The organism is Actinomyces sp. HMSC065F12 (assembly GCF_001814535.1).
Taxonomy (GTDB): domain Bacteria; phylum Actinomycetota; class Actinomycetes; order Actinomycetales; family Actinomycetaceae; genus Pauljensenia; species Pauljensenia radingae_A.
Map to the genome: position 1 here is coordinate 57,672 of NZ_KV817041.1, position 57,091 is coordinate 114,762.

The 57,091-nt window shown below is 58.5% G+C and carries 53 protein-coding genes (1 of these 53 running past the window's edge); 20 read left to right on the plus strand and 33 right to left on the minus strand.

Annotated features, from left to right (window positions below):
- Positions 1–305, plus strand: the final stretch of a protein-coding gene (locus HMPREF2975_RS10460) for a glycoside hydrolase family 127 protein (RefSeq protein ID WP_227469377.1). The gene continues 1,660 nt to the left of window position 1, outside the view; the window shows 305 of its 1,965 coding nt (coding positions 1,661–1,965); its start codon lies beyond the left edge, outside the window; its stop codon occupies positions 303–305.
- Positions 306–362: 57 nt separating this feature from the next.
- Here the strand turns inward: HMPREF2975_RS10460 and HMPREF2975_RS10465 are convergent, their stop codons facing one another.
- From HMPREF2975_RS10465 to HMPREF2975_RS12835, 4 genes are all read right to left on the minus strand, one after another.
- Complete coding sequence (locus HMPREF2975_RS10465) at positions 363–1,670, minus strand: hypothetical protein (RefSeq protein WP_070727943.1); 1,308 nt, start codon at positions 1,668–1,670, stop codon at positions 363–365.
- Positions 1,671–1,884: 214 nt separating this feature from the next.
- Positions 1,885–2,910 carry a class II fructose-bisphosphate aldolase gene (gene fbaA, locus HMPREF2975_RS10470; RefSeq protein WP_058237279.1) on the minus strand — a complete coding sequence of 342 codons (1,026 nt, stop codon included), beginning with the start codon at positions 2,908–2,910 and terminating at the stop codon, positions 1,885–1,887.
- A gap of 138 nt (positions 2,911–3,048) precedes the next feature.
- On the minus strand, positions 3,049–3,693 hold the full coding sequence (locus tag HMPREF2975_RS10475; protein WP_070727675.1) for a TrmH family RNA methyltransferase: 645 nt from the start codon (positions 3,691–3,693) through the stop codon (positions 3,049–3,051).
- A 36-nt stretch (positions 3,694–3,729) separates the two neighbouring features.
- On the minus strand, positions 3,730–3,900 hold the full coding sequence (locus tag HMPREF2975_RS12835; RefSeq protein WP_227469378.1) for a hypothetical protein: 171 nt from the start codon (positions 3,898–3,900) through the stop codon (positions 3,730–3,732).
- Between HMPREF2975_RS12835 and HMPREF2975_RS10480 the strand changes: the two genes are divergently transcribed.
- A complete protein-coding gene (locus HMPREF2975_RS10480; protein WP_058237281.1) occupies positions 3,899–4,723 on the plus strand; it encodes an HAD-IIA family hydrolase in 825 nt (274 codons plus the stop codon). The genes HMPREF2975_RS12835 and HMPREF2975_RS10480 overlap by 2 nt on opposite strands.
- Before the next feature lie 93 nt (positions 4,724–4,816).
- On the opposite strand, the gene pyrE is transcribed toward HMPREF2975_RS10480, so the two are convergent.
- The 5 genes from pyrE to HMPREF2975_RS10505 all read right to left on the minus strand — a co-directional run bounded on the left by pyrE (position 4,817) and on the right by HMPREF2975_RS10505 (position 9,852).
- The gene (gene pyrE / locus HMPREF2975_RS10485; protein ID WP_058237282.1) at positions 4,817–5,383 is read right to left on the minus strand and encodes an orotate phosphoribosyltransferase; all 567 of its coding nucleotides are present in this window, start codon (positions 5,381–5,383) and stop codon (positions 4,817–4,819) included.
- Between the two features lie 152 nt (positions 5,384–5,535).
- The gene (locus HMPREF2975_RS10490) at positions 5,536–6,381 is read right to left on the minus strand and encodes a carbohydrate ABC transporter permease (protein ID WP_058237283.1); all 846 of its coding nucleotides are present in this window, start codon (positions 6,379–6,381) and stop codon (positions 5,536–5,538) included.
- Positions 6,378–7,457 carry a carbohydrate ABC transporter permease gene (locus HMPREF2975_RS10495; protein WP_070727678.1) on the minus strand — a complete coding sequence of 360 codons (1,080 nt, stop codon included), beginning with the start codon at positions 7,455–7,457 and terminating at the stop codon, positions 6,378–6,380. The genes HMPREF2975_RS10490 and HMPREF2975_RS10495 overlap by 4 nt, the downstream gene beginning before the upstream one ends.
- Before the next feature lie 77 nt (positions 7,458–7,534).
- The gene (locus HMPREF2975_RS10500) at positions 7,535–8,857 is read right to left on the minus strand and encodes an ABC transporter substrate-binding protein (RefSeq protein ID WP_070727680.1); all 1,323 of its coding nucleotides are present in this window, start codon (positions 8,855–8,857) and stop codon (positions 7,535–7,537) included.
- Between the two features lie 215 nt (positions 8,858–9,072).
- On the minus strand, positions 9,073–9,852 hold the full coding sequence (locus tag HMPREF2975_RS10505; protein WP_070727946.1) for an SDR family NAD(P)-dependent oxidoreductase: 780 nt from the start codon (positions 9,850–9,852) through the stop codon (positions 9,073–9,075).
- A gap of 106 nt (positions 9,853–9,958) precedes the next feature.
- Here HMPREF2975_RS10505 and HMPREF2975_RS10510 point away from each other — a divergent pair, with 106 nt between their 5' ends.
- Positions 9,959–10,846: an exodeoxyribonuclease III gene (locus HMPREF2975_RS10510; protein WP_070727682.1), complete on the plus strand. Its 888-nt coding sequence runs from the start codon at positions 9,959–9,961 to the stop codon at positions 10,844–10,846.
- A 133-nt stretch (positions 10,847–10,979) separates the two neighbouring features.
- Here the strand turns inward: HMPREF2975_RS10510 and HMPREF2975_RS10515 are convergent, their stop codons facing one another.
- The 9 genes from HMPREF2975_RS10515 to dnaK all read right to left on the minus strand — a co-directional run bounded on the left by HMPREF2975_RS10515 (position 10,980) and on the right by dnaK (position 22,272).
- The gene (locus tag HMPREF2975_RS10515; protein WP_070727948.1) at positions 10,980–11,774 is read right to left on the minus strand and encodes a serine hydrolase domain-containing protein; all 795 of its coding nucleotides are present in this window, start codon (positions 11,772–11,774) and stop codon (positions 10,980–10,982) included.
- 21 nt (positions 11,775–11,795) lie between these two features.
- Positions 11,796–12,536, minus strand: a complete 741-nt coding sequence (locus tag HMPREF2975_RS10520) for a TetR/AcrR family transcriptional regulator (protein WP_070727951.1) — start codon at positions 12,534–12,536, stop codon at positions 11,796–11,798.
- 197 nt (positions 12,537–12,733) lie between these two features.
- Positions 12,734–15,433 carry an ATP-dependent chaperone ClpB gene (gene clpB, locus HMPREF2975_RS10525; RefSeq protein ID WP_082628590.1) on the minus strand — a complete coding sequence of 900 codons (2,700 nt, stop codon included), beginning with the start codon at positions 15,431–15,433 and terminating at the stop codon, positions 12,734–12,736.
- Between the two features lie 149 nt (positions 15,434–15,582).
- Positions 15,583–16,329, minus strand: coding sequence for a type 1 glutamine amidotransferase (locus HMPREF2975_RS10530; RefSeq protein ID WP_070727684.1), 747 nt, complete (start codon positions 16,327–16,329; stop codon positions 15,583–15,585).
- Positions 16,322–17,686 (minus strand): Mur ligase family protein, encoded by a 1,365-nt coding sequence (locus HMPREF2975_RS10535; protein ID WP_070727686.1) that lies wholly within the window; start codon positions 17,684–17,686, stop codon positions 16,322–16,324. Before HMPREF2975_RS10535 ends, HMPREF2975_RS10530 begins: the two co-directional genes overlap by 8 nt.
- Before the next feature lie 173 nt (positions 17,687–17,859).
- Positions 17,860–18,393: a heat shock protein transcriptional repressor HspR gene (locus tag HMPREF2975_RS10540; RefSeq protein ID WP_058237290.1), complete on the minus strand. Its 534-nt coding sequence runs from the start codon at positions 18,391–18,393 to the stop codon at positions 17,860–17,862.
- Between the two features lie 3 nt (positions 18,394–18,396).
- Positions 18,397–19,446: a DnaJ C-terminal domain-containing protein gene (locus tag HMPREF2975_RS10545; RefSeq protein WP_058237291.1), complete on the minus strand. Its 1,050-nt coding sequence runs from the start codon at positions 19,444–19,446 to the stop codon at positions 18,397–18,399.
- A gap of 79 nt (positions 19,447–19,525) precedes the next feature.
- Complete coding sequence (locus tag HMPREF2975_RS13145) at positions 19,526–20,392, minus strand: nucleotide exchange factor GrpE (protein WP_413772601.1); 867 nt, start codon at positions 20,390–20,392, stop codon at positions 19,526–19,528.
- A complete protein-coding gene (gene dnaK, locus HMPREF2975_RS10555; RefSeq protein WP_058237292.1) occupies positions 20,389–22,272 on the minus strand; it encodes a molecular chaperone DnaK in 1,884 nt (627 codons plus the stop codon). Before dnaK ends, HMPREF2975_RS13145 begins: the two co-directional genes overlap by 4 nt.
- A gap of 213 nt (positions 22,273–22,485) precedes the next feature.
- On the opposite strand from dnaK, the gene HMPREF2975_RS10560 reads away from it, so the two are divergent.
- The 3 genes from HMPREF2975_RS10560 (at position 22,486) to HMPREF2975_RS10570 (ending at position 25,402) form a co-directional block, all read left to right on the plus strand.
- Complete coding sequence (locus HMPREF2975_RS10560) at positions 22,486–23,637, plus strand: RsmD family RNA methyltransferase (protein ID WP_058237293.1); 1,152 nt, start codon at positions 22,486–22,488, stop codon at positions 23,635–23,637.
- Positions 23,638–23,952: 315 nt separating this feature from the next.
- Positions 23,953–24,735, plus strand: a complete 783-nt coding sequence (locus HMPREF2975_RS10565) for a CPBP family intramembrane glutamic endopeptidase (RefSeq protein WP_070727954.1) — start codon at positions 23,953–23,955, stop codon at positions 24,733–24,735.
- Positions 24,736–24,946: 211 nt separating this feature from the next.
- Entirely contained in the window at positions 24,947–25,402 is a 456-nt protein-coding gene (locus tag HMPREF2975_RS10570; protein ID WP_070727957.1) for a GNAT family N-acetyltransferase, read from the plus strand.
- Between the two features lie 48 nt (positions 25,403–25,450).
- On the opposite strand, the gene HMPREF2975_RS13010 is transcribed toward HMPREF2975_RS10570, so the two are convergent.
- Entirely contained in the window at positions 25,451–25,963 is a 513-nt protein-coding gene (locus HMPREF2975_RS13010; RefSeq protein WP_070727689.1) for a MarR family winged helix-turn-helix transcriptional regulator, read from the minus strand.
- 6 nt (positions 25,964–25,969) lie between these two features.
- On the opposite strand from HMPREF2975_RS13010, the gene HMPREF2975_RS10580 reads away from it, so the two are divergent.
- The gene (locus tag HMPREF2975_RS10580; protein ID WP_070727692.1) at positions 25,970–27,280 is read left to right on the plus strand and encodes a M18 family aminopeptidase; all 1,311 of its coding nucleotides are present in this window, start codon (positions 25,970–25,972) and stop codon (positions 27,278–27,280) included.
- 317 nt (positions 27,281–27,597) lie between these two features.
- On the opposite strand, the gene HMPREF2975_RS10585 is transcribed toward HMPREF2975_RS10580, so the two are convergent.
- From HMPREF2975_RS10585 to HMPREF2975_RS10595, 3 genes are all read right to left on the minus strand, one after another.
- Positions 27,598–28,035 carry an Ohr family peroxiredoxin gene (locus HMPREF2975_RS10585; RefSeq protein ID WP_070727960.1) on the minus strand — a complete coding sequence of 146 codons (438 nt, stop codon included), beginning with the start codon at positions 28,033–28,035 and terminating at the stop codon, positions 27,598–27,600.
- A gap of 238 nt (positions 28,036–28,273) precedes the next feature.
- The gene (locus HMPREF2975_RS10590; RefSeq protein WP_070727696.1) at positions 28,274–28,798 is read right to left on the minus strand and encodes an NUDIX hydrolase; all 525 of its coding nucleotides are present in this window, start codon (positions 28,796–28,798) and stop codon (positions 28,274–28,276) included.
- A 29-nt stretch (positions 28,799–28,827) separates the two neighbouring features.
- On the minus strand, positions 28,828–29,304 hold the full coding sequence (locus HMPREF2975_RS10595; RefSeq protein ID WP_058237894.1) for a ribose-5-phosphate isomerase: 477 nt from the start codon (positions 29,302–29,304) through the stop codon (positions 28,828–28,830).
- 238 nt (positions 29,305–29,542) lie between these two features.
- Here HMPREF2975_RS10595 and HMPREF2975_RS10600 point away from each other — a divergent pair, with 238 nt between their 5' ends.
- A complete protein-coding gene (locus HMPREF2975_RS10600) occupies positions 29,543–30,013 on the plus strand; it encodes an RNA-binding S4 domain-containing protein (RefSeq protein ID WP_070727699.1) in 471 nt (156 codons plus the stop codon).
- Between the two features lie 30 nt (positions 30,014–30,043).
- Here HMPREF2975_RS10600 and HMPREF2975_RS10605 read toward each other — a convergent pair whose 3' ends face one another.
- Positions 30,044–30,709, minus strand: a complete 666-nt coding sequence (locus HMPREF2975_RS10605; RefSeq protein WP_141757414.1) for a hypothetical protein — start codon at positions 30,707–30,709, stop codon at positions 30,044–30,046.
- A gap of 238 nt (positions 30,710–30,947) precedes the next feature.
- Between HMPREF2975_RS10605 and HMPREF2975_RS10610 the strand changes: the two genes are divergently transcribed.
- From HMPREF2975_RS10610 to HMPREF2975_RS10625, 4 genes are all read left to right on the plus strand, one after another.
- Positions 30,948–32,777 carry an ABC transporter ATP-binding protein gene (locus tag HMPREF2975_RS10610; RefSeq protein WP_070727708.1) on the plus strand — a complete coding sequence of 610 codons (1,830 nt, stop codon included), beginning with the start codon at positions 30,948–30,950 and terminating at the stop codon, positions 32,775–32,777.
- Entirely contained in the window at positions 32,774–34,837 is a 2,064-nt protein-coding gene (locus HMPREF2975_RS10615; RefSeq protein WP_070727712.1) for an ABC transporter ATP-binding protein, read from the plus strand. The genes HMPREF2975_RS10610 and HMPREF2975_RS10615 overlap by 4 nt, the downstream gene beginning before the upstream one ends.
- A gap of 85 nt (positions 34,838–34,922) precedes the next feature.
- Entirely contained in the window at positions 34,923–35,801 is an 879-nt protein-coding gene (locus HMPREF2975_RS10620) for an aldo/keto reductase (RefSeq protein ID WP_070727714.1), read from the plus strand.
- Positions 35,798–36,601: an LmeA family phospholipid-binding protein gene (locus HMPREF2975_RS10625; RefSeq protein ID WP_070727718.1), complete on the plus strand. Its 804-nt coding sequence runs from the start codon at positions 35,798–35,800 to the stop codon at positions 36,599–36,601. Before HMPREF2975_RS10620 ends, HMPREF2975_RS10625 begins: the two co-directional genes overlap by 4 nt.
- Before the next feature lie 171 nt (positions 36,602–36,772).
- Here HMPREF2975_RS10625 and HMPREF2975_RS10630 read toward each other — a convergent pair whose 3' ends face one another.
- Positions 36,773–37,231 carry an Hsp20/alpha crystallin family protein gene (locus HMPREF2975_RS10630; protein ID WP_070727721.1) on the minus strand — a complete coding sequence of 153 codons (459 nt, stop codon included), beginning with the start codon at positions 37,229–37,231 and terminating at the stop codon, positions 36,773–36,775.
- A 233-nt stretch (positions 37,232–37,464) separates the two neighbouring features.
- Between HMPREF2975_RS10630 and HMPREF2975_RS10635 the strand changes: the two genes are divergently transcribed.
- Complete coding sequence (locus tag HMPREF2975_RS10635; protein WP_227469379.1) at positions 37,465–37,971, plus strand: ACT domain-containing protein; 507 nt, start codon at positions 37,465–37,467, stop codon at positions 37,969–37,971.
- On the opposite strand, the gene HMPREF2975_RS10640 is transcribed toward HMPREF2975_RS10635, so the two are convergent.
- On the minus strand, positions 37,968–39,176 hold the full coding sequence (locus tag HMPREF2975_RS10640) for an oxidoreductase (RefSeq protein WP_070727724.1): 1,209 nt from the start codon (positions 39,174–39,176) through the stop codon (positions 37,968–37,970). The two genes, HMPREF2975_RS10635 and HMPREF2975_RS10640, sit on opposite strands and share 4 nt — an antisense overlap.
- Before the next feature lie 225 nt (positions 39,177–39,401).
- Between HMPREF2975_RS10640 and HMPREF2975_RS10645 the strand changes: the two genes are divergently transcribed.
- Both HMPREF2975_RS10645 and HMPREF2975_RS12640 read left to right on the plus strand, forming a co-directional pair.
- A complete protein-coding gene (locus HMPREF2975_RS10645; protein WP_070727727.1) occupies positions 39,402–40,727 on the plus strand; it encodes a DUF4921 family protein in 1,326 nt (441 codons plus the stop codon).
- A 245-nt stretch (positions 40,728–40,972) separates the two neighbouring features.
- A complete protein-coding gene (locus HMPREF2975_RS12640) occupies positions 40,973–41,128 on the plus strand; it encodes a hypothetical protein (protein WP_157843524.1) in 156 nt (51 codons plus the stop codon).
- Positions 41,129–41,996: 868 nt separating this feature from the next.
- On the opposite strand, the gene HMPREF2975_RS10650 is transcribed toward HMPREF2975_RS12640, so the two are convergent.
- Positions 41,997–43,466, minus strand: coding sequence for a type 2 periplasmic-binding domain-containing protein (locus tag HMPREF2975_RS10650; protein WP_092648842.1), 1,470 nt, complete (start codon positions 43,464–43,466; stop codon positions 41,997–41,999).
- A gap of 214 nt (positions 43,467–43,680) precedes the next feature.
- Between HMPREF2975_RS10650 and HMPREF2975_RS10655 the strand changes: the two genes are divergently transcribed.
- Positions 43,681–43,929: a DUF4235 domain-containing protein gene (locus HMPREF2975_RS10655; RefSeq protein ID WP_070727732.1), complete on the plus strand. Its 249-nt coding sequence runs from the start codon at positions 43,681–43,683 to the stop codon at positions 43,927–43,929.
- 71 nt (positions 43,930–44,000) lie between these two features.
- Positions 44,001–45,704 (plus strand): phosphoenolpyruvate--protein phosphotransferase, encoded by a 1,704-nt coding sequence (locus HMPREF2975_RS10660; RefSeq protein ID WP_070727734.1) that lies wholly within the window; start codon positions 44,001–44,003, stop codon positions 45,702–45,704.
- Here the strand turns inward: HMPREF2975_RS10660 and HMPREF2975_RS13015 are convergent.
- From HMPREF2975_RS13015 to HMPREF2975_RS13150, 3 genes are read right to left on the minus strand one after another with little or no spacing between them, the layout of a single operon-like run.
- Positions 45,693–48,077 (minus strand): AAA family ATPase, encoded by a 2,385-nt coding sequence (locus HMPREF2975_RS13015; protein WP_070727740.1) that lies wholly within the window; start codon positions 48,075–48,077, stop codon positions 45,693–45,695. The two genes, HMPREF2975_RS10660 and HMPREF2975_RS13015, sit on opposite strands and share 12 nt — an antisense overlap.
- Positions 48,078–48,089: 12 nt before the next feature.
- Positions 48,090–48,503, minus strand: coding sequence for a sterol carrier family protein (locus HMPREF2975_RS10670; RefSeq protein WP_070727965.1), 414 nt, complete (start codon positions 48,501–48,503; stop codon positions 48,090–48,092).
- Between the two features lie 42 nt (positions 48,504–48,545).
- The gene (locus HMPREF2975_RS13150; protein WP_074026211.1) at positions 48,546–48,737 is read right to left on the minus strand and encodes an NAD(P)H-dependent oxidoreductase; all 192 of its coding nucleotides are present in this window, start codon (positions 48,735–48,737) and stop codon (positions 48,546–48,548) included.
- Positions 48,738–48,908: 171 nt separating this feature from the next.
- Here HMPREF2975_RS13150 and HMPREF2975_RS10675 point away from each other — a divergent pair, with 171 nt between their 5' ends.
- Both HMPREF2975_RS10675 and HMPREF2975_RS12335 read left to right on the plus strand, forming a co-directional pair.
- On the plus strand, positions 48,909–49,958 hold the full coding sequence (locus HMPREF2975_RS10675) for a zinc-binding dehydrogenase (RefSeq protein WP_070727743.1): 1,050 nt from the start codon (positions 48,909–48,911) through the stop codon (positions 49,956–49,958).
- Positions 49,959–50,181: 223 nt separating this feature from the next.
- Positions 50,182–50,643, plus strand: a complete 462-nt coding sequence (locus HMPREF2975_RS12335) for a hypothetical protein (protein WP_141757415.1) — start codon at positions 50,182–50,184, stop codon at positions 50,641–50,643.
- A gap of 512 nt (positions 50,644–51,155) precedes the next feature.
- Here the strand turns inward: HMPREF2975_RS12335 and HMPREF2975_RS12145 are convergent.
- From HMPREF2975_RS12145 to HMPREF2975_RS10695, 4 genes are all read right to left on the minus strand, one after another.
- A complete protein-coding gene (locus HMPREF2975_RS12145) occupies positions 51,156–52,076 on the minus strand; it encodes a glycoside hydrolase family 172 protein (protein ID WP_157886392.1) in 921 nt (306 codons plus the stop codon).
- Between the two features lie 194 nt (positions 52,077–52,270).
- Positions 52,271–53,146 carry a carbohydrate ABC transporter permease gene (locus HMPREF2975_RS10685; protein WP_070727749.1) on the minus strand — a complete coding sequence of 292 codons (876 nt, stop codon included), beginning with the start codon at positions 53,144–53,146 and terminating at the stop codon, positions 52,271–52,273.
- Positions 53,147–53,153: 7 nt separating this feature from the next.
- Positions 53,154–54,053: a carbohydrate ABC transporter permease gene (locus HMPREF2975_RS10690; protein WP_193600048.1), complete on the minus strand. Its 900-nt coding sequence runs from the start codon at positions 54,051–54,053 to the stop codon at positions 53,154–53,156.
- Positions 54,054–54,091: 38 nt separating this feature from the next.
- Positions 54,092–55,372 carry an ABC transporter substrate-binding protein gene (locus HMPREF2975_RS10695; RefSeq protein WP_157886393.1) on the minus strand — a complete coding sequence of 427 codons (1,281 nt, stop codon included), beginning with the start codon at positions 55,370–55,372 and terminating at the stop codon, positions 54,092–54,094.
- Between the two features lie 264 nt (positions 55,373–55,636).
- On the opposite strand from HMPREF2975_RS10695, the gene HMPREF2975_RS10700 reads away from it, so the two are divergent.
- Positions 55,637–56,647, plus strand: coding sequence for a LacI family DNA-binding transcriptional regulator (locus tag HMPREF2975_RS10700; RefSeq protein WP_070727756.1), 1,011 nt, complete (start codon positions 55,637–55,639; stop codon positions 56,645–56,647).
- Positions 56,648–57,091: the final 444 nt, after the last annotated feature.

A 57,091-nucleotide genomic window follows, 5' to 3' on the forward strand; every position in this document is an offset into this window, starting at 1 on the left:
AGGTGGCAATTGAACGTGGACCTCTGGTGTATTGCGCTGAAGAGATTGACAACGATGCACCCATACCATGCATTGCCATAGCCGATTGCTCTGACGCCGATACTTCTTTCAACAATGAGCTCGGTCTCTACGAGCTTCATCTTTCTGCCGCCGCGGCCACCTCCTCGGACAACGCGGCACTGTACTCGCATCACTCGCCGTCATTGACAAGCACTCGCGCAACATTGGTGCCGTACTACGCATGGAATAACCGCGGCCAGGGCGCAATGGCCGTATGGCTCCTGGATGCAGAAAGACTGCGGTAACAGCCTCAACATCCCATGCCGTCTCCGCCCACAACGCTCAGTTCCCCACGAAAGAAACTACTGTGCGGCAGCGTCCGTGCGTCGGTCGGCTCGCAGTGCCAGCATTTTCGCCAGTGACACTTCAGCAACGGAGTCAATGATGAGCAGTGAACCGAGGACACCGGCGACCTTGCTCCATCCGGATCGGGGTTTCGAGGTGCGGATCGCCGTTGCCACCAGCATCGCACCGGTTGCAGCTTCCACCGCTGCGCCGACGCGCACAATCCAGGGCTTTTCAAGCGCGGTCGAGTGGTAAGCCTCCCAGATGTTGTGGCCGGTTGCTTCCGGTTCCCGCAGCAGAATGTCAACGCTTCGACCAATTGCATTGGAAATTCCGCGCGCCATGTGAGGCTGCGTTCCCTCAACTGCTTCAGCCTCGCACCTGCCGAGCAGGAAGTCGGCGGCACTATCCGGCAGGCCAACTGCCGCCACGACGGCTTTCACTGCCTCGTCACCGCTCTTTGTGGTGGCGTCAATGAGTGCGTCGGCGTCGGCACCGGGAATCATCGCGGCGATTTCTTTCATATTCGTGTTTTCGCCGACGAGCGCGTCGATTTCGTCGGTGCTTTTCCCGCTGACACCGCGTTTGCCGGGGACCATCAGGTATCGCATTGCCCAGTTGAAGGAAATGACATGTTCAAGATGGTCGTCGGTCACCAGGAATATCTGGAATTCGTCATCTGCCATGGACAGCGTGACCAGCGGCAAATCGCCGAAGTTCCAGCCCAAACGTTCCGGGGGCAGTTCGGCAAAGAGTGCGCGTGCATCGCCGGGCAGCTCGAGATCTGCAATATCGACACCTTCGAGTGCCGCCAGCAGTGGGACGGACGATGCGGGAGTCCGTCCGATTTCGATAATGCGCGATTTCACTGCATCGAGCGGTTCGTTCATGTCGCCATTGAATTGGGCGCGCAGTTCGTCCTGGCTTAATGAGGCTGTTTCGTCGGCCGTATCTGGTGCGTCCTTGCCGGAATCGTCGTCGCCTGCCTCGTCCGCCCGCGCATCGTCGTGCGGTCCGTCAACAACTTCATCCAGGTGGTCTGACTGGCCGGCGCCAAGTCGCACCTCGGCCTTGTAGGTGGTGGCAAGTTCGTCAGCGAGTTCCTGTTCGGTTGGTCCCGGTTTGAGGATCTCGGAGCGAGGTCCGATGGTGGCGAGCTTGCCATCATCGTTGGATGCCATGACAAAGCCCAGCAGCCGCGTGCTGCGGTCAAACCACTCCAGTCGCGCGACGATTCCTCTCTTGGACAAGTCTTCAGCGACTTCTTCAGGATTGAGTGTCTGGGCAATCATCATGCCGTCAATCCGATTCCACTGTTGCGTCATTGGATCCTCCCACGTTGATTTCACTACCAGTATCTCATCACGAGCAGACGTCTTGCGCCCCATTTTGAGCAGTCAGGCGCCGTTTTCTGCCTTTACACAGCGAAAAGGCTCGGATGGTCACGCTCGACAGCGCGCCCATCCGAGCCTTCTTCACGTCAGTCACCGGCAAGGTGACCGTTCGCGGATGCTGTCAGTGACAGCGGCTCGCGAATGCTTACTTCATCTTGGTGCCGGTGGAGCCCAGACGCTCACATGCCTCGACAACGCGAGCAGCCATGCCAGCTTCAGCAGCCTTGCCCCATGAACGAGGATCGTACTGCTTCTTCACGCCGACCTCGCCGTCGATCTTCAGAACGCCTTCGACGTTCTGCATCATCCAGGCGGCAACGGGACGGGTGAATGCGTACTGCGTGTCGGTGTCGACGTTCATCTTGATGACGCCGTTTTCGACAGCGGTGGCGATTTCCTCAGCGGTCGAACCGGATCCGCCGTGCATCACCAGGTCGAAGGGTCGGTCGCCAGCATCGAACTTCTTGCCCACAGCTTCCTGGATCTCTCCGAGGATCTCCGGGCGCAGCTTGACGAAACCAGGCTTGTACGCACCGTGGACGTTACCGAAGGTCAGCGCTGTGATGTAACGGCCCTTTTCGCCCAGACCCAGTGCCTCGACGGTCTTGATGCCGTCTTCAGGAGTGGTGTAGAGCTTTTCGTTGATCTCGCCCTTGATGCCGTCTTCTTCGCCGCCGACAACACCGATCTCAACTTCAAGAATGGTGTTGGACTTCTGCGACAGCTCCAGCAGTTCCTGAGCGATCTTCAGGTTCTCGTCCAACGGAACGGATGAGCCGTCCCACATGTGGGACTGGTAGAAGGGCAGACGTCCTGCCTTGACTTCTTCGGCTTCCAGTTCCATGAGCGGACGAATCCAGGAATCAATGTTCTGCTTGGCGCAGTGGTCAGTGTGCAGCGCGACGGTGACTGGGTAGTTCTTGGCAACCTCGCGTGCGTATGCAGCCATAGCGAGTGAGCCGGCAACGCGATCCTTGATCGTCGAGCCGGACCAGTATTCTGCGCCGCCCACAGAAACCTGGATGATGCCATCGGATTCTGCTTCCGCGAAGCCTCGCAGAGCTGCAGTCAGAGTTTGGGATGAGGTCACGTTGATCGCAGGGTAAGCAAACTTGCCCTTCTTGGCGCGATCGAACATTTCGTTGTAGACCTCAGGTGTTGCGATAGGCACAGGAGCCTCCTCTTTGAACGACAGTCGGTCAATCAGTATTATCTCATGTTTTGCTCGGCCGTGGAGGGGAGAAAGTCCCGTCCGACCATTGCACACTTATTGGCAGCAGGCCCAGCGCATGAGTGTTGACAATGGCCTCTAGCTCGTCGCCTTTGTTTGCACAACCCATGCCCACATAGCAATGGCAGCGGCATGACCCACATTCATCGACCGGGTCGACCCATACTGCGTGATGTGCAGGATCTGGGAACAAGCCCGCCGCATAGCTTCGCTCAGCCCGCCGCGTTCGGCACCAAAAACCAGGCATGCCCGCTCGGGAATCACGGCCCCTTCGAGCGGGCGCGAGCCCTCCACATTGTCGATACCGATAAGCGTGATTCCCTGCTCGACGCACTGGCGAGCGAGTGCCTGACAGTCGTCAACATGCGCTACATCCAGGTAGCGATCAGTGACCATCGCGCCTCGACGATTCCACCGCTTACGCCCCACAATCCACACACGTCTGGCGCCAAGAGCGTTTGCGGTGCGCACAATCGAGCCGATATTGAAATCATGCTCGACGTTTTCAATCGCCACATGCAGCCCGGTGGAGCGCTGTGCCATGTCGGCACGGATGGCATCCATGGTCCAGTAACGGTACTGGTCTTCAACGTTTCGCGTATCGCCGTTCGCCAACAAGTCGGGGTCGAGTCGCTCGTCATCGGGCCATGAATTTGATCCCCCTGGCCACGGCCCTACCCCTGTAGGAGCGTTGGATGCTGTTGAACGATTCGTATCCTCCACGGCGACTAGGGTACACGGATAATGAGCACCTCGGTTTCACAGGTCGCCTTGACACTGCATTCCAGCTTGCCCCCTCGCCTCGTCTTGCCACTTCTCGACCTGAATGCCGCGCACCGCCATACACGTAGACACATGTCGCGACAGCATCTGCACCTTCTTGCCCCGCATCTGCCCACTAACGGTAGATCCTCGATACATTAGAGCCATGAACGAAAACCTCTACGACACGGTGCCGCTCTCGCAGATGCCACCGGCCACTGCCTGGCTGTCCGACATGGATGGCGTCCTGGTCAAGGAAAACCGCGCGCTTCCCGGTGCGCAGGAGTTCCTCGACGCATTGAAATCGCACAACATGCCGTTCCTGGTACTGACGAATAATTCAACGTTCACGAACCGCGACCTGTCCGCCCGACTGGCTCGTTCCGGCCTGGACGTGCCGGAAGACCGTATTTGGACGTCTGCCAACGCGACCGCTGCGTTCCTGTCGCAGCAGTCCCCGCAATCATCGGCTTACATTATTGGCGAGGCCGGCCTGACCACTGCTCTGCACAATGCGGGCTATATCATGACCGACACGGATCCTGAATTCGTGATTCTGGGCGAAACACGCTCCTACGACTTCAACGCCCTGACTCGCGCGATCCGTTTGATCGAAAAAGGCGCGAAGTTCATCGCTACCAACCCCGATGCGACCGGGCCTTCCGACGAGGGCACCCTTCCGGCAACTGGCTCCATTGCCGCGATGATCGAGCGTGCAACAAACCGCTCGCCCTACTACGTAGGTAAACCGAACCCCATTATGATCCGGGCCGCGCTCAATAAAATCGGCGCACACTCCGAGACCGCGGCGATGGTCGGTGACCGTATGGATACCGATATTCAGGCCGGTGTGGAGGCCGGACTGCGCACACACCTCGTGCTCACTGGCTCAACCGATGAACACGAAATTCAGAATTTCCCGTACCGCCCGTTTGGTGTTCACCAAGGCATTGGCGATCTGGTCGAATTGGTCGAAGCCGGGCGCGGCTAAGCTCCGGCCAATCCGCGCCAGGCTGGGATCAGCGTGCAGGCTACCCTCGTGAATCGACCTTCCGGTCAGCACTCACTGAGATCGAGGTAAAAACTAGTCGAGGTCGAGGTCAGCCAGTCCCAGGGCACTGAAATACGGCAGTCCTTCTGCTTCGATACGCTCTTTGGCACCCGTGGCGCGATCCACAACAACGGCAACTGCCAGGACTTCTGCCCCGGCTTCACGCAGAGCATGGACAGCTTCGATCGGTGAGCCACCCGTGGTGGATGTATCTTCCAGGACGATCACTCGCCTGCCCTGAACGTCTGGGCCTTCGATGCGGCGCTTCATGCCGTGGTCCTTGGCTGCTTTGCGCACCACGAATGCGTCCAGGTTCAGGCCGCGAGAGGCGGCTGCGTGCATCATGGCGGTGGCCACCGGGTCGGCGCCCATCGTCAGACCGCCCACCGCGTCGTAGTCTTCGGGCCCGAAACCAGCTTCTTCCAGCATGTCCAGCATGACGTGGCCGATCAGGGGGCCTGCCTCGTGATGGAGGGTGGCTCGGCGCATATCGACGTAGAAATCAGATTCTTTGCCCGATGCCAGCGTGACGTGCTCGTGGATCACGGCGAGTTCACGTACCAGTTCGGCCAGGCGCGATTTATGGGAGTCATTAGTCATGGGGCAAGCCTACCGCGTGCAGTGCCGGCGCGGAGAGCTTGCCCCATGACATCACATTGGACATTTCACCTGGGGAGTATTCGCGTGTAGTGGAGTACCCTGGCGCCTCGGTTGCCCGTTCCGTCTGGCGTTCCGCGGCGCCTGTGCCTTCTTTACTGTTTGACGCCACCTGCTGCCAGGCCGGCAACGATGCGGCGCTGGAAGATCAGCACCATGATGACCAGCGGTACGGTGACCACCACGCCGGCCGCCATCTGGGAGCCGAACGGCGTCTCAAACCCGGATACGCCACCGAACTGGGACACAATGACCGGAGCAGTCTTCATGTCCTGCTTGTTGACCATCGTCACGGCAATGAGGAACTCATTCCACGCATTGATAAAGACGATGATGGCAGTGGTGAAAATGCCAGGAGCGGCGATCGGAATGATGACTTTGCGGAAGGCCTGACCTGGCGTGCAGCCATCGACCATTGCGGCCTGTTCCAGTTCGCGCGGCATCTGCCTGAAGAAGCTGGTCAGGTTCCACACGGCCAGCGGCAGTGCGAATGACAGGTCGGGCACAATCATCGACTGATAGGTGTTGATCCATTCCCACTGTGTAAACAGCTTGAGCAACGGCACCACGATGGCAACCAACGGGAACATCGACGAGGCGATGACAATGGTCAGTACCAACGTCTTGCCCGGGAATTCCAGTCGCGCCAGAGCGTACGCGGTGAACGTCGCGACCAGCAGTGCCAGAATCGTCGTCACGCCGGCAACGATCAGCGAGTTCAACAGTGACTGCGTGAACAGGCGGTCTGGCTTGAAGACCTCAACGTAGTTTTCCATGCTCACTTCGCGCGGCCACAGCGTCGTGTCGAAAATGTCGCGCGTGGGACGCAGTGAGGACACGATCATCCAGTAGAACGGAGCTAAACAGAACACCACGATCGCGATGATGCCGATCCATGAGGACGTGTCGAGCAGAGCCGCCTTGACACCTTTGCTTTTCATCGTGACACCTCCGCAGTCAATCCGGCCTGGGCAGGCGCGTCAGCTCCCCCGGTGGTGGACGAGGGTGGCCTTTGGACTTCTTTCGCTTCCTTCGAACGCTTGAAGAACGCGCTCAAACGCAGCTTCGAGCTCTTCTGCGACTGGCCGTCATCTTCAAACAGTTCTGCGCCGAGCAGCTTGATGAAGGCGAAGGATATGAGGAAGACGTAGAGGAACAGGATCACTGCGTACGCAGCACCTGACCCGTATCTCAGGTTTGTTGCCTCATCCTGAACCAGCATGGACAGCGTTTCGACAGATCCTTTACGCGGTCCGATCAGAATGTAGGGCAGGTCGAACATGCGCAGAGCATCGAGAGCGCGGAACAGGACTGCGACAACGAGTGCTGGTTTGACCAGTGGAAGCGTGATGGACAGGAAACGACGCCATGCGTTTGCACCGTCAATCTTGGCTGCCTCGTAGACTTCCTCGGGAATGATCTGCAGACCGGCCAGGGTTAGCAGTCCGATGAACGGCGCCGTCTTCCACGTGTCAGCGATGATGATGGCGAATTTGGCGGGCCATTCAGATGTCGCCCACAGGATCTGCGTATTGAGCAGAGCGTTCGCAGCTCCGTGCGCATCGAAGATCCACTTCCACAGCACGGCCGAGATGGCAGTGGGGATTGCCCATGGCACGAGGATTGCCGCACGGACGAACCCGCGCGCCTTGATGGCCTGGTGCATGATGAGCGCCATGATCACGCCGAGGACAGCTTCGATACTGACTGTGACAAACGCGAAGAATGTCGTGTTCCAGAACGCAGTCCAGAATCGTGCGCCGGTGTCTCCGGCGAAGATGTTGATGTAATTGTCCAGTCCAACGAATGGCTCGGTATCGTTGACGAATCCTGTTTCAGGATCGATTCCCTTGGCGCCGAACAGCGACTGATACAGAGCCGAAATCGTGGGGAACAAAATGACGATTGAAATAACGATGATGGTGGGCGAAACAAGCAACGCCGCCAAGCGACTTTGCTGTTTCTGCGACTCAGATTTTCCGCGACGTTGCGTCTTCTGAGTGGGTGCTTTCGCCATGAGTTCTTCCTCCTGGAAAGCGCGCTAAGGCTCCTGGTTGGGTGGCACAAGCCACCCAACCAGGAGCGGTGACAAACTTACTGCTGGCCAGCCGTGAGCTCGGTGAGCTTGGCGCTCAAATCCTTAAGGGCCTGTTCAGGCGTTGCCTGTCTCTGCAGAACAGGGAAGACGGCATCCTGAATCGCTGCCGACACGTCGCCATAGTTGACAACCTGCGGGCGCGGTGCAGCGCTCTCGATGGAGCCCTTCAGCGCCGGCAGATACGGGTACTGATCGATCAGTTCCGGATCCTCGTACAACGCGGTGTAGATCGGAGCCAGCGTCTGCTCGGTGAGCATGCGCTTTCCGATTTCCTCTGAAGTGAACCACTTGATGAAGTCGTACGCGGTCGCCTTGTTCTTGCAGAAGCTGGAGATGGCGACGTTGTGGCCGCCCAGTGAGGACACGCCTCCTTCAGGCTGATCTGCGGTCAAACCAGGCAGCGGAGCAACTCCGAACTTGTCGCCCAGCTTTTCCTTGGTCAGGGAGTACTGGTATGGCCAGTTGCGGTAGTAGACCAGGCGGTCGGCTTCGAATGCGGCGCGGCCTTCTTCTTCCTTGTAAGTCAAGGCTTCTTCAGGAATGAAGTTATCCTTGAAGGCATTTTCAAGCGTCTGCAGACCCTTGAGGGCTTCAGGCGAGTCGACGACTACTTCGCCCTCGGGGCTGACAATCTGTCCGCCGGCGGAGTGAATGGCTTCGTCAACGTTGACCGTCAGGCCTTCGTACTTGGCCATCTGTCCGCCATAGCACCCGATGTCTGAATGACCGTCGAGGCCGCGCACAGCTTCGCAGCCCTTCTTCATGTCATCCCACGTCTTGGGCGGATCGGTCACACCGGCCTGCTCAAGCAGATCCTTGCGGTAGTACAAAATGCCACCATCAGAGCCATGGGGCATGGCGTAGAGCTGGTCACGGTACAGGCCTGTCTGCCACACAGCCGGCAGAATCTTGTCCTTGGGAAAGTCTGCCTCGTTGAGCGGCTCAACCCAGCGGTGAGCAGCAAATTCGGCGACGTGGATGTTGTCCAGAGAAATAACGCAGTATGCATCTGATTGGGTCTGAGCGTTCTGAACCATCGAGTTGCGCTGCTGATCGGCTTCGGCCGACAACTCGATCATCTCAACCTTTTCGTTCGGGTGGTCCTTGTTCCAATCCTCCAACATGGGAGCCATCAGACCGGAGTTGTCTTTACCCTGCACATAGGTGATGGGGCCGCGCCCCTCGAATTCACCGGTTGCGCCACCACCAGAGGCACCTGAGTCCCCTGATGCCTGTCCGCCACCGCCACTGCTACATGCCGTCATCAGCACCATCGCAGCAGCGCCAGCTGCCAAGGCAATTCCTTTTCTGGTTGCCATTTTCGTTCACTCCTTCGTGTCAAAAACCTGAATTCGGTGGCCTCTCAGATCGAGCCGCCTCTCAGGTGCCGATCAACGATCGACGTTGCTTTTACTCTACAACGTTGTCTCCACAAAATGTATGCAATTGCAGCGCGTTACATTTGTTTACATTTGGTAACAATTTTGGCAAACTTGCCCGCACAACGCCCCGCGATGCTAGCAGCCCCGTCACGCTACATGTGCGGAACGGCGCGCATCACCTTACGCATCAACCACCGCGGAGTCAGCCGAGAGACCACATTCGCGCTCTTATACAGCGCAGTCGCCGTCACCAGCACCCGCCCGCGACGAACGGCCTCAAGAGCTTGCGAGACCACCGTTTCCGCATCCGACCAGATCCATCCCGGTGTGTCGGACACATCAACATCAGCTGCCTTGTGGAAGTTTGTGCGCGTCATGCCCGGTGATACAGCGGTGACAGTCACCCCGGTTCCTTCCAGTTCGAACGCCAATCCTTCGCTGAAGGCTTTCACCCACGCTTTGTGCGCGCTATAGGTACCCATCCCGGTCTCTGCAGCGATGGAGGAGATGTTGCAGATGGCGCCTACTCCTCGTCGGCGCATGGCACGACCAGCGTGGTACGACAGCACCATGACGGCTCGCACCATCACATCCAGGGCCTGCTCTTCCGTCTCCAGTTCGTTGTCGAGGAACTCCTCCCCCAGACCCATCCCTGCGTTATTGACCAGCAGGCCCACCGGTGCACATCCAGATTCATCATCAGGCTGAACGTCGAGACGCTCGGCAACCCGCTGTACGTCCCCGGCTTGCGACAGGTCAGCTGCGATCACCTCGGTCGTGATGTTCGCGATCTGCTCCAGACGATTGGACAGGTCATCGAGTTTTTCCTGCGTGCGGGCAACCAGAACCAGATCATGTCCCGCCTCGGCAAGTTGCCAGCAGAATTCTTCTCCCAGACCTGATGTTGCTCCCGTGACTAAAGCTGTACCCATAACCTCATCGTAAGGTCGCCGGCGCGTGCATGCTCGCTCAGTGACCAGCATGCGCCGACGGATCCGTGCTCGCTCAACGCGTAGCCTGCGCCGGTAGGGTGGAGGCATGAGGATTGGAACCTGGAACATTAACTCAGCCCGTACCCGCGTCGACCGCGTCATCGAGTGCTGCGCGCGGTGGAATCTGGACGTCCTGGCAATGCAGGAGATCAAATGCAAGCCGGATCAGTTCCCGATTGACGCGTTCACCGATGCCGGCTACCGCGTGGAGATTCACGGACTCAACCAGTGGAATGGCGTGGCGATCGCTTCCAGGCTTCCCATTCTCAGCGTATCCCGCGACTTTCCGGGAGCACCCACATGGGGAGATCCTGCGCGCGTCGAAGCGCGTGCCCTGCGAGTGCGGATCGACGATGGAACGCCTGAAGGACTGGATGTGTGGAGTCTGTATGTTCCGAACGGCCGCGAGATTGACCACCCGCACTACCAGTACAAACTCCAGTGGCTCGCCGCACTGCGCGCTGCCGTTTCACCTTACGTTGCAGGCGATTCCAGCGGGGTGTCCAAGGGCGATGCCCCGGGTGAGGACACACTGGCCGAGGGCGGCGCTGTCCCACCTGCAACGGCATCGGATGAGGGCGGCTCACCGAGCGCACTGCTGGTGGGCGACTGGAATGTGGCACCGCGCGATGAGGACGTGTGGGATATCGACTTCTTCGACGGCCGCACCCACGTCACACAGCCAGAGCGTTCCGCCTTTGAGGCTTTTGCAGCCGATGGATGGGTGGAAGCGACTCGTCCTCGCGTCACGAACTACACGTACTGGGACTACCAGCAGCTGCGTTTCCCTCGTAACGAAGGAATGCGCATTGACTTCATGTATGCGACGCCTGCACTTGACGCCCGCATCACGCAGGCGTGGATTGATCGCGATGAACGCAAAGGCAAGGGAGCCTCTGACCACGTGCCGGTCATCGTTGAGATCGCACATTAGGGTCCCTCTGCCCGAGGTGGCCGCACGACGCATACTCTCGATGCGTGGAGCGCAGACAAATGGGCCGGCAGCAGAGCGTTATCGGAGGCTGTCGCCAGCAGGGCACCGTTGCAAGGCGTCGCCAGCAGTGCCCTTATGCGAAGCGCTCAAGAATCTGATCATTGAGCAGGCACCAATTCTTCTTGTGCCAACTGCCAAACTTCTCTGTGCCGACGAATACAGCCGCCAGGTCTCGACCACGGTCAACCCAGATGAACGAGCCGGACACTCCGAAGTGCCCAAACGTGGCGGGGTCAGCATGCTGAGATGTCCAATGCGGCGATTTGTGGCCGCGGATCTCCACGCCCAGCCCCCAGGGGCACGGGCGGTGCTTACGGTATCCAGGCACGAAGCCATCCAGATCAGGGAACTGCACTGACACGGATTGTTGATCAAGGTCCTCGCTGATCAGCGTGGGAGCGAGGAGCTCCTGAGCCAGAGCAATCAGATCCGCCGCACTTCCAACCGCGGAATAAGCAGGAGATCCGGGCGCATCTGCTGTTGTCATTCCCAGCGGCTCCAGGACACTCAGCTCGATCCAGCGACTGAGTTCCTCACCTGTGGCCTCGCTTGTTGCCTCCCCTAAGATGTCGAAGCCTGCGTTGGAATAGATCCGCTCCGTTTCTGGGGGCACCTGCGCCTCGCGCGAGTCGGCTGCAATTCCGGAGGCGTGAGCCAGCAGGTGACGCACGGTAGATCCTGTCGGCCCCAGCGGATCATCAAGGTTCATCAGGTGCTGGTCAATTGCCACAAGGATGGCGCGTGAGGCGATGACTTTCGTGACCGATGCCAGAGGGTAGACCACTGACTCATCGCCTTGCACATACAGCGTGCGGTCGCTGCGCACCACTGCGAGCGCGTGTTCGAACGGGACGGGGTACAGATCCATGTCAGCCACTATGCCTCCAGGTTACGAACTGAGAGTCCCTGCCACTCGCAGGAAACGTGCATAAACGTCACCGACTTCTTCAGGGATCGCCTGGCCCACTTTCAGTGTTGTGTCCGAATCCAGTCCGAGGAGTCGGTGGGTCTGTGCCAGGAAGATAGCCACTGTTTGGCGCCCCGCCTGCTCATCGTCGGAGTAGCGGGCCTGCAGAGACAGGCCGAACCATATCTGCATAAGGGTTTTCGCCAGGAACGCCGGACTGAGATCGGTCTTGACAATGCCCTCAGATGCCAAGCGGGTCACCTCGTCGCGCAGGAAATCGTGGATCGCATAGATCCTCGCGACGAAGTGATCGTGAACAGGGTGCGTCGTTGATGCTGCTTCGACTGCAAGAATGCACTCCAGGTCAATAATCATCGAGACATCCGGGTTGTTCGCCAATCTCATCATGGCGATCGCAAAGTCGAACAGCGTTTCGGGAATGACGCGCGCCTGAACGGTCCGGCCATTTTCGGCGTCTTCCACGAAATCAACCAGCCCCGCTCGTTCCTCCATGCGGTTGATCACAGAACCCAGCAGCGCTTCTTTTGATGGGAAGTGGTAGATGACCGCAGGATGGAATATTCCCACTTCACGACCGATGTCACGCAATGATATGCCGGCGAAGCCACGGCGCGAGATGAGCGACATCGCCGCGTTCAGGATAGATTCGCGGGTGGCCAGGCCAGTCGAGTATGAACCGCGATTCTTGCGCCCTGTCGTCACGATTGCCACCTCAACATGTCTTTGAACCGGTGCTTTGAATGCGCCACGGATAGATCCGTCCCCAGTCTATCTGCAACTCAGCATCAAACTGAGCCGCCCTCGCCAAACTAGACGAAGGCGGCACCAGTGATCACCCCACCAATTATTCACTTGCGATTTTACCTATCAGGAACGGCGGGTGCAGGATTTCCCGACGCTTACTCGGCGCTGTCGTCCGGCGTGTATTCGCTTTGCTCGGCGCTGTGGTCCGGCGAATGATCGCCATACTCGTCGCCATCAGGCTCGGATGGCCTGACGCGCTGCATCGTCAGGGATCTGAGATCCTCGCTGACATCCACGCGCACTTCGTCACCGTCATGCACCTGGCCGGACAGAATCATCGTGGCCAGTCGGTCCCCCACCTCGCGCTGAACAGTGCGACGCAACGGACGAGCACCATAGGCCGGATCGTATCCTGCACGAGTCAGCCATCGGCGTGCCGGTTCGGTCACCGTCAGCGCGATGCGCCGGTCAGCCAATCGACGGGCAAGCGCCGCAACCTGAAGGTCTGCGATCTGCGCCAGCTCTTCACTGGTGAGCGGTTCAAACATGAGGACCTCATCAAGACGGTTGAGGAACTCAGGTTTAAATGCCATCCGCACCTGCTGCATGACCGCGTCATGGCGTTCCTGCTGTGACAGCGCGCTGTCGGCGAGGAACTGTGAGCCCAGGTTCGATGTCAGAATGAGGATCGTGTTGCGGAAGTCAACCGTGCGTCCCTGCCCGTCGGTCAGTCGCCCGTCGTCCAGGACCTGCAACAGGATGTTGAAGATCTCAGGATCGGCCTTCTCGACCTCGTCCAACAAAATGACGCAGTACGGGCGGCGGCGAACGGCCTCGGTGAGCTGACCGCCTTCCTCGTATCCGACATATCCGGGCGGAGATCCGACCAGGCGAGCAACCGAATGCTTCTCGGAATACTCGCTCATGTCGATTCGCACCATGGCGCGCTCATCGTCGAAGAGGAAGTCCGCCAGCGAGCGTGCCAGCTCGGTCTTACCGACACCAGTGGGTCCGAGGAACAGGAATGATCCATCGGGACGGTTCGGGTCAGACAGCCCGGCGCGCGAACGACGCACCGCATCGGCTACGGCGCGAACAGCCTTCTTCTGACCGATCAGTCGCTTGCCGATCACGTCTTCCATCTCAAGCAGTTTCTCGGTTTCCCCCTGGAGCAGGCGCCCCACAGGAATTCCGGTCCATGACTCGACAACTTCCGCGATGGTGGTGGCATCGACTTTCTCCGCGATCATCGGCTCAGGCGTGCTGCCGTCTGCCGCGTCACGTTCGGCTTCCGACTCGGCCTGCTCGATCTGGTGTTCGACAGCGGGGATCTCGCCGTTTTGCAAGCGACCGGCTTCCTCCCATTTGTTCTGGCGGATCGCCAGCTCCAGTTGAGTGCGCAGGTCATCGAGCGTGACACGCAGGTCACCGACCTTGTTGTGCCCGGCCTTTTCAGCCTCCCACCGGCTGGTCAGCGCGTTGAGTTCTTCCTGCCGGTCAGCCAGGTCCTTGCGCAGCTTCACCAGGCGTTCCTGCGTGGCAGCATCCCCCTGATCGGGATCGGACTCGGCAAGGTAGGATTCCTCCATGCGCAGCCTGTCCACCTGGCGACGCAGCTGATCAATTTCCACGGGGCTGGAATCCAGTTCCATACGCAGCCTGGATGCGGCCTCGTCAATCAGGTCAATCGCCTTGTCGGGTAGTTGCCTCCCGGTAATGTAGCGGTCGGACAGTTGCGCAGCAGCGACGAGGGCACCGTCGGAAATCGTGACTTTGTGGTGTGCTTCGTACTTGGGTGCAATGCCGCGCAGAACGGCGATGGTGTCCTCCACTGACGGCTCCCCGATAAAGACCTGCTGGAAACGGCGTTCCAGTGCAGGGTCCTTTTCGATGTTTTCGCGGTACTCGTCCAGTGTGGTGGCACCCACCATCCGCAGCTCGCCGCGCGCCAGCATGGGTTTGAGCATGTTGCCCGCATCCATTGATCCTTCAGCGGCACCGGCGCCAACAACTGTGTGCAGCTCATCAATGAAAGTGATGATCTGCCCGTCCGAACGTGCGATTTCGTTGAGAACGGCTTTGAATCGCTCCTCGAAGTCGCCACGATACTTGGCACCTGCCACCATCGATGAGATGTCCAGTGACACGACTCGTTTGTCTTTGAGCGAGTCGGGCACGTCACCGGCAACAATTCGTTGCGCCAAGCCTTCGACCACAGCGGTCTTGCCGACACCGGGTTCACCGATCAGCACAGGGTTATTCTTCGTGCGTCGTGACAGGACCTGAATGATGCGGCGGATCTCGTTGTCACGGCCGATGACCGGGTCGAGTTTTCCTTCACGCGCCACCTGCGTCAGGTCGCGACCGTATTTCTCGAGTGCTTCAAATGAGCCTTCGGGGTTGGCCGACGTGATCGGGTCAGGGCGCAGCTGCGAAAGTGCACGGGTCAGCGCTTCTTCCGTCGCCCCCTGATCGGTCAGGATCTTTCCTGCATCCGTGCCCGAGGCTGCGAGCGCGATGAGCAGGTGTTCGGTTGACGTGTACTGGTCCCCACCCTCTTTCGCCCTGCGCTGCGCGTCGGTGATGACGGTGAGCAGCGTGCGGGATGTGGCGGGCTGAGTGGTCGTGGCACCTTGTGTGGAGGGCAGTTTCACCAAAGCGCTGCGGGTGCGTGCGCCCACGACCTTCCGGTCTGCTCCAACGCTTGCCAGCAGGGACAGGGCGATACCCTCGTTTTGTTCGAGCAGTGCGCCCAGCAGATGCAGGGGCTCGACCTGCGGATTGGATGCGGCTGCCGCTGACTGCAGCGCCGATCCGATGGCTTCCTGAGCCTTCGTTGTGAACTCTTCGCTCACGTGTACCTCCTAAAGTGTTGCCCCTCAGCCACCTTCCGGACCGTTAGTTTTCGGTCGACGAGGGAGTCTGACGGGCTTCGTTGTCTGATCTACTCATTACAACGACACACACCTTGAGTCTATTCCACTCAACTTTGTGATTCAGGAGTTCAGTTGCCGACCTCACTGTGCACAGCCTGCAGGCGTTCTTCGCGCAGGCGCTGCACGCCGGGAACAGTCAGTTCAGACAGGTCTGTCATCGCTATTCCCATTGCCTGGCTCAGCAGGTAGTCAGCCAGCTGCGGGTTGCGCGCCAGGACGGGACCGTGCATATAGGTGGCGATGATAGATCCCTGGTGGACACCGTCGCATGCTCCGTCGCCAGTATTGACGCCGTTGCCCGTTCCGCGGATGACGGTTGCCAGTGGCGTGGCATCCGGTCCGCATGTTGTGGCACCGCCATGATTTTCAAATCCTGTGAGCAGGTCGGTCAGCCCGTCGATTCGGGGAGTGGTGAGAATCTCACCGATAGTTCTGCTGCCCTGAGGTGCGGTGGTGACGTCCAGGAATCCCAAACCGGGCACGCGCACTGCGTTAGCATCCTCGTACCATTGGCCCAGCACCTGCAGGGAGGCGCAGATCGCCAGAATGGGGGCACCCCGCTCAACAGCGCGTTTCAGCCCGGTGCCGTCACTCATTTTTCGAGCGGCGAGAGCCTGGGCGGTGTCCTCTCCCCCACCCAGGGTGTACAGGTCAAGGTCTTCAGGCACGCATGTGTCCAGGTCGACGCTGATGATGTCAGCATCAATTCCGCGCCTGCGTGCGCGTTCGCACAGCACCACCGCGTTGCCGGTATCGCCGTACGTGCCCAGTACTTCGGGGTAGAGCACACCGATCCGCAAGGTTGATTCACTCATCGCGTCCTCCCTCGGCCGTCGTCTGCGTGCTCTGCGTACCGGCGTGGCGTTCTTTTTCGCGCCGGTCAATTTCACGTTTCGTGTCACGAAATGACGTGTAGTTTGCCAGGAATTCGATGCGTCCTTCAGCACAGCGCGTCAATGCCTCGATCGTGTCGGGCACACATTCACAGTGGATGCCTGCATATTCGAGGCGCACAGCCAGATCCGCCGCGCGTTCCCCCGACGCCACGACGCGTTCGGCGCACGGATACTGTTGGAGCACTGAAAAGTCCACGTCCCACAGCCATGACAGGTCTTCGCCATCAGGGATCTGCCCGTTCACCGCGATGACCAGTCCGTTCGCAGTGGCATCCACCATCGTCATGGCTTCCTGCCACCCGGCCGGGTTCTTCGCCAGCATCATACGCACGCGGCGACCATTGACCTCGTGAGTGGAATACCTCCCTGCTACTTCTCTGACCTCACCGATCGCCCGACTCGCGCCGTCAATGTCGACGCCCACTTGATGCGCAGCCACGATCGCGTGCGCCGCGTTGCCGAGGTTCGCTGCTCCAGGCAAATTCAGTTTCACGTCGGTGGCGTGGCCCTCGCGCGAACGAAGTGTCGCCTGGCCGGACGCCTCGACCTTTTCCAGCCACCAGTCAGGTTCGGGACGCCGATAGGGGTGGTCTGCCCCGACTACATGCCAATCATCGCCTTGACGCACGAGCCTGCCGCCGCGGGGAAATCCTGCTGAGTCCGCCCCCCACGTGGTACCGGCTGCCACCCAGATCACCGACTTCGCATCCCATGCGGCTGAAGCGATCAGGGGATCATCACAGTTCGCAACAATGGTTGCATCGGGGTGGGCATTGACTGCCTGACGCAGCCGCCGCTCCACTGTGCCGATTTCACCGACACGATCCAGCTGGTCGCGTGACAAGTTGAGCAGCACCATCACTGCAGGGTTGACCTGTCCGGCAACGATCGGCAGGTGCATTTCATCGACTTCCAGTGCAGCGAATTGTGCGCGAGGCGCCATCATGAACGCACTGACAATGCCGGGCGGCATGTTGTCGCCGTTCACGTTCGAGGCAACCTGCCCGCGTGTGGACAGCGCTGCGCGAATCATTCGCGTCGTCGTGGATTTACCGTTCGTGCCGGTGACTGTGACGCAACGGCACCCTCGGGACACTTCCGAAAGAACGTTTGGAGCCAGTGCGAGGGCGACTCTCCCACCGATCATTCCGCCTGAACCTCGTCCCAGAGCACGAGAGGCGGTGCGAGCCAGCGATCCGAATCCCGTTGCCACGCGGGAGCGAAGGGATCGCGACGAGTTCGACGATGGTCGGGTCGAATCATGAGGCACTGTCATGAGGTCACATTAGCGCGGCAAAGGCCCGCACCTCCACTTTCAGCTGGTGTGGTGCGGACCTTGAAAAAGCACATGCGCTTCCATGTCGATATGGTGGGGCATATCGCTGAGGTCTCGCCTCGTGGGGCGCATCGGTCGGGTCCTGCCCGTCCCGAGAGGCGTAGAGGTTGAGCCTAGCCGTCGCGACGCGCTTGCCAGTCATTCATCCAGAAACTCACCAGGTCCATCAGCTGAGTAGGCGCCCATCTGACCAGTGCTCCACCGTGGAACGTCAGTTCAGTCCCTGTTGATGCGCCTGTGTCCACCGGCGTGTCAGCACCTCGCCGGGCCGAACCCGGACGCTCGCCACGACGCAGTGAAGAGACTTCACCTGTCGGTGAGGCGGCAAAGACACGGTCGCGTCGCCGCCTGACTTCATCGAGCTGATGTTCGAGCGCGTCACGTTCGCCTTCAAGCTGTTCGAGTGCCCGCTCCAGGTCGAGGATTCTGCGAATTCCCGCCAGATTAATGCCCTCTTCCTGGGACATGACCTGGACGGCGCGCAGACGTTGGATGTCACGGTGCGTGTAGCGCCGCCCTCGTCCCTTGGTGCGGGCAGGCGTCACCAGGCCCAGGCGGTCATACTGCCGAAGCGTCTGCGGATGCATGCCTGCCAGTTCTGCCGCCACAGAAATCACGAACGTCGTTTGCGAGTGAGAAGGCAGCATGTCTTACGCCTCCGCCCGCTTTGCAAGGTCAGCGCGTGGATCCCAGTCACCCAGCGACGCGCTGAAGGCGTCGAGCGCCTCGCGCTGCTGTTTCGTGAGCTTCGTGGGGACAGCAACCTGCACCTCGACCATCAGGTCACCACGACGCTTCCCGTTGGGCGCTCCGCGGTGGCGCAGTCTCAATACGGCGCCTGACTGAGTGCCTGCGGGGATCTTCATGGCGACATGTGAGCCGTCAGGAAGAGGCACGCTGACTTTGGCGCCCAATGCTGCCTCCGACATCGTCACCGGCAGCTGCATCCGTAGGTTGTCACCGTCGCGCGAATAAACAGGGTGCCTAGCCACGTTGATCGTGACGATCAGGTCACCGTTCTTCCCGCCATTTGAGCCGGGACGCCCCTTGCCGCGCAGACGGATCTTCTGACCGTCCTTCACGCCGGCAGGGATGCGCACCGTCATCGAATGGCCGTCAACGGTCATCCGCACGGTGGTGTCTTCCATGGACTGGCGGAACGTCAGTGTAGTGGAGGCACGCAGGTCATTTCCACGTTGGGGTCGAGGACCACCAAAACCTGCTCCGGGCGCTCCCTGACCGAATGAGCCCGACCCGTAGGGGCCAGACTGTCCGCCGGCGCTGCCGCCGAACAGGTTCGAGAACATATCCTCAAATCCTGCTCCGCCGCCGCCCTGGGTGCTGTAGCGCACTCGGGTCTGACCACCCGGCCCACCGCCACCGCCGAACAGGTTGGAAAACAGGTCTTCAAAGCCCGCTCCGCCAGCCGCGCCGCCGGGGCCTGCCTGGAATCGTGCCCCGCCACCTGCCATTGAGCGCAGCGCATCGTATTGTTTGCGCTGTTCAGGATCTGACAGGACGGCGTAGGCTTCACCGATTTCCTTGAAACGCTCTTCGGCTTTCGCATCTCCAGGATTCTGATCGGGGTGCCACTTTCGGGCAAGCTTGCGGTAGGCCTTCTTAATGGCTGCCGCGTCGGCGTCTTTCCCGACTCCCAGAGTCTTGTAGAAATCTTTTTCCAACCAATCTTGTCCGCTCATGTCACCTCATCTCCCGGTTGTCTGCCTGTGAGCAGTTCGTTTTCTCGTGGGCATCGGTTAATGCCCGTCCTTGTACGTGTCACTGTGGGTTGTGAACCATCACTTTCGTGGGGCGCAGAACCTTCTCACCCATGCGGTATCCGGGCTGCAGAACCTGGCCGATCACAGGGTGGTCGACATCCTCACTAGCTTGTGCCATCAGCGCCTCGTGCAGCGAGGGGTCGAAGTCGTCCCCTTCCACACCGTAGCGTTCCATCGCGAACTGACTCTTGAGAACTTCTTCAAGTTTGTTAGCGATCGCTGCGAAAGGTCCGTCTTCGAGGTCGCCGTGCTGACGCGCTGCGTGAATATCATCGAGGACGGAAATCAGCGCTTCTGCCACTTCCTGCTGACCGCTCACGCGGTGGGCGGATGCAGCTTCCTTGGAACGGCGCACGTAGTTGCCGTACTCCTGGTTCAGGTTGTACAGGTCGGCGCGTGCCCGAGCCAGGTCGTCATCCAGCTCTCCGATTCGTGCCATTGCCTTGGCCAGCTCGGTATCTTCGACATCATCCTCAAATGCGGACATATCGTCGGTACTTGCTGGCGCAGCATTGGCGCCATCAGCCAATTCGCTATTTACATCGTCTGCGCAGACATCGGAGGTGCCGTCAGATTCATTGGACGTGGTGCCATCGCGAGGGGCGGTCGAAGCTGAATCGTCTACATCTGAGTTTTCGCGTGCTGAGCCTGCTGGTTCAGACGCATCACCTGTGTGCGACGCATCGGCCTCACGGGCGGCAGCGCCATGCTGTGAGGCGCTGCCGGTGCCGTTGCCCTCGGCGTGTGCATCTGACTGTTTGCCGGATGCACACGCGTTCTGGTCGGTGGGACCCGATGGCGACACGCGCGGATCAGACTCGGAGGGCCCGGTCTGGCTCTTGTCGTTCATCGGTGTCTCACTCACTTGTCGTCGTCCTCCTCATCAACGATTTCAGCGTCAATGACGTCGTCATCGCTCGATGATGCATCTGCCTGGCCGGCGCCGGCCTGCGGAGCGTCTGCCTGAGCCTGGGCCTGGTCACCCTCGGCCTGCTGCGCGGCGTAGATTTCCTGACCGATCTTCAGTGATGATTCGTCGAGCTTGGTCATAGCCGACTTCACTGCTTCGATGTCGTCACCCTCGAGCGCCTTCTTGACCGCGTCGATATCCGTCTGGACCTCGTTGCGCGTACCTTCTGACACCTTGTCGCCGTCATCCTTGAGGAATTTCTCGGTCATGTAGACCTTCTGCTCGGCCGTATTGCGTGTTTCAGCTTCCTCACGACGCTTCTTGTCATCGGCGGCGTGCGCTTCAGCTTCCTTCACCATGCGGTCGATCTCATCCTTAGGCAGGGCAGATCCACCGGTAATAGTCACCGACTGTTCCTTGCCTGTGCCACGATCCTTTGCAGAGACGTGCACGATGCCGTTGGCGTCGATGTCGAAGGTGACCTCGATCTGCGGCTTGCCGCGAGGTGCCGGGGCGATGCCGCCCAGTTCGAAGGTTCCCAGCAGCTTGTTGTCGCGGGCGAACTCGCGCTCACCCTGGTAGACCTGAACCAGCACGGATGTCTGGCCGTCTTCCGCTGTGGAGAACAGCTCCGAGGACTTCGTCGGGATCGCGGTATTGCGTTCAATCAGCTTGGTCATGAACCCGCCCTTGGTTTCAATGCCGAGGGACAGCGGGGTCACGTCGATGAGCAGAACGTCCTTACGGTCGCCCTGGATGACGCCGGCCTGCAGGGCTGCGCCGATTGCCACAACTTCGTCGGGGTTGACACCCTTATTCGGTTCGCGACCGTCGGTCAGCTTGCGGACCTCTTCAGCCACTGCCGGCATACGGGTGGAGCCACCGACCAGCACAACGTGGTCAATGTCGGAGACCTGGATACCTGCGTCACGAATCACGTCGTGGAACGGCTGCTTCGTACGGTCAAGCAGGTCAGAGGTCATTTCCTCGAACTTGGCGCGCGAAAGCGATTCGTTCAGGTGGATGGGGCCGTCAGCCGTCATCGACAGGTACTGCAGTGAAATGTTCGTGGTCGAGGCCGAGGACAGCTCCTTCTTGGCCTGCTCAGCTGCTTCCTTGAGGCGCTGCAGCGCGACGGTGTCCTTCGACAGGTCAGCGCCTGACTTGGACTTGACTTGCTGGATGAGCCAGTCAACGATGCGCTGATCCCAGTCGTCACCACCGAGCTTGTTGTCACCGGCAGTTGCACGCACCTGAATGGTGGAGAAGCCGTCATCATCCTTGCCGATTTCCAGCAGGGACACGTCGAACGTGCCACCGCCAAGGTCGAAGACCAGAATCAGTTCATCTTCCTTACCTTTTTCCAAGCCATACGCCAGAGCTGCTGCGGTTGGCTCGTTGACGATGCGCTGAACGTTCAGTCCGGCGATCTGGCCGGCTTCCTTCGTGGCCTGACGCTGCGCATCAGAGAAGTATGCGGGGACGGTGATGACCGCATCGGTCACCGGTTCACCGAGGTATTCTTCCGCGTCATGCTTGAGTTTGCCGAGGATACGCGCGGAGATTTCCTGCGCGGTGTAATCCTTATCGTCGATGGACACTTTCCAGTCGGTGCCCATGTGGCGCTTGACTGACGAGATGGTGCGGTCAACGTTTGTGACGGCCTGCCGCTTGGCCAGTTCTCCGACGAGGACTTCGCCGGTGCTTGAAAATGCGACGACCGAGGGAGTGGTGCGCGCGCCTTCGGCGTTGGCAATAATGGTGGGCTCGCCACCTTCCAACACCGCAATAGCGGAGTTCGTTGTTCCCAGGTCAATGCCAATTGCTCGTGCCATTGAATCTATCCTTCCAAGTTGAGTCTGTTGCACTCAAGTTTAGAGGGGGGATGACGCCATGGCAAGTCCTACGACCTCAAACTTGAGTCTAATATGCTCAACTTCATCACGGTGAGGTTTATTCCCTCGTCACATGTGAGCAAGCCGACACAGCCTCCGGACACATCACCTTGCGATCGGGCACCCTCGCAGGCACCGTGACACAATTCCCCTATGCAATGTGGGTATTTCGAGGCCGGGCTGTGCCATTCGTGTACCCTGCTACCCACACCGTACGAACGTCAACTTGCAGACAAGGATGCGAAGGTTCGTCGCGCCCTCACTGAATTCGGCACGCCCGATCTGCAGTGGCTGGCACCTGCTGCATCGCATCAGAGGGATTTTCGCTCCAAGGTGAAACTCGTGGCGGGAGGGACACCCTTGAACATGCGGCTGGGAATACTGGGGGCGGATTTGAACGTGCAGGACCTGCGAGACTGCCCGATCGTCGTGCCTGCAATCCGCGATCAGCTCCCCCGACTTGCCCGTTTGATCGAGCGCATGCGCATCGAACCGTACAGCGTCAAACGGCGTCGAGGCGACCTTAAGTACGTCATTGTGACGGCAGGCGATGACAGACAACTAATGGTGCGCTTCGTGTTGCGCTCGCGCCGCCACATGTCGACTCTGCGCACTCATCTTGATGCAATCAGACAGGCGGTGCCGACCATTCGAGTGGTGACGGCCAACATTCATCCCACGCACGCAGCATTGGTCGAAGGGCCGGATGAGTACGTCCTCACCGACGAGGTAACACTGCCGATGACGGTTGGACGGACGCGACTGCAGGTTGGGCCGCGCTCCTTCACTCAGACCAACACGCGGGTGGCTTCAGCACTGTACATGCAGGTGGCGAGCTGGCTGACGGATGTAGATGCTCGCAGCGTGTGGGATCTGTATTGCGGCGTGGGCGGGTTTGCGTTAAATGCTGCAGCCGCGGGTGTCCAGGATGTGACGGGCGTGGAGATTTCCGGCGATGCTGTCGAGGCTGCGAAGAACGCTGCGCAGCACCTGGAGGTGGCAGCAAGGCGTGTGCGCACGCGTTTCATTGCGGCGGATGCGACCAAGTGGGCGCGAGAGCAGTCCGAACGCACGGTTCCAGATGCTATCGTGGTCAACCCTCCCCGACGCGGGCTGGGTGAGGAGCTTGCGACGTGGCTCAACGGGTGCGGAGCGCACCACATCGTGTACTCGTCATGTAATCCGGCAACACTGGTTGAGGATCTCGCGCACATGCCGTCGTATCAAGTGAGTCAGGGACGCATTTTTGACATGTTCGCGCACACCCGCCATGTCGAGTGTGCGGTTTTGCTTGAAACACAGTAAGGGCGAAGGTTTGCTCAATATACGATAAGGGAGCGGACCTGCTTGAAAGACGTTTGACTGCTCAAGTCTGCTCGATAGGAGCGCGGACGCCCCCTGAAATACACACAACCCCCACAAGGAGCGACACAACTTCCCCATCCACATGAGCCGACGCGCATTTATCATTTTGTTACCGACGGCCTGATTCGCGCTGGTTACACTGAAAACACCATTGAGATTAGCGGCTTTGCGAGAAAGTCATGTCATGCTCTTTCGGGCTCATACGTGAGGTCGTTCAACTCCTCGATCCCCGCGTCCACGAAACGAGGCGTCACGATGAAGGCGTTGTATCAGAAAAGTGAAATAACGTTCGCAATCATCATGATTGCTATCTACGTCGGCGGGACCCTCGTTGCACAGCAACTCACCGACCAGATCGGGATCACAGCGTTGATCCCGGCGATCTTCCATATCGCCCTTGTCGCAGTTCTTGCGTACTGGATTATCTCCAATGGCCTGGCGAAAAAGTACGGGCTTATCAAGCCGCCCTATCCAGCCGACAGAGCCTGGTTTTTCCTCCCCATTTTGATCGTTGCCACCAGCGGATTGATCACGGGTTTTGACTTCCGGTACACCGCTGTCGAAACCATCCTTTTCATTGTCTCGATGACGTGCATCGGTTTCCTGGAAGAAGTAATCTTCAGAGGTTTCCTCTTCCTGGCAATGGCGAAAAGCAATTTGATGGCAGCCATTATTGTGTCGTCATTGACGTTCGGGCTGGGACATATCGTCAACCTGCTCAACGGCGCCCCGCTGATGAATACACTCATGCAGATCGTTTTTGCAATCGTCGTCGGCTTCACCCTTGTATTGCTGTTCTACAACGGAAAGAGCTTAGTTCCATGTATCGTCTTCCACAGCCTGAATAATTCTCTGGCCATCATCGAAAAAACGAGCGCCGATGCGGCCTCGTCGCTGTCAATGAGCGAGACGGCCTTCAACGCAGCGCTCCTGTCGTTCTGCGTTGTGCTCTTGGTGGTGTACTGCACCTTCTGTCTGAAGAACCTGCGCGTGCGCGAGGATCAGCAGCTGCACGAGAGGCAGGATCTGGCCCACTGAAGGCGTTGCCTCTCAGAGCGCCGACAGACATGTGAACGTCACATACCCGACCGTCGCAAGCGCGAGCGTCACGCGCCCACGCATCGCACGCCTGAGCATCACGCACCCAAGCGTCACACGCTTGAGCACCACGCGCCCGAGCGTCACTGGCACGCACGGCGGGCGATCGTGTCACAATGCTAGGGAGATTGCGCAACCCACAGGAGGCCTCATGGCGATCGAACGCGTCGATGATTTTTCGCCCGAACTGACCGAAGCAATGAAGCTGCTCGTCCCTCAGCTGTCCCGCTCATCAGCGCCGATGGAGGAAGGCGCTATCCGCGACTTTATTTCTCAACCAGGTGTGTATCTGTTTATCTATCGCACCGATGAGGCAGCGGGCGATGTGGCTGCCGGTCAGATCGCCGGGATGCTGACACTGGCCACTTTCACAATTCCCACCGGTTTGCGTGCCTGGGTGGAAGATGTGGTCGTTGATGACAGTACGCGCGGCCAGGGTGCCGGCCAGAAGCTGGTTGAAGCAGCGGTTGACTTTGCCCAGGAGCTTGGCGCACGCACGATTGACCTGACATCGCGTCCCTCGCGCGAAGCAGCTAACCGCCTGTACAAGCGGTGCGGTTTCGAGCTGCGTGAGACGAACGTGTACCGCTTCTCCGCCGGCAAGTAGTTCGTCAGCGGTTCTTTGCCCGCAAGCAGGTTATCAGCGGCCGCACGTCTAGGCGTCCTCGTCTTCCTGTTTAATCATTTCACTTTGCCGCGCCCCCATCTCTGCGCGCAGATCCAGACCAATCTGCTTAACGCGGCGACGTTCATCTGCAGTGGCGACTGCACCGAATAGCTGAGCGCCGTGCTCCTGAGTGATGACAGCGGCTTCTTGCTGCGTGCACTTTCCCTCGGGCGTCAACGACACCAGCATTGATCGTCTGTCCGAGGACGACGGGGTGCGCTCAACAAGACCGAGCTTTTCCAGACGGGCGATCGCGCGTGTCATTCCTGAGCGGGTGAACACCGACAAGCGTTCGGAGGAAACAGTGGCTGCGCTCGACCACATGGCTCGCCGCACAGTCGAGATCGCCGGCAAGCTGAACTCCTGAGCCTCACTCGCGTGTTCGACGGCGGTTCGCGTCGCCTCGAGCACACTGTGACGCAGTTCCTTACTGGTCGTCGCCTGTTCGTTCGGCAGGATTGACGAGGGCGACTCCACCGGCGTTGTTCCATCGCCTACCATGGAGTCATGTCCAACGTGAAACCTGCCGGCACGGCGACGGCCAGTGCCTTTACCTGCGATTATCTGTCTTTTCTGAGCGATTCCCCGTCCTCGTACCACGCCGCTAACCTCATTGCTCAACGTTTGGAGGATGCGGGGTGCGTGCGCCAGCGCGAAACTGACGCGTGGGATACGGCACCGGGTGGACACGTGGTTGTCCGCGACGGTGCCGTTATTGCGTACGTGATCCCCGAGTCTGTCACTGACTCGTCTGCGTTCCGCATCGTCGGCGCGCATACTGACTCCCCTGCTCTCGTGCTCAAGCCGTCTGTGCAGGCCACCACCGCCGACGGGTGGGGGCAGCTGTGCGCAGAGATTTACGGCGGAATGCTGCTGAACTCGTGGCTGGATCGCGAACTCAAAATCGCTGGACGCATTCTCACGCAAGGCGGCGAGCAGCGCCTGGTCGCAACCGGCCCACTCGCACGCATCCCGCAGCTGGCCATCCACCTGGACCGTACAGTGAGTGACAAGGGCCTTGTGCTCGACAAGCAACAGCACATGAAGCCCGTATGGACTGTTGACGAGGACGACGCGTCGGTCCTTGATCTCGTGGCTCATACGGTCGATCTGGATGACGCCGATCAGATCGCATCCTTTGATCTAATCCTGACTCCCTCGCAGGGGCCTGCCGTCTTCGGATCGCACGGACAGTTTGTCGCTGCTGGCCGTCAGGATAATTTGTCATCGGTGCACAGCGGCCTCACCGCAATAGAGCGCCTACTGGCTGACGGCATCAGTGGCAACGATGTACTGATTCTCGCCTGCTTTGATCATGAGGAAGTAGGATCGTCAACCAGTTCGGGGGCGGCCGGGCCGTTCCTCGAAGACATTCTGCGTCGCACGGCGGCGAGCCTGGGTCGAGACTTTGACGGGACGGCTCGGATGATGGCCGCCTCATCGTGTATCTCTGCTGATGCCGGGCACAGCGTGCATCCCAACTATGCTGATCGGCACGACCCTGACAACCGCCCGGTGATGGGCCGCGGACCACTGTTGAAGTTGAACGCCAACCGCCGGTATTCCTCTGATGCTCCCGGGATCGCGTTGTGGAAACGCGCGGCTCAGGCAGCTGACGCCCCCTGGCAGAATTTCGTGTCCAACAACTCGATGCCATGCGGCACCACGATCGGCCCGATCACGGCGACGCGTCTGGGAATCTGCACGGTCGACGTCGGGATCGGTTTACTGTCGATGCACTCGGCTCGCGAAATGAGCCACGTCGCCGACCTTGAATCGCTCAGTGCAATTCTGGAGGCCTACTGGCGCGGAGCCTGAGGCACGAAAGCGCTCTGCGCAGCGCCCTGCGCTCTGGCTCCCAGCTGCCTTCCTCCAGCTTCCTCTCGCGCCCGGCTGTCTCCACTCCCCCTCTTGTCCCCAACTGCCGATTTGGACGACGCGTCGACTGATGTGCGCGCAGACAAAAGCTCCTGACCTGCACAAACAGTGGCAGGATTGCAACACCCCCGCCCTATAGTCGACCGAGATCGACAGTTGGGTCAATGAAAATGGACGTACACAACAGGTGCGGGCTACAGCTCACGCGCTGCAGCCCGCACCTGACACAAAGTTAGAGAACTGACAAGAACAAGACCTTACTTCGACTTTTGGCCGGTTGTGATCTGAACCGGAACGTTGTCAGCGATGGCCTTGGAATACGGGCACAGCTGGTGCGTGCGAGTCGCCACGCGCTTGACCGTCTCATCGTCGAGGCCAGGAATCTCAACATTGATCATGACTGACAGCGCAAAGGATTCACCTTCAGGCCCGATCCCCACGGAGCAGGTAACCAGCGAATCAGACGTGTCAACTCCGAGTTCTTTTCCAGCAAGTGCAAGCGCACTTTGAAAACATGCGCCGTAGCCTGCGGCGAACAGCGCTTCTGGGTTCAGTCCCCCACCGGGGCCACCCATCTTTTCCGGGGTACGCAGATCGGCCTGGAAGTCCAGCGTCGGAATCGTGACGGCTCCGTCGCGACCTCCCGTGCAATCGGCTTCAACTCTGTAGACGATTTTTTGAGGTGTATGTGCCATGAGCTCAATCTCACCACGTCCCCGATCTGTCGGCAAGTGCCGTTCCAGTCGGTGAAACAGTGCCACACGCTATCTACCCTGCTGGCCAAGCGTGCTCTCCACTAATCCCCAATCTCTCCACTAATCCCCCATAACCGGCACGCACGGTGAATCTGCACGCCTCGAGCGGAAGTGGTTGTGTCTCACACTGTCCTATCTACGAACGGTTAGAAGCTGCACACTTTGGGCCTATGGAGTACTACCGATTGAACACCGCCGACCCGTCTTCACCTGACAGTGCCCGCTTAATTGCAGTTCGGAAGCGCTCATTAGTAGGAGGCAGGTCATTGGCTGGGAAAAACGCCGCTTCTGTGTTCTCGCCGTCGGCAGGCCACGGCTCGCCCTGCTTCCATTCACACACGAATGAGCAGTCCAGATAACTCGACACATCACCATTCGGGTAGGTCACAGGCCCCACGACCTCCACCGACAAGAGGCGCTGCGCAACCGCTTCAACACCGGCTTCTTCACGAATTTCACGTTCAGCTGCAGCAGCCGGTTCCTCGCCTGGATCCACGATTCCCGTCACGGGCGTCCACTTGCCGTTGTCAGCACGCTTGACCATCAGCACTTCAACATCAGCCAGGTCAGCGTTCGCGCCGGTCACCCTCGCCAATGAGGAAGACGCAGCGGGACGCAATACGACTGCCGTGCACCCTGGTATCCACAGCGGTGCGTGTCCGATTTTGGAGCGTAATTCAAGGACGAAAGGAGGAGTTGCCATGCATCTACCCTAGTCGCTCGTGACGCAGGCTAACCCCGCTCTGCCTCGAACTGGCTGATCTGACCGATACGGCGGACGTGGCGCTCCTCGTTGGAGAAAGGCTCGTCGAGGAAGAGGTCGATCAGGTGAATCATTTCCTCCTCAGGGTGTTGACGGGCTCCGAGCGCGACAACATTCGCATCGTTGTGCTGGCGGGCCAGCAGCGCGGTCGATTCGTTCCAGACGAGGGCGGCTCGCACACCATCGACCTTGTTGGCGGCGATCTGTTCACCGTTTCCGGACCCACCCAGCACGATGCCGAGGGCGTCTTTTCCTGCCTGCCGGTCCGCGACAACGGCCTGCGCGGCGTGAATGCAGAAAGCGGGGTAGTCGTCTTGCGGATCGTAGGACTGAGGGCCATGGTCGTGAACCTCGAATCCGCGCTCCCGCAGGTGTTCCTGAATCGCATGCGACGCATCGAGCCCCGCGTGATCTGTAGCAATGTGGACGATACGAGGAGTGCTCATGTCGAGTCCTTTCATCATGGTGAAGCGGCGTTGCTGACGTGAGGTCTGTACAGTGACCTGTTCCAATCGTAGCCATCGCATCGGCGGGATCCCAATCGGTTCGCACCTGTGTGCGTCGTCCGCCACCCGTCCGGGGTGCGCGTTCGCACAGGATGCAGCCGTGCTGGTTGGTCACGCCGTCCGCCACCCGCCCGGGGTGCGCAGGGTAGAGCGGCTCTTCACGCTCTAGGATCTGTCTATGAGCAACCACGATGCTGAATACGGTTTTCCGGTTGAGAGCGCTCACGCTGCTGACGCGGAAGTGCCGATCCCTGCGGGCGCACTCAGCGACCAGTCCTTCGTGCGGGTCGATACGTGGTTGTGGGCGACTCGGCAGGTGAAATCACGTTCGGCTGCGACGGCTGCCGCCCGCGCCGGTCACGTGAAAGTCAACGGGGAGGCAGCGAAAGCCGCGCAGAAAGTCAGAGTCGGCGATGAGGTGCGCCTGCGCGTCGAAGGATTCGATCGCGTGTTGGAGGTGCGTCACCTCCTGGCTAAACGGATGGGCGCTCCAATAGCGCGGCAGTGCTACGTTGACTTGTCGCTTCCACGCCCGCGCCTCTCAATTCCGGTGGCTCGGCGCGAAAAGGGCACAGGTCGTCCCACCAAGAAAGAGCGTCGCGAACTTGATCGCCTGCGCGGACGTGACTCCTCGATCCGCTGGCGTTAGCTGCCCCTCGCTCAGCTCAGCGCACCGCGCTCAGCCCTCCTGCTCGAAGGCCTTATGCAGCGCCTTTTTCCACGACCGATAGCGCTGGCGAATCGTCGCGCCTGACACGATCCGCTCGCCTGCAGCCCGCTGTTCAGAGGCCCATTCGCAGTAGTTCTGGTAGGTCAGACGATCTGACACCTGCGAGCTGGAGGATTCCTCACCGGATTCTTCGTGCAGTTCGTCGTTGAATTTCTGCAACGCCTTCATGATGTCCTCATCACTGAAGCGCGTGGCTCCTACCCGCCTGCCTGAATACGTCGCAATACCCAGACGGGACAGAGCTGTGTTCCATCTGCCGTCGCCAACACGCGTGGCGACAGTGCGGGCGGTCGGCGGCCACAGCGCCATTCCGGCGATCGATCCTACGTTCCAGGCTTCCAGCAGAGCCGAGCGGGCGCGGTCAAAATCAGCCACAGAGATCGACGCCTGAGAGGCCTCACCAGACACCTTGTCATTCGTCTGTGTGACCCACCACACAGTGCGAACGATGTTTTGTGCGATCTTCTCCGCAAGTTCGTCCGGGTGCTCCAGCCCATGATGACGGATAACAGGCTCAACAATATCGTCGATTTCGTGCCAGGTGTGAGGCGTACCACCCTCAGTCAGAAGAACAGCTTCAGTCGGCTCACCATTATTCGCAACATATTCAGCCACTTTCCCGGCATGAACATAGGCGAGAACCAACCAAAAACCTGCAATAAGCTCATCAGGTGAAAACGCAGGTGTTCTGTATGACGTAAACATGGGCACGTCGGAAGTTTACTCGATTAACCTGAAATGTCCATCGGTCACGCAACAGCGCAAAAACGCCATAGCGAGCATGACGACACAGCGTCTCTTACCATGTGTGAGTGCGTGAAAACGTCACGCACTTCGATGGAATGGAAAACGCGTGCTTTTTCGTTTTGTTTGGCGCTATCTGCGTACACGCCTTCTTGAAGTGATCGGCATTATCGTGCTGCAGGTAATCGCAACCATAGCCGCACTGAATCTGCCGAACCTCAACGCCCGCATCATCGATGAAGGCGTCGCACAAGGTGACACTGACCTGATCTGGGAACTCGGCGCAATCATGATGGGGATAACTCTCGTCCAGGTGATCACCACTGCGTTTGCCGTCTATTTCAGCGCCCGTACTGCGATGGGTCTGGGTGCCTGGGCACGTCACCGGCTCTTCACTCATGTGCAGTCCTTCTCCGCTCAGAACATGCATGACTTCGGCGCCCCTTCCCTGATCACGCGTTCCACCAACGATGTGCAGCAAATCCAGATGGTCACCCTGATGACCTTCCTTATCATGGTTCAGGCACCCATTAACGGCATCGGTGGAGTCCTGATGGCGCTGCGCCAAAACCAACGCCTCTCACTATTGCTCCTGGTCGTCGTCCCCATTCTCGCAGTCGTTGTCGGCGTCATCATGGCGTTCCTCGCACCGCAGTTCGCCCGCCTGCAAAAACGCATCGACACGATGAACACCGTCCTGCGCGAAGAGCTCACCGGCATCCGCGTCATCCGCGCATTCGTGCGTCAGCCGTTTATCCGCGAGCGCTACGACTCGGTCAACGCGTCTGTACGGTCAGTCTACCTGCGCATCGGTATCCTCTTTTCGATCATGTTCCCCTCGGTGACGCTGATCATTTCGATCTCATCGGTTGCAGTGGTGTGGTTCGGCGGATCCCTGATCGACAGCGGCAACATGCAGATCGGTGCGCTCTTCGCCTTCATCAATTACCTCGGCATGATCTTCATGGCCGTCATGATGGCCGCCATGATGTTCGTGATGGTGCCTCGTGCCGGCGTCGCCGCACACCGTGTCACCGAGGTTCTTGACTCAGCTCCCACAGTTGTCACGCCCGCGGATCCCCAGTCCCCCTCGAACATGCAGACACACAATGACGAGGGCGACGCCGCCGCATCCGAGGATTCTCACCACAACACCGCGCCTGACCCGGGCCAATGGGTGTTCAGTCTTGACCACGTCAGCGTGCATTACGACGGGGCACTCTCACCAGTCCTGAATGACATCTCGATCACTCTGAAACCAGGAACGACAACCGCAATCATCGGCTCAACTGCTTCAGGCAAGACCACACTGGTGAACCTGTTGCCGCGCCTGATGGATCCTACAGACGGAACCGTCCGAGTCAACGGCGTCGATGCGCGCGACATAGACCTGGCTCAGCTACGCCAGCACATCGCGATGGTGCCGCAGCATGCGTACCTGTTTTCCGGCACCATTGCGCAGACAGTGTCCGGTTTGTTGGACGTGACACGAACCGACAACCTGACAGACGAGCAGCTTTCCAGGGTGGAGCGCGCACTCGAGGGCGCTCAGGCCACGGAGTTCGTCTCCAAGCTTGATGGCGGTGTGAATTATGACGTCGATCCGGGCGGGTCGAACTTCTCCGGCGGTCAGCGCCAGCGCCTGTCGATTGCGCGTGCCCTGTACCGCGATGCCGACCTGTATATCTTTGACGATTCTTTTTCCGCGCTGGACTACGCCACAGATGCGCGCCTGCGGGCAGGTTTATCTGATCACACCGGCAACGCAGCGATCGTGGTGGTGGCGCAGCGCGTTGCATCGATTCGGCATGCCGACACGATCATCGTGCTGGAAGATGGTCACATCGCCGGTCGCGGCACGCATGAGGACCTGATGAAGAGCTGTACGACGTATCAGGAAATTGTTGCCTCACAGCTCAGCGAGGAGGAGGCAGCATGAGCACTGATTCTCAGCCACAGCGCCGGCGCCGCGGCGGGCAGTCCAACCGTCCTCGCGGCAACCGCGGGGTCGCACCTGGAGGCAAGTCGAAGAACTTCTCCGGCTCGTTGAAACGCCTGATCAAGTCACTGCGACCCGATGCATTCATCATTTTCATCACCTTGCTGGCATCTGCAACATCGGTGGTTCTGTCAGTGATTGCACCGAAGATTCTCGGCCGCGGCACAGACATTATCTTTAACGGCGTCATCGGGAAGATGATGGCGGACGCGCCCTCGAAAGAAGCGGCAATCGAGGCGATGCGCGCCTCGGGTCATGATCGTTTCGCTGACATGCTTTCTGCGATGGACGTCGTGCCCGGCCAGGGAATCGACATGAGCCAGTTGGGCAAGGTCCTGCTGACGGTGTGCGCAATCTACGCCGCCTCAGCGTTGGTGGGGCTGGTCGGTGAGATTCTGCTGCGCATTGCCGTTCAGAACGCCGGGTGGCGGATGCGCGATGAGATTCAGCGCAAGATCGAACGGCTGCCGCTGAGCTACCTCGATCAGCATTCGCGCGGTGATCTGATCTCTCGCGTCTCCAACGACGTCGACAACGTCACGCAGGTCATGAACCAGACGCTCTCCCAGTTCTTCCAGTCAGTCCTCACCGTCGTTGGCATTGTCGCCATGATGGTGTCGATGTCGTGGAAGCTCACGTTGTTGGCGATGGTGATCATTCCCTTCGGTGCAGCGATCGCCGTCTACCTGATGAAGAAGGCGCAGCCGCAGTTCGTTGAGCAGTGGAATGCGACCGGCGAGGTTTCCGGCGTCGTGGAGGAAGCGATGACGGGGCACGAGGTCGTTGCGCTGTACGGGTTGGAAGAGCGTTTCACCGACGAATTCAACGACGCCAATACGCGGCTGTATCACTCATCGTTCAAGGCGCAGTTCATCTCCAACCTGATGATGCCGTTGATGGGGTTACTGTCCAACGGGTCGTACGTGGTGGTCGCCGTGGGTGGCGGGCTGATGGTCGCCAACGGTGGAATGACGTTGGGCCAGGTTCAGGCCTTCATCCAGTATTCGCGTCAGTTCTCGCAGCCTCTGGGCCAGTTGGCGTCGATGGCGAACTCCCTGCAGTCCGGTATCGCTTCGGCTGAACGCGTCTTTGAGTTCCTCGATGCACCTGAGATGGAGCCGGATAACGGGGCGTCCTCGTTCGCGCTGGCCCATGTGGAGGGCACTGACGAAACGCCAGAAGCTGCCAGCAGCCAGACATCCTGGGGCGGTCAGGCAAGCACGGCAGAAAATGAGCACGTGCGCGGGCACATCGTCTTTGACCACGTGCGCTTCGGCTATTCGCCAGATAAGCCCGTTATCAAGGATCTGTCGGTGGAGGTACAGCCTGGCCAAACTGTCGCGATCATCGGGCCAACGGGTGCCGGAAAGACCACGCTGGTGAACCTGCTCATGCGCTTCTACGAGCTGGACTCCGGTGCGATTCGGATCGACGGCGTGGATATTTCGACGATCAACAAGGATGTTCTGCGCTCCCATATGGGGATGGTGCTGCAGGATACATGGCTGTTCGAAGGCACGATTGAGAAGAACATCGCGTTTGGGCGTGAGGGCTCCACACCTGAGGACGTCAGGCAAGCCGCGAAGGAGACGGCGGCGCATCGCCTCATTACGCAACTTCCCAATGGGTATGACACGAAGGTTGCCGACCAGGACGACCAGATTTCGGCCGGTGAGCGCCAGCTTTTGACAATTGCCCGCGCATTCATCGCGCACCCGGACCTGATGATCCTCGATGAGGCAACATCCTCGGTTGATACGCGCACCGAGGCACTGGTACAAAAGGCGATGGATCAAATCAGCCAGGATCGCACCTCGTTTGTCATTGCGCACCGCCTGTCAACGATTCGCGATGCGGACCTCATTTTGGTGATGGAAGACGGCGACGTGGTGGAAACCGGTCGCCACGCCGAACTGCTGGAACGCGGCGGCGCGTATGCCCGCCTCTACCAGGCTCAGTTTGCGGGCCCAGCAGTGACGGACGAGGACGATATCGCATAGGCTCATGAATGGACGCTTGGGCACGTAAGCTGAAGTGGAGCACGTGCCCGAGCATGTTGACAGATCATGAGAGGAGCCAGCCATCATGGCGACCGCATCGGCAGACATTCCACAGATCCCCACGCTTTCCCTGGCCACAGGAGCCACGATTCCTCAGCTGGGTTTTGGAACCTACAAGATCACTGAGCATGTCGTCGAAGCAGTGTCCAACGCGCTTGCCCTGGGGTACCGCCATCTCGATACGGCACAGATGTACCACAATGAGGCCGAAGTCGGGCAGGCCTGGGCACAGTCAGGCGTTGCGCGTGAAGAATTGTTCATCACGACCAAGCTGGACAACCCCAACCATGAGCCTGATGTGGCGCGCGCCGCCTTCACGCAGTCACTGAAGGATCTGCGCACCGATTATGTGGACCTGTTCCTGATCCACTGGCCACTGCCCACGCTCTACGGCGGCGACTTTGTCACCACGTGGAAGGTGCTCGAGGAGTTCTACGAAGACGGCCGAGCCCGCGCCATTGGCGTGTCCAACTTTGAGCCGCACCACCTGGAGATACTGCTGGAGCAGTCCAGTGTCGTCCCGATGGTCAACCAGATCGAGTCACACCCCTACCTGCTCAACCAGGAGGTGCATGACTTCGATGACAAGCATTCGATCATCACTGAAGCGTGGTCGCCGCTGGCGCGTGGCCGGGCAGCATCTGATGACCGCCTCAGTGAAATCGCGCGCGAGGTCAGTGAGCAGGCGGAGCGCGACGTGTCAGCTGCTCAGGTGGCTCTTCGCTGGGCTTTGCAGCGCGGCGATGTCATTTTCCCGAAGTCCGTGACACCGGAGCGACAGCGTGCCAACATGATGCTCTTTGATATTGAGCTGACCGATCAGCAGATGGCTGCGGTGGCCGCCCTCGACGAAGGGGAAGAAGGCCGCACGGGTGCTCATCCTGACGTGATGGATCGTCTGTGAGCGCGCCACCTCCCTACGCGCCGGAAAAGTCACGTTCGCACACAGGCCTGTGGATCAAGCTTGTGGTGATCGTCGTGCTCGCCGCCGCCCTGGTGGGTGCAGACCGCTACCTGGCACACCGCGTCGAAAGTGACCTCGCGTCCAAGGTTGAAAGCGCGCCTGGCGCGGTCACTACCTCTCAGGGAACCACCGACGAGGGGGGCGCTGCTGACGGCGAGGATGGCGTTGACGTGTCAGTTGTTGACATCCCGTTCCTCACGCAGGTTCTGGGTGGGGCGATTTCGACGCTGGATGTGCATGTGCCCGGATGGGACGTGGATGTGTCCGGGAGCCAGTTACGGCTGAACGATATCGACATCAGCGTGCACAATGTCGGGACGTCCTCGCCCTATCACGCGCAGTCGGTTGAAGGCACCGGGCGGGTCAATCAGGATTCGTTGCAGCAGGTTCTGGATGATCAGCTGCCTCAGTACATCTCAATGCCCGCTACTGTCAGCGTCACCGATGAAGGCGTGAGCCTCGGCATGGAAATCCTGGGCCAGCAGGTCACGGCGATGGCAACACTGGCGATCGGTGACAACGGTCGATCCCTGGTGATCACGCCCACCACCATTCAGGCCGGAGCGCTCAATCTTCCGCTGGATGACCTGCTGACGGAATTCAATCTGGACGATCTGCGCGTTCCACTGGATCCGCTGCCATCCGGGCTCATGATTTCGTCACTGCAGACCTCGGACAGCGGCCAGATCACCGCAACGCTGACCGGCGCTGATATCGATCTGGAAACGCTCTTCCGATAATTGCAAAACCGCATAAGAAACCACCCGCCTGCCGGACTTATTTCAGATCCCAGCAAGCGGGTGGTTCTGTACCGCGCTAGTCGCCGGATCTATGCGGATCCCGGCAAAGCAGAGCGTGAGTACCGCAGCCTTCTGGCCTCAGTGCCTCGGCTCCTCGCGCAGAGGCCGACTTCAGTTTTCGTCGGAGTCGCGCGCGTCAGCTTCGATGGTCTGCGCTTCGTCATGAGCACTGTCCTCCACCGCAACAGCGATCTTGCGCGGTTTGGCAGCTTCTGCGACCGGAATGGTCAGCGTCAGAACACCGTCACGGTACGAAGCGGAAATTCCGTCCAGAGCCACTCCGTTGCCCAGTGTCAGCTGACGGGCAAACGCACCGGATGGGCGCTCGTGGGAGAGCCACTGAATATCTTTGGCTGTCTCCGCCTTACGCTCAGCGCTGATGGTCAGCGTGCGCTCTTCCACGTCAATGTCGATCGTGGAGGGGTCAACACCGGGCAGATCCATCTTCGCGATGAACTCATCGCCGCTGCGGTACAAATCCAGCGGCATGCCGGGGTTGGCCGGAGCCTCACGCATCACTGAGTTGAAAATACGGTCCATGTCACGCATGGGATCAAAACGAGTCACCATAACAATCTCCTTCACTTGTCCAAGGCTCTCGGCCCCCTCGTGACCGCACCTTGGTGGCTCTTTCCAGAGCCTCTATTCGCTTGATGGTTCTAGTCTGCATCGACGAGGATGGCTCCGCAAGCAAAGTTGAGTCTCTTTCACTCAAGGCTGAAAGTTGACACACCTAGACTCAACTTTCAAAAGTAGCTGCACTTGTCGATGACTCACTGTGACGATCACCGAATTGCAGGCCAATGTCCCCCCAACAGAAGTCCCTTCAACTCGCAGGTCTTCATTGTGAGACACCCTCGCAAACAGACGACGCGATCGGTATCGTCGAAGACATGTCCGGATTAAAAGATCTTGATTCAGTTCTTGCAGCGCTTGACGCCACCCCACAGGGTGTCTACGTCTTTGCGTCAGTTCACTCCATTCCTGAGGGGCTCCAGCCTTTCGCAACAATCCAGGAAGAAGAAGGCATCACCGTTGTCGTCGCTGAAGACGATGCGCGCGAAGCTGGCCTGCCGATGGACGAACGCTATGCTCTGATCACGTTGGGCGTGCATTCCGCACTGGATTCAGTGGGCATGACCGCCACCATCACCCAGACACTCGCATCGCGATCCATCAGCTGCAACGTGATCGCCGGCTACTACCACGACCACCTTTTTGTTCACGTGGATCGAGCAACGGAAGCGGCATCCATCCTCGACAATCTGGCACGTCAGGCACGAGGCTGGCTGCCACCAGCCCAGGCCTAGTACCGCGCGGTGCCACGCAGATACGGATCTGGCCACGCCATCTCGGAGCGAAGACGCACCGCCCATACGTGCGGCAGCATCGGATCAGTCAGAAGCGGGCGCCCCACTTCGATCATGTCGGCGCGACCGTCCACCAAAATCTGTTCCGCCTGTTCAGCTCCCGTAATAAGGCCCGCGGCTGACACCGGCACATCGGTAATTCCTGCATCATGCAGGCCTGTGCGGACAGCCTCCGCGGCGAACACCTGATATCCCACGCCACCGTGGATACGGGCATCCGGCACGTTCCCTCCGGTCGACATATTGATCATGTCGACACCGCGAGCGCCTTCGTGAGCACTGAACTCAGTGCCGGGGCGTGCCAGTTCACGGGCAAGACGTACTGTTTCTTCCAGTGTCCAGCCGTCGCGACCATCCTCGGGGTATTCCTTCGTCCAGTCAGTGCCCGACAGGCGCACGCCCAGGACGACCTCGTCGCCAATACGTGAACGGATTTCCTGTGCTATGCGGCGCAGGAAACGCGTGCGGCCCTCGAAGTCACCGCCCCACTTGTCAGTGCGTGTGTTGGAAAATGGTGAGAGAAACTCGTGAATCAGGTAGCCGTGAGCGCCGTGGATCTGCACGCCGTCGAAACCTGCGCGCATGGCCCGCTCTGCCGCGTCACCAAACGCGCGGATCAGGCCGTCAATTTCCTCACCTGTTAACTCACGAGGCGTCCCCAACCGCTCATTGAACGCCACGGCCGACGGGGCAACGGTTTGCCACTCAAGTTCATGGTCGCGTTGATCCGAGATCGGAAGGTCACGCCCTGCCTGGCGTGCCCAGCGGCGAGAATGTTCCACCGCCCAATCCACCGGATCTGACGCCTTACGTCCGGCGTGGCTGAGTTGGATCAGGGCAGTCGAACCGCCAGCGTGGATCGCGTCAGCTACGCGCGCAAAGGCCGGGATTTGCTCGTCAGAATGCAGGCTCAGGCAGTACGGGGAGATACGCCCCTCTGGCACGACCCCGGTCGCCTCGACAATGACGGCTGCTGCACCGCCGAGCGCCCTCGCACCATAATGCACCACATGCCAGTCGGTCGGCTGCCCCATTGTGGGGCCTGACGGGAGGGCGGAGTATTGACACATCGGAGGCATCCACACGCGGTGTGCAATGCGGCGCGCTCCCACTTCAATCGGTTCAAACAAACGCACACGAGCCATGCGTCCACCCTACCGATGTTCGGCGTCCTCACGATAGCCCGACAGCAGTGCACCACTGAATTCACTGAGCGCATACATAGAATCGGGGGAGCTGCCGCCACGAAGCGGCGTCTGCCTCGTTACCCCTGATGAGAGGGCGAACATACGCCGCAAGAGAACAGGAAATTGCTGCCGAGCCTGTGCCGGGCCCGTCAGATGAGGGCGAGTGCGACTACGCTAGGAGGTATGGCGAAGGAGCAAGAGACCCACGACCGGGCCATTGTGCGGCTAGCTGATGGCACCGTCAAACAGACGAACCTGCTGTCCGGCACTGAAGTGTGGACCGTTCCCGGCCGGGGACACCGCCCTTTATCCGTGCCAGTTGAGACGCCCGAGCAGCTCGACCCAGATCAGCACGGCAAATACTGCGCCTTCTGTGAGCAGCGCTATCTGGAGACTCCACCCGAAAAGGCTCGTCTGATTCGCGACGAGGACGGCAACTGGAAACAGCTCGAAGCACTGCCAGCCGATGAGCTGACGTCGACTGTCGCTGAGTTCCGCCGCATCCCAAACCTCTTCGAAATCGTGTCCTACAACTACTGGCACCTCAACCACGGTCACGTTCCATCTGAAGCTGAGCACCGTCGAATGGCTGAATACCTGGCTTCCTCGACTGGCTATGACCACGTGATGCGGGTTGTGCGCGCGCGGATGATGGCGGGCGGCATGTCCGAGGAGGACTTCGATGCTCTGTCCGATTCAGAAAAGCTCCAACAGGCGAACGGGTTTTTCTCCGGTGGTCACGACGTGATCGTTGCGCGCCGACACTATGTTGATGGCGCGACGGATAATACGCAGCTGGCGGGGTCTGGCACCCTCACCCCGGAGGAGCACTATCAGTACACGGCATTCACTACCCGCGCGATGGCTGACCTGTACGGGTTGGATCCTGCTGTCAAGTACGTGGCAGCGTTCCAGAACTGGCTTAAACCGGCCGGCGCGAGTTTCGATCACCTGCATAAACAGCTGGTCGCAATTGACTCTCACGCGGTTCAGACTGAGGCAGAGCTTTCCCGCCTGCGAGCGCAGCCGGATCTATACGACGACATTTTCTCGGTCGGTGTCACGCGACGCCTGCTGATTGCGCAGAATGAGCACGCCATTGCGCTGGCCGGTTTTGGTCACCGCTACCCCACCATTGCGATCTGGCCGCTGGGCGAGCCGGTCAACCCATGGCACGCCTCCGATGAGCAGGTTCGCGGAGTTTCTGACTTGCTGCATGCTGCGCACGTGGCCACCGGGGTCGACGTGCCATGTAACGAGGAGTGGTATCACCGACCGCCCGGGGTGTCGACGCCGATGCGGTGGAGGATTTTGCTCAAGTGGAGAATCTCCACATTGGCCGGGTTCGAGGGCGGCACTCGCATCTACCTCAACACGATCGACCCGTGGACTGTGCGCGAACGCGTTGTGAAGCGCCTGCTCGAAGAGCGCGGAAAGGGCACGATTGCACCGATGAAGATCGGTGATGAATGTTCGGCTGATCCGAGCCTGCTGCACGGCGAGGGGTGACGTTCTGTCCGCGCGACGCGGTCCGACCTTCCACTCCACAATTCCTGGGCAGCAGAGCACAGCGCCGTGCGCCTCACCCTCGAGCAGTGTGCCGCTGGTGTCTCGCAATTTGGGCATATTCCCCCATTAATCTGAGAATTACCTGAAAACTCTTGAGTATGGATTTGATGCCAGCTACTGTGTGGAGAACGTTATTCCGATCAGGGGTGATCCGGTAATCATCCCACCGAAGGAGATGAAACATCATGGCTTCACGTTCACAGATCGCACGAATCGGAGCTGTTTTGGCCATTGCAGGTCTTGCAGTCGCGGGCTGCTCAGGTGGCGGTGCGTCAGACGGCGGCGACATGTCAGTGCCGGGCCAGTCAGAGGTAACTACGGACACCACGACCCAGAGCTGACCCCATCGCTCTGCGAGTGATCAGCGACTGAGCTATTCGTAACCCCGGTGCCCCTGCTGTTTTTCGAAGCAGCAGGGGCACCTTCTGTCACTATCACCCCATCTCTCGTATCTCCTCCACCCGCTCACGTCCCCTCCCCCACTCACGTTCCCTCTCGCACTCACGATCCGCAAACTGACCGCACCACGCCATCTGCTCGCCTCGCGCCCCCGTTTCGGTTTTCCCGCGCAAGACACTCTCTCAGATCTGTCGACTCGCTCGCCTCGCGCCCCCATTTTCAGCTCTCCGGCAGGCAGTGCTTCCTGGTATCTGCGTGCCTGCGCGCACGATGCCCTGGATTTACCCCTCGCGAGTGCACATTCCCCTAGATCTAACCTCCACGGGTGCACATTCCCCTAGATTCTCACTCCTTTTTGCACAATCCCCTAGATCTAACGCCCGCACATTTCACCGCGTTTGTGAACATGCAGGTCACAGGGCATCCTATTTTTCGAGGGTGGCCCCGCCCGCTGTTGATCTAGGGGCTTGTGCATCTCAGCGCCTTAGATCTAGGGGCTTGTGCACCACAGCGCTTTAGATCTAGGGGTTTGTGCACGATGGAGCCTAAGATTTAGGGGTTTGTGCAGCACACAGGCCATGATCCGATCACTGCTCGACCCCGTGACAGGACCACGACGCAACCGGCCAAGCAAGAATAACCGACTGAGGCAAGAATCAACCGGCCGCGACAAGCGCCGACCGATTGACGACATAACGCATTTCGGGGCGGATCGGCACCGTGGCCGCGCACCGCACCGATATTGCAATGCCGGGAAAGCCGCCAAGCGCTGAAAGCTACAGGGAACCGAAAGCCCCCGAGCTGGAGCCGTCAGGAATCAAAAGCACCCGCCCATTTTGGTTGGAGGGTTGATGAGGCTGACCACTGCTCCTCACTCAGTTCCAACGCGCTATCTACGGGAGCTGCCACCCAACTCAATACGCTGTCGCTTGCCAGAGCGGCCGCCTGGTCACCCGGCCATGCGGCCGGCCAGGCAACAGCGTCAAGCGCCATAATGCGCTGTGCCATTGCGCCTTGCACGAAGTCGATCCACGCCTGCGCCCCGGCAGTAGGCAGGGAGCTGGCGGTGGGAACGGTGTCCGCAGTAGCTTGAGCCCCGGTCGTAGCTTCGTCACCCGGCCAGGACGCGACGAACACGGAGCGCTTCACGCAAGTCCCACCGATCAGCGCACCATATGATTCAACGCCGGTGTTGAGCAGCAGCGGCGCATGCGCCAAGTCAGAGGCGGCGACCACGGAATAGTAGGACGGCGCTGCTGTCGACGAGGCTGCTTGGTTGCTTCGCGACGAGGCTGCTGGGTTGCTTTGAGACGAGGCCGGTTGCTCACCTTGAGACCCGGCCGCCTGGCCGCGCGCGCTTTGAGTTCCCGCCGAGCTGTCTTCCGCCGCACCATCGCCCGTGGCGCTGTCTCCAGTTGCGCGCTGGCCACTCGCCCCCTGGGTGTCCGCGCTCACAGGTGCCCCGTGGTCAAGCGCGCTCCACGAGGAGGTTGCGCCGCTCCCCTTGTCGATTCTCACGCCACGCTTTGCGGCGTCCTTCCACCAGGTCGGAGCTTTGTCACCCTTCACGCTCGCCGTTGCCAGCATGAATGCTCTGCCGGCAGCAGAGGTCACCGGGCCGGGAACAGTAAACAGCACGGCATGCGCGTCATCAATCAGCTCATCAAAGGAGGCGGCAGCTTTCCCGCGATTAGCCTCAATAAACAGTCGGTCGACCGCGGCGCACACATCATCACGGCCATAGACCGTTGCATCTTTCAGTCCCAGATCGGCCAGGTCGGCCGGATCCAGTCCCATCAGCACGTCGGGGGTCCCCTCGTCAATAGCGGACAACAGGCTGCCAGCTTCACCACTGCGGCTGATGGGGAGAATTTCGGCCTTGAAGCCGCTGCGTTCGGTGAATTCCTCAAGTAGACGCGGGGGCAGCGAAACCTTGCTATCTGCCACCACGCCGATGCGCACGGTTCCCGTTCCGCGCGTGACGGCAGGGCCTTCGTCAGGTCCAGGGGCACCCTCGGGCCACGACTGGCGCAGCGAATCAGCGGACTGGCTGGTATCGCCTGCTGCGCCCGACATTGACGAGGGGGACGCGCCATCGGCCAACCCGACTGACTGGCTCGACGCGAACGGGTCGGTCACCGCGGTTGGATCGACTGAGGCGGTGCAAGCGCTCAGTGCAAGGGCGACACTCACGCACGCTGCCGCGCCTAGATACATGGGTCGGCGCGCGGATGGGTGTCGGCGCGCTGTGCTGAAGCGTCCTTGTGGCGCAGTGTTCATCGCGGCAGCCTCCCTTGTCGTTTCTGGTTCCATTGTCGCCTGTGCGCGGGCGGTTGCGGCGCATCCAGAGCGTATTTTGCGAACGCGATATTCTTTTTATCACGCGCCGCGCACGCAAATGGGGCATGATTACATCAGAGCCACGCCGCCACGCGTTGAGCTGGCGCTGCGTTGTTCGCCTTTTTGACAACACGTTGAGGAAACGGAGAACACTATGGATATCGGGTGGAAGATTGCAAGCGCCGGGTCAATGGCTCTGTCGGCAATGGTGGCGAACAAGCTGGTCGAAGGCGGTTGGAAGCTTGTCACCGGCAAGCCGATTCCACGCGAAGACGATGACAATGTCCAGATTGTGCAGCTTCTGGCGTTCGCAGCCCTGTCAGCGGTGTGCGTGTCGGTCATTCAGCGTTACGCCATCAAGGGTGCGAAGAAGTGGTACGGACCTGGTCAGATTGACGACTGATCACCACGACGATGTGTGGGCACGACGAATGGTGAATAATGCGTAGTCCCGCATGGTGATCGGAGTTTTCAGTGAGTGAGTTTCATGAGGGGTCGCCGTGCGTTCACTACGGCACTCCGGTTGTCTCTGGTGTGGCGTGGGCGCCCTCGGCGTGGGCCAGGCGCCCGACGCTGCCCGCGCAGGACGAGGCGGAGCTGACGCCTGATCAGCGGCCAGGCGCAATCGACGCGTACATGACGGCAACTGACGTGGTGGCGCAGCGCCTGTTTGAGCGTGCCGAGCACTCTGAAGGCAGCGCGGCCGAGGTTCTTGCCGTCACCGCGTCAATGGCGACCGACAAATCATGGCGCAAGGAGACGGTCAGGTACATCGAGGCAGGCGTTCCCGCTGTTCAGGCAGTGGTACGTGCTACCGCGAAACTGATTGATTCCTTTGAACGCGCCGGTGGCATTATGGGCGAACGCACTACCGACTTGCGCGATGTGCGTGACCGCGTCATCGCTGAGCTGCGCGGGGAGCCGGAGCCGGGTATTCCGCGCACTGATCACCCGGTAGTGTTACTGGCTGATGATCTCTCTCCTGCTGATACCGCAGGGCTTGACCCCTCGATGTATTCCGCGATCGTCACAGAGTTCGGCGGCCCGACCTCGCACACGTCGATCATTGCTCGCCAGCTCGGCATCCCGTGCATCGTGGCGGCCCGCACCATTGGGCAAATTGCCGAGGGTGTCCATGTCCTTGTCGATGCGCATACCGGAACAATTACGACGGGCGCCCGTCACTGTGACGCTCACGACGCAGTTGCTCATGAAGCTGAACGCCTGGCGGCGATCCGTGCCTGGCACGGGCCGGGACGCACGCGCGACGATGTGCGTGTTGAACTGTTGGCAAATGTGCAGGACGATGTGACGACGAGGTTGGCGGCACACTCTGGCGATGCGGAAGGTATCGGCCTGTTCCGCACAGAGTTGTACTTCCTCAACACTCAGGTCGAACCCAGCGTGGACGATCAGGCTGTGCTGTACGGGAAGGTGATGCAGGAGTTCCCTGAATCAAAGGTTGTGGTGCGCACGTTGGATTCCGGCTCCGATAAGCCTGTCCCATTCGCCCCGCTGCTGGAGGAAGCAAACCCGGCTCTGGGTGTGCGCGGTATCCGCACCACTGGCCACAACCAGGAATTTCTGCCCCGCCAACTCGACGCGATTAGATTGGCAGCTTCTTCTGTTGGGCATGAGCATGTGCTCGTGATGGCACCGATGATTTCCACAGTTGCGGAAACCCAGTGGTTTGCCGGCCTTGTCCATGATCGCGGCCTGAAAGCCGGCATCATGGTGGAGGTTCCCTCCGTTGCCATCATGATTGACAAGTTTGCGCCACTGCTGGATTTCGTGTCGATCGGGACGAATGATCTGACGCAGTATGTGATGGCTGCTGACAGAATGTCGCCCCACCTGGCCGAGTACACCGACCCGTGGCAGCCGTCGGTGCTGCGCCTCATTGCCCACACTGCGAAGGTGTGCCGCGAGACCGGCACAGATGTATGCGTGTGTGGTGAGGCTGCTGCTGACCCCTTGCTTGCGTGTGTCTTGGTCGGCATGGGTGTGCAGTCGCTGTCGATGGCATGCCCGGCTATCCCACCGGTGGGTGCTCGTCTGGCGTCAGTGACACTCGAGCAGTGCCAGGCAGCTTCCGTAGCCATCCGTGAGGCAACCAGCCCAGGAGAGGCGCGTCATTTTGCCCGTACCCAACTCCCCCCGCTCGCATCAGCTCACTGAGCGCGCCCAGGAAATGAACTCGTCGGCCGAGTAGACGGGTTTGCCCCACTTTGCGGCGTTCCTGGCTTTGCCGGACATGCTGGTCACGTCCGCAGCGATCAGAACGTCGCATCGCGTCTTTGACACATTGGGCGCGACAGCCAGGCCGCAGGTGTGTGCGAGGTTTTCCATCTGCTCGCGCGACCACACCTCACCGTCACACACAGCCGTGCCGGTGAAGCACACACGCACGGGTATAGCCGCATCACCGCTGTGTTCCTCAATGAACTGCGCCCACGTGGTCTGCTCGCCCCGAGTGCGGTAGTTGATCGCCACTGCGTACCGCCTGCAAAAATCGTCAATGAGCTGCGCGGCGCTGTCACCGAGCGTAAGCCCAGCGACACGTTCTTCGATCAGTGCGGCCACTTTCACCGGATCCCCGTAGGGCACGATTTGTCGCGGTGAGCGCGGCAGGAGCCATGCGGCTCGAGGCTCGTCGACCGGCGTGTATGCCGGTGCGCGTTCGGGCAGACTCGCATCTGCTGCATGTGCTGCGTCGCGCAGCTTTTCGGCCCGTGTGAGCGCGCTTGCTGTGCTTTGTGGCACCTGAACAGTGAGCACTGATTCGAGGGGTGCGACGATGCCGGTACGTTTGAGCTCATCATCCCAGATTCGCAGCATGTCGTCGTGTGCCTGTGCGACGAGGGTGTGGCCGGAAATGCGTTCTTCAACGGCTGGCCATATATCAGCCAGGCGCGGCGCTACCTGCAGGTCAGCGGCACGAATGTCATAGGTCGCTGCGGCATCTCCGATGTCACGCGTCGGGTTGATCAGTGAGGTGAGTGGGGCACCCTCGTCAAATGTGAAGGCGATTTCGAGGGGGCGTATGAACCCGTCGCCGTGACCGCAGGTGAGCGCGCCGCAGTATGCGCGACGGCCAGTGGGCAGGCCGGTTGTGTCAGCCAGGAATGAGCGGATGCGGTGATCGATTTTCACGTCGCGCGGGTAGATGGGGCGTGTCAGCACGAGGCCGTCGAGGCTGCGGCACCGTGACAGCGCTACGTAGAGTTGGCCGGCGGCGAATGTGCCTCCCGACAGGTCGATGACGGCACGGTCGAGGGTTTGGCCCTGAGATTTGTGGATCGTGATGGCCCACGCCAGTTTGAACGGCATCTGCGTGAAGGAGCCGACGACGCTGTGGCGCAGGACTCCACCTTCGACGGTGGGGTGGGTGATCTCCCATGCGTGTGGTTCAACGCTGACTGTCGAGCCGTCGCGCAGTTCAACGAGCACTTCGATGTCGTCATCGACACTGCATTCGATCGAGTCAGTCGCGGCGGTCGCGGCGGTGGGGTCGAAAGTGGGAACGCGGCCGGGCACCGTAGGGGCAGTATCGGGCACGGTACCTGCAGTGATGGGGTCGGACGCGGCCTGGTCGATCCCGTCGGCTCCTCCGATCCCGTCGATCCCGACGACGCGCCCGAGCGAGCCGTTCACCCACCTGTCAGCCGGGTCGTTGGTCAGCATCATGACCTGGGCGCCAACTTTGAATGACAGCACGGGGTCAGTCGGCGGCTCGAACTTGTCGAGGTTGCCTGATTGCGCTCCGTGGCACTGGATGAGCGGTGTCGGCAAATCATCAAGGTGTCGCCGGTTGCGCGCACCGACGATCCGGTTTGTCGTGGCGAGCGTGAGCCAAAACTCGTCCTCTGGTGGCGTGAAATCGTGGTTGACCTTGCTGTTCAGGACGCTGGTGATCGAGCGTGTCATGCGCCCCGACCTGATCGCGTTGAGCATCTGCGTCATCTGAGAATCACCGAGCTGGCGAAAAACCTTCGTCAGGTTGACGGTCGGGAACCGCTCGGCACTGTACGCGCTGGCAGAGAAGAAATACGGGGTGCCAAAAGCGGACGCGAAGTAGTCTTCTTCTCCCGTGTTGACCACGGGCGGCAGCTGGTAGAGGTCTCCGACCAGGACCAGTTGGACTCCTCCAAGAGGCTCCCCAGGGTGTGGCCCGTATTTTTCGAGGGCGAGGCACACCTTGTCTAACAGGTCGGCTCGCACCATCGACGCTTCATCAATGATGAGTGTGTCGATTGAGGCCAGCGTGCGCGAGAACCGCGAAGGCTTATACGTGCCGTTTCGCACGTCGTCGATCGTGGTATGCGGGGTGAATGAGAACAGGCGGTGCAGGGTGTAGCCGTCGACGTTGAGCGCTGCCACTCCGGTGGGCGCGGCGACCACGACTTTACGCTCAGTTGAGGCCATGAAGTAGCGGATCAGGGTGGATTTGCCCGTGCCGGCGTTGCCGGTCAGGAACAGGGACCTGCCGGCTTCCAGCATGTCGAGTGCCCGACGGAATTCGTCGGTGATCTCGATGGGTGGGGTGCTCACAGGGTCATGGTCTCACAGCCCACCGGCATCTGCGGACTGCGAGTGTACGGCAAGGTCGCGGCCATCGAACAGCGGCAACAGCGCGGCGAGATCTGTTCGCTGGCCGGATGCCTGGATCAGGCCGGCGGCGTCCCCCTCGTCCCACGACAGGTCGCCGGTTGCGAGGCGCAGCCACGTGGGCATCGACATTTCGACAACGGCAGGTGGGGTACCTCGACGGTGAGTGGTACCTTTCAGAATCTGGACGGCTCCGGCAGGAGGGACGCGCACTTCGACCGCGCGACCGGGGTGACGCTGCTCGAGCTCCTCCAGACAGAAACGCACTGCCGTCATCTGCTGACGGCGCGGGGTGTCATCGCCCTGTTCGCGCCACGTGCGCAGTGCATCCATGCCGGCATCGAAGTCGATTTTTCGTCGAGGCGTCATGGCGACCATTCTAGGCGCTGATATACAGCTCAGGCCGTGTCATCAGGTATGCGTTGAAGTATGCGAGCTGTGAGCGCAGGTCTTTTTGTGCCATCGCTGTGCCGTAGGGCGATTCTCTGGCTCCGGCAATGATGGTGGGCTTGTTCCCCAGGGGTTTGATCCGTAGAGTCGCGACATCCAGTCGAGGGCGTTCCTGAGAGCTCCGGGAATGGATCGGTTGTACTCCGGGGTCACGATCAGTACGGCGTCTGCTCTCTCAACATAGGACTTTCTACCTAGACGGCGCTAAAATGAACCTGCACAGCGAGTTTCACAGTTGAGACGCAGGGGCATGAAAGCAAGGATGCATACCTGATTGCACCGTCGCCTCGTCGCTGAGCTGAAAACAACCAGAAAGGTATCAACATGGACGGAACAATGCGCGCCCAGCGCTTCTACGCCGACAGCAAGACCATGAAGGTTGAAGACATCCCGATCCCCTCCCCCGGACCAGGCGAGGTCCTCATTAAAGTTGCCTACTGCGGCATCTGCCACTCTGACCTGTCACTGATCGACGGAAACTTTCCACCACAAGTTGACGTGGTGACGCAGGGCCATGAATGCTCCGGTGAAATCGCAGAGCTGGGCGAAGGTGTCACCGGGTGGAAAGTGGGCGACAAAGTTATTCCCGTGTCCGGCAGGTCGTGCGGCGAGTGCCGTGAATGTCGCCGCGGCAACGAAGGAGCCTGCCAGAATCTTGAGCTGATGGCGTTCGCCTATGACGGCGCCTGGGCGCAGTACACCATCACTCCCGCTGCTGGCCTCACGCGAGTTCCCGAGGATGTCCCGATGGATCAGGCAGCGATCCTGGCTGACGCTGTTGCTACACCTTTTAGCGCGGTCAAGCGCACAGGGCGGGTGTCGATCGGCAATGCGGTTGCGGTGTGGGGCCTGGGCGGCGTGGGAACGCATATCGTTCAACTCGCCAAGCTCGCCGGCGCTATCCCGGTCATCGGGATTGACATTAACGACGCGGTCTTGGAACGTGCGAAGGAGTTGGGTGCTGACTATACGTTCCGGTCAGATGATCCGGACTTGATGGAGAAGATTACGGAAGCGACGGGCGGGCGAAAAATCGATGTCGCGTTCGACGCCGTTGGTTTGCAGTCCACGTTCAAGCAGGCCATTGCCTCGTTGGATTTCAATGGGCGAGCTGTCCTCGTTGGCCTGTCAGGTCAGGAAATTGACGCTGGCCCCATCTTGTCTTTCGGTTTGCAGCGCAAGCAGGCGTTCGGCCACCTGGGCTACAAACCTGTCGACATTTACCTGTTGGCAGAGCTGTTGAAGGACGGGCGTCTTGACCTGTCGCAATCGATCTCTGGTGTGGTCCCATTGTCTGAGATCGAACGCGGTATTGAAATGATGGAATCGAAGGAGGGCAACCCGATTCGAATCCTCGTCGATCCGTGGAAATAGTTCCCCAATGATCCCGCCTCGGCGGCATGCTGTGTGAAGGAACGCATCGCTGAGAAGTTAGGCCGTCACATCACGAACGCCCAAACGTAGTGAGTCGCTGGAACTGCTTAACCTCGGGTGGGCGTCAGTTCTACGAACTGACGCCCACATTTGGGATCAGTAAGCGCGAGTTGTATGCGCTGATCGCCCTGCTCCTTCACAATAGATAGCGGGGGAATTCGAGATGGATGACGTGGATTTTCAACAAGCAAAGGCGATGTACATAGCCGCTCGCAAGAATGAGCGTGCACGTATCCGAAGCGCTCTGCAGGTTGCGGGATTCCAAGTCAAATCAGGGAACAACGCCGGGCAAGGATTAAGATCCTACACAAGCGGCGGCCGTCTTTTGCCACCTTTTGACCTTTCAAATTGGATGTGGATTGAAGCACAGCGTGATGGCGTGTGCAAGACGCCGGTTCAGCGAATCATCGGAAACAGAACCGATAATCGTCGCCACTGGCAACATCATGAGAGATATTCTTTCATCTGCCGCCAATACCAACCAGCAATGCACGAACGTTCGCACCCGCAGTTATGCGCGAAATTGATCGTCGATACCTGTTCTTGTCGTGCCTACTCGCAGTCCTTTTCACTCGCCAATGCTCAGTCTCTCCATGCCCTTGAATCAAAAGACATTTCGTCCTAAAAACCTCAGCACGAAAGCAACTATAGCCCTATAGAACGGTTCGCACCTCGACAGTTTCACGTTGAAATGTCACTCAACAGCAAGCGTAGCGCTCGTTCAACGCTGTCCTATCGTCGATCGAGCCAATGGGGAGAGTAGCAGTGGGACCCCTAGAACACGTTCAATATCGAGCAGCTCCCTTAGTATCTCCAACTTCGAGATTACTCGCAAAATAACAGCGATGTGACGCCACTTAAATAGTAACAACATCAATCTCAGCGAAAGAATATTGGAACTGTACTCAACAGAACAAAACAAGAGTCGCCAAGACCCCGGTCCCTTTAAGAAGAAACTCTCTCTATACCGCGTATCTCGAACGTCCATTTTCACTAGACGAAAACAAATAGAGGAACCTGACGCACGTTATAAGATAATTGGAAAATCCGGATGGCTGCTCAACTTCAACTCAATCTTATTCTTGAAGTTGAGCAGCCAAAGGAACTTCCATTCAAACCGCCGCAAACACCAAACATCTACCGTGGGCGCCGTTGCTCTTTTTCAGGCAAGACCCAATCGTCGCCGCTTGGATCAGTTTGGTACCAAAAGGCAACGGTAGTGACATCATCACGACGCTCAAAAAGATAATCACCACGATCCCCGATTTGTTGGAGAGTAACTTTAAGCCTTCGAGAAAATCTCACAGGATCCAAAAGATGCCATCTATACATCCCATGTCCTGGTGGCAGATCTTTGGCATAAGGTGAAACTCGGCTGTTATCACGACTAATCTGCTGATGATACCCCAAGTACAGAGAACAATAAGCCACTGGTTTTGGATCTTCATACCCATCCCACTGGTCACGAAAACCCCAAGCGCCACCGACATAGTCTTCCAAGCCAGTTCCGACAATTGTGGCAAAATCTTGGTCATCATCAATATAAAACTTGAGCTCTCCTTCGCCGTACCAAAATCTCTCTAGTTGGCTCAGAAAAATGAAGCTACCAACGTAAGCTCCCGATCCCTGCGTGTCGAGAACGACATGATCTTGTCCGAGCTGGTTAGTGCCATTAGTGCGTCGCCATTGTGAGTGCAAATAACACAGATCATCGGGAAATGATTCCTCAAGCGAATAATCAACCTGATAGAAGAATCCTTCGACCACTTCAGAGTGGTCACTAACTATTTCAACTACAGCTCTTTCTCTAAATGGCATTTGGAGATAGCAGTTAAGCCCCCCAGTTGGCGCTGCGACCATAACTGAGGAAGAATAGTTAACCACCTCGCCGAATCCACATCCAAAGAAGTCTCCAATTGGAACGTCTATAGCTGGGTTTTCCGCCGAATCCCACGTTATTCTTATCCGGATATTTCTCAGAACGAATGGCTCAGACTTAGTTCTCGCTGGCATAGTGAACCACAGGTGACGAATCTGACCGGGTCCCTTAATATCCACAATCTTGACTGTTTCTCCTGGAGGGATAGATATGCAAGGCCTACCCTTCCTGCCAACTCCTAGCTTCGAGGAGGATCTTCCTCCGTTTCCAGGCGAACCGCACGGGTTTTCTGCCGTTATAGAACGTGAAAGGACGGGGAGATTCCTCGCATAATCAGGGAAATTCATATTAGTTTTCAAGTGACTAATCCTTTTCACTTAACTGCTCCAGCAGTGACGCCCCTCGTCAACGTTCTCTGGAAGAACGCGAAGAAAATGAGCGTGGGTAACAACGTGAGCAGAGATGCGGCCGCCATTTGGGTCACGTCAAGCGTGTTCTGTCCCTTTAGATTTGCCAGAGCAATTGGTAAAGTCTGAGAATCCGGTCCAACCAGCATGATCATCGGAATCAGGAATTCATTCCACGTCCAGACGAAGAAAAACACCAGCAAAACAGAGAGCGAAGGACGCATAATCGGGTAAACAATGCTAATTAGGACCCTGAAACGACCAGCACCATCCACCTGGGCCGCCTCAAGCATTTCTCTCGGAAATGTAGACATTACGGAGGACAACAGATAAGTCCCCATCGCTGCCTGCAGAACAGAGAAAATAATAACAACCGACCAGATCGAGTTATGGAGGCCTATTGCTTGAACACCGTAAAATAGAGGATACAAGAGTGCCTCTTGTGGCAACATCGTTGCGATCAAGAGGACAAAAACAACTCCAGTACGCCCCTTGATTCGACCAATACCAAGTGCGTAAGCAGCCAGAAGTGACAAACACGTGCCGACTAGAGAAGTTACACCTGCTGTAACTATGGAATTAAACAGAAGTCTCGGAAAATTAACCGTTTCCAAGTAACGCTGAAACGCACTCACAGTCCACTGCTCTGGTAGAGCTACCGGGCCATTGATGGAATATTCAGCTGGACTCTTGAACGAGTTAATCACCACCAAATACAGGGGAGCAAGCATCAATACGGCTACAAGGGCGGCAATTACTAAGACGCCATATTTAGTCAAAATAAAAGAAAGCGGTTTCCTCGCCTTATAGGCATCGCGAGCATACTGAGATGTTTTTTGCATCGAACTCTTACTCCTCCTCAATTGCCTTCGACTGCCAATAGACAAGCCCACCAGCTATGACGCAGATCGTTACCGCCAAGACAGTCGCAGATGCCGCTCCATAGCCAACCTTCGATAGCTCAAAGAAGTTCCTGTACGAGAAGAAAGAAGGGACGTACGTCGAGAATTCAGGTCCTCCACGGGTCAGCACCATCACAGGCGCGAACAACTTTATCGCGCCGATAGTTGCTGTCAGAACAACAACGAAAATGTCGGCACGGATGTTCGGAATGGTAATATGCCTGAATCGCTTCCACCAGCCCGCTCCATCTAACTGAGCTGCCTCATACAGAGACGGATCAACTCTCTGCAAACCTGACATGAATATCACAACCGGATATCCGATCTGCAGCCATATCATCATCAACATGATTGAGTACAGCGCTAAGTCCGTGTTCCCCAGCCAGTCAGGCGCGAGTCCTGTACCTACACCACGGAGTATCTCATTTAGTGCTCCATCTCTAGTGTTTAAAATCCAACTCCATAAGACGCCCGCCACGGCGACAGGCAAAATCTGCGGAATGTAATATGTGGCCCTCAAAAATGACGCTATCGCACTATTAAAATGCCTGCCGATAAAGTCAAACAGGGTAGCCGCCAGGATCAAACCAATCACAGTCGGTATAATCGCTATCGCGAAAATCATGTATATAGTGTTCACAAAAGATGACCAAAATAGTTTATCATGCATTAGATCTACATAGTTTGACACTCCAACCCATTTCATCTCAGCCTTACCACCCTTCCAGCTATAGAAGCTCAAAAGTGTGTTCACGATGAGAGGAAGTAGGACCACTACACAAAAACCGATAGCCAATGGTGATAAATAGGCCCAATAACTACGTCGCTCTTTATCTCTCCATCTCATAGGTCGCTTCTTTCGATAGAGCATTAACTTATTTAAGTTCACTTGTTACTCTCGTAGTAGTCTTTCATTCCTGCGAGGAATTCTTCGCCACTCTGCGATCCAGACACAAGTCCCTGCAGCCCAGCCATCTGATAATCAAGAAGTCCGGGAACTGGATAGTCAGGGTAGAAAGACAGGCGATCTTCAGATTTTAACAACTGGAACGTCTCATTCATTTCTTTCATGCGTTCATCTTCAATAGTCGACGGATCCACCACGACCGGAATTCCACCAATTCTTGCAATCTCACCTTGAACCGATTCACTCAGAGTCTTTTCTATCCACGCTTTCGCGCATTCCTTGTTCTTAGCGTCGCTCGGAATCGCCCACAAATGTCCCGAGGTTCCCGCCGTTAACTTCGCTTCGGGAAATTCCAACAATCCCCATTCAAACGGAGCCTCTTCGTTGATTCGAGTAAAGGACCAAGTGCCACTTGCCATAAAAGGCATTTCGCCAGCAATAAAGGCTCGCTCCATATCATCACCTTTCAGTCCAGCAAGCTGATGACCCAAGTACCCCTTGCTAATCCACTCTTCGAGGTGCTTCGTCCCCTCTGCAAACGCACCGCCCGTAATGTCTGCGGGGCCGGCGAGCAGAATGAAGTTGTCGACTTCTTCTCGCGAAGCATCTTGCGAGATCAGCTGCCACCATGTCTGCAATACAGCATGCTCGCCCGCATTCGAGGAAATTGGCGTGACCCCAGCCTTTAGCAAATCATCGAACACTGTTTCTAGCTCGGCCATTGAGCTTGGCATTTCAGTGATGCCATGCTCAGCTAACAAGTCTTTATTGTAGTAAAATGTATAGTAACTTGCAGTCGACGGCACGCCATACCATTCACCAGCTCCCGCATTACCATTATCATCGTATTTTGCTAGGGCTGATACAGCCCCATTCAGCTCCTTATCCCAGCCATTCTCCTCCACAAGGTCCGTCAATGGATCAAGAAGTCCCTGGGATGCTAACTGGCCCGCATCCGCATTACCCGTGTTAACGAGCACAACATCAGGCACGTTTCCTCCCGAAAGCAGAACCTTCGCGTTCGAGCGGAAAGACTCAAAATTGGTCGACGACCACTCCACATCAAGTGAGGGATTCTCTTCTTGAAACTCTGCCAGCCCTTTTTGCCACCCCTTGTACTGCGCAGTAGCTGTTGTCTCATACTGTAGAATTGTACATTTCCCTTCCAGCTCCCCGGACGCTTTCGCCTCACCAGACGTTGCATTAGATGACTCACCACCTGCGCTTCCACAAGCAGAAAGCATGATGCTCAGAGCCATAATCCCAGTGCATGCAGTTCGAATTCTCGACATCATCGTCCCTTTCTAAGAATCAATATTACGGAAGCCCATCCGCAGAGGTAACGTTACCTCGCATCGTTGCTATACGCAAATCACGAAAGACTACGCGAAACCTCTGCCCAAGTAAAAGCAGCCTTATTTTTGCTGAGGCCTCTCGGGCTTTCGACCCTCCACCACTCCTCGAGACGAGCCTTCGAAAGCCTTTAATGTTGAGCAAATAGACCATGCTACGATTGAAGAACGATGATTACGATAAAGGATGTTGCCAAAGCCGCAGGGGTTAGTCCAATGACGGTGTCAAGGGTCGTAAATCGAACTGATAACGTTAACTCTACTATGCGGAAGCGTGTACTTCGCGCGGTTGAGCAGCTCGGATACGTGCCGAACCTGTCAGCATCTAAGCTGAGGGGGAAAAAGAGCACCCATTGGACAATTGGGCTAATTCTAAGAGACGTCGCGAACCCATTTTCTGCAGAGCTTCATCGCTCAATCGAAAAATCTCTTCGCGACTCTGGATCTCTAACTCTTACGGCGAGTAATGATGACGATCGGGATTACGCCCGCGAGCTCGTCATGACAATGCGCGCACACCAAATCGATGGTTTGATTATCGCACCTCCACCAGGAAACCAATCGTATCTGGGTGCAGCGGCAGAAACCGGTTTACCGATCGTTATCGTCGACCGTCCATCCGACTTCGAGCAGATTCCCTCCGTTATCTCGGACAACTATGACGGAATGCGACAAGCCACGCGTCACTTGATTTCGTATGGACACCGACGTATAGCGTATTTAGGAGACGAAGCCTCGGTTCCGATGACCGCTCGTCGCGATGGATTCCTAGCAGGGCTTCAGGAGGCAACAATAGACACCACTGAGGCTATTATTCGCCTCGACCAATTTGACCCAATACAGGCGAGAGAGACAGCTGTATCGCTTTTGGAATCCAATAATCCACCCACCGCGTTCATTGGCTCCAGAAACCGAATTAATGTGGCCATTATTCAAGCGCTTCGAGCGACCAAGCGTAGCGAAGAAATAGCAATGGTTGGATTCGACGATATAGAACTTGCCGCAGAACTGGATCCAGGTATGACTGCAGTTGCGCAGAATCCAATTTTGATCGGACAAATTGCTACCGCCATCCTAATGGATATGCTTGAGAACAATCGGGTTCAGGATCAGTCGGTTGTGGTATCGACGCGGCTGATCAAGCGCGGCTCAGGAGAGATTTCACGTACACAACCACTATAACTGAAGCGGGATTCCTTTCACGCTGATACACAAGCAGCTATCTAATTTGAAAGCTACTATCCCTTGCCACAAGCTACGCGATTCTGCTTCAAACACATGCAATCACCTGGCATTTATTCGCTGACACGCACAGAAGCTAGTTTTCGCGAATTGGTCTACAATGCCACTAGGCATCCGCTTGCTCTCGTATGAGGCTTTGTAATCCTGACAACGGTTTCAAACACTACTGTCTCGAAGCCAGTATCACGATCTCTTCCCAGCCATTTTGCGTATGGACTTTTGTAGGGTGCCAGAATTTTTACCGCTAAATTTTAGCCCTTTCACCATGGGCCTAATCTTGGCGGCGGCTGCATGTCTGGGCGTATATCCACCTAGTCCGAATGCGGGCTGAAAGATAAGCGACACACAGGTAGGTGACTACTCTAGGTTTCGCAAGTGTGGTTT

Excerpts from the sequence above, each read along its gene's own strand:
- HMPREF2975_RS10465 (WP_070727943.1), bottom strand. The coding sequence starts at position 1,670 with ATGACGCAACAGTGGAATCGGATTGACGGCATGATGATTGCCCAGACA.
- HMPREF2975_RS10480 (WP_058237281.1), top strand. The coding sequence starts at position 3,899 with ATGAACGAAAACCTCTACGACACGGTGCCGCTCTCGCAGATGCCACCG.
- HMPREF2975_RS12835 (WP_227469378.1), bottom strand. The coding sequence starts at position 3,900 with ATGGCTCTAATGTATCGAGGATCTACCGTTAGTGGGCAGATGCGGGGC.
- pyrE (WP_058237282.1), bottom strand. The coding sequence starts at position 5,383 with ATGACTAATGACTCCCATAAATCGCGCCTGGCCGAACTGGTACGTGAA.
- HMPREF2975_RS10490 (WP_058237283.1), bottom strand. The coding sequence starts at position 6,381 with ATGAAAAGCAAAGGTGTCAAGGCGGCTCTGCTCGACACGTCCTCATGG.
- HMPREF2975_RS10495 (WP_070727678.1), bottom strand. The coding sequence starts at position 7,457 with ATGGCGAAAGCACCCACTCAGAAGACGCAACGTCGCGGAAAATCTGAG.
- HMPREF2975_RS10500 (WP_070727680.1), bottom strand. The coding sequence starts at position 8,857 with ATGGCAACCAGAAAAGGAATTGCCTTGGCAGCTGGCGCTGCTGCGATG.
- HMPREF2975_RS10505 (WP_070727946.1), bottom strand. The coding sequence starts at position 9,852 with ATGGGTACAGCTTTAGTCACGGGAGCAACATCAGGTCTGGGAGAAGAA.
- HMPREF2975_RS10510 (WP_070727682.1), top strand. The coding sequence starts at position 9,959 with ATGAGGATTGGAACCTGGAACATTAACTCAGCCCGTACCCGCGTCGAC.
- HMPREF2975_RS10515 (WP_070727948.1), bottom strand. The coding sequence starts at position 11,774 with ATGGATCTGTACCCCGTCCCGTTCGAACACGCGCTCGCAGTGGTGCGC.
- HMPREF2975_RS10530 (WP_070727684.1), bottom strand. The coding sequence starts at position 16,329 with ATGAGTGAATCAACCTTGCGGATCGGTGTGCTCTACCCCGAAGTACTG.
- HMPREF2975_RS10535 (WP_070727686.1), bottom strand. The coding sequence starts at position 17,686 with ATGACAGTGCCTCATGATTCGACCCGACCATCGTCGAACTCGTCGCGA.
- HMPREF2975_RS10540 (WP_058237290.1), bottom strand. The coding sequence starts at position 18,393 with ATGCTGCCTTCTCACTCGCAAACGACGTTCGTGATTTCTGTGGCGGCA.
- HMPREF2975_RS10545 (WP_058237291.1), bottom strand. The coding sequence starts at position 19,446 with ATGAGCGGACAAGATTGGTTGGAAAAAGATTTCTACAAGACTCTGGGA.
- dnaK (WP_058237292.1), bottom strand. The coding sequence starts at position 22,272 with ATGGCACGAGCAATTGGCATTGACCTGGGAACAACGAACTCCGCTATT.
- HMPREF2975_RS10560 (WP_058237293.1), top strand. The coding sequence starts at position 22,486 with ATGCAATGTGGGTATTTCGAGGCCGGGCTGTGCCATTCGTGTACCCTG.
- HMPREF2975_RS10565 (WP_070727954.1), top strand. The coding sequence starts at position 23,953 with ATGAAGGCGTTGTATCAGAAAAGTGAAATAACGTTCGCAATCATCATG.
- HMPREF2975_RS10570 (WP_070727957.1), top strand. The coding sequence starts at position 24,947 with ATGGCGATCGAACGCGTCGATGATTTTTCGCCCGAACTGACCGAAGCA.
- HMPREF2975_RS13010 (WP_070727689.1), bottom strand. The coding sequence starts at position 25,963 with ATGGTAGGCGATGGAACAACGCCGGTGGAGTCGCCCTCGTCAATCCTG.
- HMPREF2975_RS10580 (WP_070727692.1), top strand. The coding sequence starts at position 25,970 with ATGTCCAACGTGAAACCTGCCGGCACGGCGACGGCCAGTGCCTTTACC.
- HMPREF2975_RS10585 (WP_070727960.1), bottom strand. The coding sequence starts at position 28,035 with ATGGCACATACACCTCAAAAAATCGTCTACAGAGTTGAAGCCGATTGC.
- HMPREF2975_RS10590 (WP_070727696.1), bottom strand. The coding sequence starts at position 28,798 with ATGGCAACTCCTCCTTTCGTCCTTGAATTACGCTCCAAAATCGGACAC.
- HMPREF2975_RS10595 (WP_058237894.1), bottom strand. The coding sequence starts at position 29,304 with ATGAGCACTCCTCGTATCGTCCACATTGCTACAGATCACGCGGGGCTC.
- HMPREF2975_RS10600 (WP_070727699.1), top strand. The coding sequence starts at position 29,543 with ATGAGCAACCACGATGCTGAATACGGTTTTCCGGTTGAGAGCGCTCAC.
- HMPREF2975_RS10615 (WP_070727712.1), top strand. The coding sequence starts at position 32,774 with ATGAGCACTGATTCTCAGCCACAGCGCCGGCGCCGCGGCGGGCAGTCC.
- HMPREF2975_RS10620 (WP_070727714.1), top strand. The coding sequence starts at position 34,923 with ATGGCGACCGCATCGGCAGACATTCCACAGATCCCCACGCTTTCCCTG.
- HMPREF2975_RS10630 (WP_070727721.1), bottom strand. The coding sequence starts at position 37,231 with ATGGTGACTCGTTTTGATCCCATGCGTGACATGGACCGTATTTTCAAC.
- HMPREF2975_RS10635 (WP_227469379.1), top strand. The coding sequence starts at position 37,465 with ATGTCCCCCCAACAGAAGTCCCTTCAACTCGCAGGTCTTCATTGTGAG.
- HMPREF2975_RS10640 (WP_070727724.1), bottom strand. The coding sequence starts at position 39,176 with ATGGCTCGTGTGCGTTTGTTTGAACCGATTGAAGTGGGAGCGCGCCGC.
- HMPREF2975_RS10645 (WP_070727727.1), top strand. The coding sequence starts at position 39,402 with ATGGCGAAGGAGCAAGAGACCCACGACCGGGCCATTGTGCGGCTAGCT.
- HMPREF2975_RS12640 (WP_157843524.1), top strand. The coding sequence starts at position 40,973 with ATGGCTTCACGTTCACAGATCGCACGAATCGGAGCTGTTTTGGCCATT.
- HMPREF2975_RS10650 (WP_092648842.1), bottom strand. The coding sequence starts at position 43,466 with ATGAACACTGCGCCACAAGGACGCTTCAGCACAGCGCGCCGACACCCA.
- HMPREF2975_RS10655 (WP_070727732.1), top strand. The coding sequence starts at position 43,681 with ATGGATATCGGGTGGAAGATTGCAAGCGCCGGGTCAATGGCTCTGTCG.
- HMPREF2975_RS10670 (WP_070727965.1), bottom strand. The coding sequence starts at position 48,503 with ATGACGCCTCGACGAAAAATCGACTTCGATGCCGGCATGGATGCACTG.
- HMPREF2975_RS10675 (WP_070727743.1), top strand. The coding sequence starts at position 48,909 with ATGGACGGAACAATGCGCGCCCAGCGCTTCTACGCCGACAGCAAGACC.
- HMPREF2975_RS12335 (WP_141757415.1), top strand. The coding sequence starts at position 50,182 with ATGGATGACGTGGATTTTCAACAAGCAAAGGCGATGTACATAGCCGCT.
- HMPREF2975_RS10685 (WP_070727749.1), bottom strand. The coding sequence starts at position 53,146 with ATGCAAAAAACATCTCAGTATGCTCGCGATGCCTATAAGGCGAGGAAA.
- HMPREF2975_RS10690 (WP_193600048.1), bottom strand. The coding sequence starts at position 54,053 with ATGAGATGGAGAGATAAAGAGCGACGTAGTTATTGGGCCTATTTATCA.
- HMPREF2975_RS10695 (WP_157886393.1), bottom strand. The coding sequence starts at position 55,372 with ATGGCTCTGAGCATCATGCTTTCTGCTTGTGGAAGCGCAGGTGGTGAG.
- HMPREF2975_RS10700 (WP_070727756.1), top strand. The coding sequence starts at position 55,637 with ATGATTACGATAAAGGATGTTGCCAAAGCCGCAGGGGTTAGTCCAATG.